Source organism: Megasphaera sp. MJR8396C, assembly GCF_001546855.1.
In the GTDB taxonomy this organism is placed as follows: domain Bacteria; phylum Bacillota; class Negativicutes; order Veillonellales; family Megasphaeraceae; genus Megasphaera.
On sequence record NZ_KQ958172.1, the window covers coordinates 1 to 53,297 of the forward strand.

A 53,297-nucleotide genomic window follows, 5' to 3' on the forward strand; every position below is an offset into this window, starting at 1 on the left:
TTGCCAGCTCAACAGGGTAAACCCCATACACAGAAACGCCTTGCACCCTCGTGGATGCAAGGCGTTTTGTCTGTCTGATTGTCTTTGGGAAAAATTATTTATTTTCCAAACCTCAATGACCGGCAGCTTCGGCAGTCGGTTTGAAGGCCTGTGCCGCCTGGGGATTTTCGTTCATGCTGTCGATGCGGGCCCGGTATTCCATGTCGTTGGCATAGCGCTTATTTTTGTAGCGGCCAATGGTCAGGAAGGGGACGATGATGATGGCGATGGCAGCGTATCCGCAGTAGCCGTAGCCGTATTTGATGATGTTGGTCAGGCCGGCGATGGAAACGGTCATGGATGCGATGATGATGAAGGCTGTAACGATGGCGGCGCGGATGACCGAACGGGAGCTGATTTTTTTCAGGATGTTAATTTCTGAAAAACGGGCCGTGAAGCCAAAGACCGTTGTGACGCCTGTCGAAATGAGGCACAGCATCAGGAAGGCGCTGTAGACGATGGTCAGCCATGGCGAGCCCATGGCCTGGCAGCTGGTCAGGGTCGGTAAGGGCGATTTGCCGTAATAGCCGGACCAGCCTAAGAGCATGACGACGGCTAAGGTCAGGGCAGCAGCGTTCATGGCGAAGGAGAACCACATCGACGTAGCGCAGTTCTTACGCGTGACTAAAGGCGTGCCGACGACGATCATGGTCGGGATGACGACGCATTGGAAGCCGGCATAGGTGAAGGCGTGGAGAATGGCTGTCGGGACGTTGCTGAAACCGTTGACGGCGAAGTCCTGGGCCATGACGGCCGTAAAGGCCTGGGTTCCTTCGACGGAGCCTGCCGAATAGATGCCGACCGAGAAAATGGCGACGACCATTGCCAGGATAGCCATGCCCATGTAGGTCGTGGCCCGGCGGACCAGGCCGGCACCGAAGATGGTCAGGAAGAAGATGATGATGCCGACGACGCCGATGCCGGCGTAGTAGTTGAGGCCGGTCTGGGCGTTGATGGCCGAGGCGGCGCCGGAAATGGTAGCCGATACAGCCATTAAGACCATGATGTAGAAGAAGGCTTCAAAGAAATATTCGATGCCCGTGAAGGGACGGTATAAGTTCTGGAATAACTGGCGGTAACTGGTGAGGTGCCGCGAATTATACATGTTCATGGCTTCCTTGATGGTCAGGGTGAACAGCAGCATGGTGATGATGGCCGTAATGGGACCGAGCCAGCCCAGGCTGACGAAGTAGACGTTTTCCTGATTGCCCGTAGCAAAGCCGCCGCCGGCGTGAGAACTGAACAGGACGGCTCCGACGGAAAAACACATGCTGAGGGATGCCGTTTTCATAGATGACATGTTGACCATAATTGTTTCCTCCTTTGATGGACAGGGAGAGAAACGAAAACGCCTTTCGTCTCTCTGCAAGTTATTGCTAAGAGACGAAAGGCGTTGTATCCTTCCGCGGTACCACTCTGTTTCATCCTTTCGGATGCCCTCTCGGATACGGCCATCGGCGATATCCATGCTCTGTAACGGGAGTTCCCGTGTCGGCCTACTTCATTCAGCGTCTCCGCTCGGCAATGAGTTCGGTTCAGTCTCTGTACTGCTTCGCACCGGCCAGCAGCTCTCTGAAAACGAGGGGCTCGAACGTACTATTTTGCGTCGTCGCGTTTATGGCGTTTTTTGTTGATGGAGCTATGATATCACCGGGAACTTAAAAAGTCAAGGAGAAAAAAGTAATATTTTTTCGAAAAAGATGAGATAAACGTTTAAGTTTAAAACAAATAAAAAGACCGCCCATGACGGACGGTCTCAGGATTATTTGTCACGCGACAGGTCGACCTCTTTCAGCGGAATGAGGTGCGTCTTGTGTTTAAATTTATGATAGAGGAAGACGGCTAGGAAGACCGGGATGCCGATGTAGGCGACGCTGGCACCGTACCAGTCGATTTCAGCCCCGGTGAAGGCCGAGTAGTTCTGGCCGGCCGTGACGATGATACACATGATCAGCGCCAGGAGAGGGCCAAAGGGGAACCAGGTTGCTTTGTACGGCAGGTCTTTCAAGTCCTTGCCCTGGGCGATATAGGCCCGGCGGAAGCGGTAGTGGCAGATGGCGATGCCGATCCAGGTGATGAAGCCGGCCATGCCGCTGATGTTAACCAGCCAGTCATAGGCCTTGCCTTCGCCGATGAGAGATGTGAGGAAGGCTGCCAGGCCGAAGACGACCGTGGCAAATAAGGCATACGACGGAACGCCGCGCTTATTGAGCTTGAGGAAGCATTTCGGAGCCTGGCCCGTTTCAGCCATGGCATAGAGCATACGCGTCGAAACGTAGAGGCCGGAGTTGCCTGCCGAGAGAACGGCGGTCAGGATGACGGCGTTCATGATCGATGCGGCGGCGACTAAGCCGAAGCGTTCAAAGACCAGCGTGAAGGGGCTGATGGAAATGTTGACGATATCCGTATTGAGCAGGTTCGGGTCGGTGTAAGGAATGAGGAAGCCGATGACCGTAAAGGCGCCTAAGTAGAAAATGAGGATACGCCAGAAAATCGAATGGACCGCACGGGGGACATTCTTTTCCGGATCTTCACTTTCACCGGCGGCAATGCCGATCATTTCCGTCCCTTGGAAGGAGAAGCCGGCGACCATGAAGATACCCAACATAGCCGTGAAGCCGCCGACGAAGGGCGCTTCATCGACAGTCCAGTTGACGAAGCCCGGCGACGGTTCGGAACCGAGGCCCAAGATGAGCAGCGTCCCGGTAAACAGGAAGACCAGGACCGTCAAGACCTTGATGCCGGCGAAGATAAATTCACTTTCGCCGTAGGATCGGGTCGACAGGTAGTTGAGGGCGAACAAGATGATCAGGAACAAGCCGCTCCAGAGGGCTGCCGGTACGTCCGGGAACCAGTACTTCATGATGAGAGCGCCGGCGACGAGTTCGGCGGCAACCGTAATGGCCCAGTTGAACCAGTAGTTCCAGCCCAGGGCAAAGCCCAAGGACTTGTCGACGTAGCGGTTGGCGTACGTTTCAAAGGAGCCGCTGACCGGAAGGTATGAAGCCATTTCACCCAGTCCTGTCATAAGAAAATAGACCATGATGCCGATGAGGGCATAGGCGACGAGTGCCCCACCCGGCCCAGCAGTGCTGACTGTTTCACCGCCGGCTACGAACAAGCCGGTGCCGATTGCACCGCCGATGGCAATCATGTTCATGTGGCGGGCTTTCAGACTGCGGCGCAGCTTTTGCTGCTGTTGAGTTTCTTCCATGCAAAATCACAACCTTTTTTTATAGAATTGATAAATGAAATCTAAAAAAACTCATACGAATATATTATATAGGATGATGGCGGCGATGACAAATAAATATTCTGCAATTATGCAAGAATTATATAGGATGACGAACCCTCCATAGCCTTTTAGCGGCGTTTCCGCTATAATAGTAGTATTACCATGCGTAAAAGGAAAGGATAGCTTATGGAATTAGAAGAATGCCGCCGGGAGATCGACGGACTCGACCGGGAACTGGCGAAGATTTTGGAACGGCGCATGCAGGTCGTCGCCGCCGTCGCCGCTTATAAAAAAGAGCATCATATGGAGATCTACGATCCGCGGAGGGAGCGGCAGGTGCTGGATAAAATTTCGAATTTGACGGAGCAGAAAAATTTGGCTCCCTATTTGCGCCGCATCTACCAGTGCATCATGGATGAAAGCAAAAAATACGAACGCGAACACATGGGGATATGATGATGGAAGAACTTATTGTACGAGGCATTGCTGAACGCATCTTGTTTGAAGCCTCTGATTCGGATTATCGCGTCTTTCGCCTCCACGATGAAAGCAGCGACACGACGTATACCGTGACCGGCCATGGGATGAAACCCCTCGTTGGCGATCGATTGGAAGTGAAGGGCCACTGGGTGCAGCATAAGCGCTATGGCCGCCAGTTTGCGGCCGACGGTTGGAGCCGCGTCATTCCCGAATCGGTCGACGGCATCGAACGCTTTCTCGGAAGCGGCGCCGTCAAGGGCATGGGACCGGCCCTGGCCCATCGCGTCGTCGCCCACTTTGGCAAGGATACGATGGAGATTTTGGAAAAGGACCCGCAGCGCCTCTTAGAAATCGAAGGCATTGGCCCTAAGAAACTAGCCGTCATTACGGAATCTTTTTACGAAGAAAAACAGATCAACGACATCGCCTACGATTTGGAACAACACGGCGTTGCCGGAAGGTATGCCAGTCGGCTCCTGCAGAAATACGGCGACGACGTTCATTACGTCCTGACCGAAGAACCGTACCGGATGATCCATGAAATCGACGGCTTTGGCTTTAAGACGGCCGACCAAATCGCCTTGGCCTACGGCATGGACCGCCAGTCGCCGCAGCGCCTCGGCGCCGGTCTGGCCTACGTCCTTCAGACTATGACTCAAAACGGCCACGTCTGCATCCCTGACACTGAGTTGGTGCGACGGGCGGCTTTCCTTTTGCAGGCCGATGCTTTGGGGCTGCACGATATCCTGCAGGATACCGTCGATATGGGACAATTACGGACGGCGGACTTTGAAGGTACGGTCTACGTCTATACGCCGGAAGCCTATGAAGAGGAAGAATCCATAGCCAATCGTATTCGCGAGATGGCGGCCATGAAGCCTCTGGCCGTTAAGACCCATGTCCAATTATTTCTCGACCGCTGGCAGGACTCCTGCCATTTTGAACTGGCGGATAAGCAGCGCGAAGCCGTCGAAAAGTCGCTCCAATCGGGGATGACCGTCATCACCGGCGGTCCCGGCACGGGGAAGACGACCGTCGTTCAGACCATCATCCGCCTGGCTGAACAAGAAGGGCTGCGCATCCTGCTCTGTGCGCCGACGGGACGGGCGGCTAAGCGCCTGGCTGAAACGACACAGCGCAAGGCTAAGACCATTCATCGACTGCTCATTCCCGACGGCCATGTCGGTAAGGTCCAGTCCTTTGAATATAATGAAACGAAGTTATTGCCGGCCGATTTGGTCATCGTCGACGAAGTGTCTATGCTCGATATGGAAATGATGTACCATTTGCTGAACGCTCTGAAACCGCAGTGCCGCTGCATCCTCGTCGGGGATGCCGACCAGTTGCCGTCGGTCGGGGCCGGCGCCGTCCTCCACGACGTCATCGCCTCGGAAATGGTACCCGTCGTTCGCCTGGATACGATTTTCCGCCAAAAAGAAGGGGGCCGCATCGTTACTAACGCCCACTTGATTAACAATGGACGCCTGCCGGTCGTCAACGAAGACTTGGAATTTCGCTTCGTCGAAATCGAGACCGAAGCTGATGGGGCGACGCAAATCAGCGCTTTGTACCGCAGTGAAGTCCAAGAGACGGGCGACGAATTTGCTGTTCAGGTCTTGTCGCCTATGTACAAGGATCCCTGCGGCGTCGATAACCTCAATCAGCTCATTCAGGAACGTCTCAATCCCCCTGTCGTGGGCAAGGGCGAATTGAAGGGCCGCCACATGATCTTTCGCGTCGGCGACAAGGTCATGCAGAAGCACAACGACTATGAAAAGGGCGTGTTTAACGGCGACATCGGCCAAATCTTTGCCGTCCAGCACGACATGGTCTACGTCCGTTATCCTGAACAGGACGTCAAGTACGAAGGAGCAGAAATCGACGAAATTACCCTGGCCTACGCCATTACCGTCCATAAGAGCCAGGGGAGCGAATACCATACGGTCATCATGGCTTTGGTCAACAGCCATTCCATCATGCTCCAGCGAAATCTCTTCTACACGGCCGTTACCCGGGCCAAGCGGAAAGTCATCTTAGTCGGCACCAAGCGGGCCGTCCAAACGGCTGTCCAGAACCAGCGGACAAGCCGCCGTTTTACCCTGCTCATTCCACGGCTTCAAGGCGAACTCTTAACCTAGATCTTTTGCGATAGGAGGCTGCCATATGTCACTCTTTTCGGCTATTGCTAACCTTTTCTATCCGCCCACCTGCCCGGCTTGCGGCGTCCTCATGAAGCGCGACGGCGACTGGTGTCCGTCGTGCCTGGCTAGGGTGTGGCATCCGCGGCGCATCAATCGCTCCCAACAATTAAAGGCCATCGACGCCTGTTACTGCCTGGCTGACTATGATGGAGCCATGCGCCAACTGCTCCACGCTATTAAATATGGCGGCAAACAAGGAAAATGTCGGGCCTGCCGCGTCTTCTTAGAGCGATTTCCCTGGCCCGAACGACTGAATGCCATTGATATGGTCGTCCCCGTACCCTTGGCGCCGGAAAAACTAAAAAGCCGCGGCTTCAATCAAGTCGAAGGCCTTTTTAAAGAATGGGCCGACGATCATTATCGCTGGGCCGACATCCTCCAGAGGTTGCGTCCGACAAAAGCCCAGTGGCACCTGCCCAGAAGCCAGCGGTCGGAAAACGTCCATCGCGCTTTCGGACTCCGCGAAACAGCTGATGTCAGAGGCAAGCATATCTTACTCGTCGACGACATCTTCACGACGGGTTCGACACTTAATGATTGCGCCGCTGCCTTGAAGCGAAACGGGGCGGATGAGGTCATCGGCTTGGTCATCGCCAGCGGGGCGCCGTAGGCACTATCAGGAAGAGAATGAAGGCCTTGATTTCCTGTTGGAAGACGAATCGGTTACGGTCGTCTCGTGATAGGGGCTGTTGTCGAAAACCGGGAATCTTAGTATAATAAAAATGAAAAGAAAGGTGATGCTTAGATGCCTACGAATGACACGATTCCAGTGGCTCAACAAGCCAAACGCCATCAGCGGGCATTAAACATTATCAAGAGATGGCGACTCATGGATGATGATTTCATGAAGCGTTGTTTTAAAGACAATATTCCGGCCGTCGAATGTATTTTGCGTATCATCATGGAAAAGCCGGATTTACAGGTAGAAATGGTGCAGATTGAGGATACGATTCCCAACCTTTCCGGCCACGGGATACGGATGGATGTGCATGCCACCGATTCGACAGGAACGGAATATGACATCGAAGTACAGCGGGCCGATAATGCTCATGTACGGTAAGGAAGCAAGCAACCGAAAACAAGAGATAGACCGCCAGCACTACACTATTCCGAACCAAAGACCAAAAGATAAGCATTGTGGGAAAATCTAAACTTTTGGATTTTCCTACAATGCCAACTACGGCGGAATCCCTCCCACTCCTTATATCTTTCTGTATACATTGAATTTGTATTTAGTAAAATGCAGACAACACCACGGATCGGCTTTTGGTTGGACAATTCCAACCAAACACCACAGCAGACAGCAGAAAACATTCTGAACGCTAGGAAGCCGGTATGATTGTTACATATAAGGGGAAGAAAAATTTCTTTTAGGTACTTGCTTTCCTAAAACTGATGTGATACAATGATTTAATCCAGAAAAGGAGTAAAAAATATGCGGCAAGGTATTCTTAAATAAAACTATAATCAAATAGTGGGAACAAAGGATTATGATAGCTCCTTTTGTAGGGGCTTAGTTTTTTGTACCCAATTTAAGAATACTTTTGCCTTATCAATTTTGACATATCCCCAAAAACAGCAATCACAAACAGGTGTATGCTGTATATGTGTATGTCCGCAACTTATAATCCCCAGTGGTAAAAGTATTTTACTGCTGGGGATTTTTATGCCCTTTGGGGCTGTAAAGGGAGGACAATCACATGAAAATAATCAATATTGGAATTCTTGCCCATGTAGACGCTGGAAAGACGACCTTGACGGAGAGCCTGCTATATGCCAGCGGAGCCATTTCAGAACCGGGGAGCGTCGAAAAAGGGACAACGAGGACGGACACCATGTTTTTGGAGCGGCAGCGTGGGATTACCATTCAAGCGGCAGTCACTTCCTTCCAGTGGCACAGATGTAAAGTTAACATTGTGGATACGCCCGGCCACATGGATTTTTTGGCGGAGGTGTACCGCTCTTTGGCTGTTTTAGATGGGGCCATCTTGGTGATCTCCGCTAAAGATGGCGTGCAGGCCCAGACCCGTATTCTGTTCCATGCCCTGCGGAAAATGAACATTCCCACCGTTATCTTTATCAACAAGATCGACCAGGCTGGCGTTGATTTGCAGAGCGTGGTTCAGTCTGTTCGGGATAAGCTCTCCGCCGATATTATCATCAAGCAGACGGTGTCGCTGTCCCCGGAAATAGTCCTGGAGGAAAATACCGACATAGAAGCATGGGATGCGGTCATCGAAAATAACGATGAATTATTGGAAAAGTATATCGCAGGAGAACCAATCAGCCGGGAAAAACTTGCGCGGGAGGAACAGCAGCGGGTTCAAGACGCCTCCCTGTTCCCAGTCTATCATGGCAGCGCCAAAAATGGCCTTGGCATTCAACCGTTGATGGATGCGGTGACAGGGCTGTTCCAACCGATTGGGGAACAGGGGGGCGCCGCCCTATGCGGCAGCGTTTTCAAGGTTGAGTACACCGATTGCGGCCAGCGGCGTGTCTATCTACGGTTATACAGCGGAACGCTGCGCCTGCGGGATACGGTGGCCCTGGCCGGGAGAGAAAAGCTGAAAATCACAGAGATGCGTATTCCATCCAAAGGGGAAATTGTTCGGACAGACACCGCTTATCAGGGTGAAATTGTTATCCTTCCCAGCGACAGCGTGAGGTTAAACGATGTATTAGGGGACCAAACCCGGCTCCCTCGTAAAAGGTGGCGCGAGGACCCCCTCCCCATGCTGCGGACGACGATTGCGCCGAAAACGGCAGCGCAAAGAGAACGGCTGCTGGACGCTCTTACGCAACTTGCGGATACTGACCCGCTTTTGCGTTGCGAAGTGGATTCCATCACCCATGAGATCATTCTTTCTTTTTTGGGCCGGGTGCAGTTGGAGGTTGTTTCCGCTTTGCTGTCGGAAAAATACAAGCTTGAAACAGTGGTAAAGGAACCCTCCGTCATTTATATGGAGCGGCCGCTCAAAGCAGCCAGCCACACCATCCATATCGAGGTGCCGCCCAACCCGTTTTGGGCATCCATAGGACTGTCTGTTACACCACTCTCGCTTGGCTCCGGTGTACAATACGAGAGCCGGGTTTCGCTGGGATACTTGAACCAGAGTTTTCAAAACGCTGTCAGGGATGGTATCCGTTACGGGCTGGAGCAGGGCTTGTTCGGCTGGAACGTAACGGACTGTAAGATTTGCTTTGAATACGGGCTTTATTACAGTCCGGTCAGCACGCCGGCGGACTTCCGCTCATTGGCCCCGATTGTATTGGAACAGGCATTGAAGGAATCGGGGACGCAGCTGCTGGAACCTTATCTCTCCTTCATCCTCTATGCGCCCCAGGAATACCTTTCCAGGGCTTATCATGATGCACCGAAATACTGTGCCACCATCGAAACGGCCCAGGTAAAAAAGGATGAAGTTGTCTTTACTGGCGAGATTCCCGCCCGCTGTATACAGGCATACCGTACTGATCTGGCCTTTTACACCAACGGGCGGAGCGTATGCCTTACAGAGCTGAAAGGATATCAGGCCGCTGTCGGTCAGCCGGTCATCCAGCCCCGCCGTCCAAACAGCCGCCTGGACAAGGTGCGCCATATGTTTCAGAAGGTAATGTAAAGATACATAATCGTCAAGACGGCAACAATCAGAAGTTATGGAGGGTAACAATGGAATATAGTAAGGAAGATTTAATGGAAGCAAAAAAGCAAATTTGGGGAGTGGGAGAGAACATGGGAACAGAGGAAAGTAAAAAAATCTGGGAGGAGAACGCACAATTTTGGGATAATGCAATGGGTGACGAATCTAATGAATTTCACAGAGAGGTAGTGCGTCCCAAAGTAACGGAACTTCTATCTCCTAATCCTGCGGATTACATTTTGGATATTGCGTGTGGCAATGGAAATTATTCTTCGTATCTTGCACAAAGAGGCGCTTCGGTTGTCGCTTTTGATTACAGCAAAAAAATGATAGAATTGGCTAAAAGACGGCAATCACAATATGCAAAACAAATTGAATTTTGTGTGGCGGATGCGACCGATAGAAAAAGTATATTAGAATTAAAAAGAAATCGAGCCTTTACGAAAGCAGTTTCTAATATGGCAATTATGGATATTACGGATATTGAACCACTTCTTATGGCTGTTTATGAACTGTTGCAGGAAAGCGGAATTTTTGTCTTTGCAACGCAACACCCTTGTTTTGTCACGTTGACTGAAAAATATATGACACCGCACAGTTACTATGATATAGCGATTGAAGGGCAACCGAAAGAGCAGATTTATTATCATCGTTCCATACAAGATATTTTTAACCTTTGTTTTAGAGCTGGATTTGTCATTGATGGATTTTATGAAGAATGTTTTAAAACCAACAAAGAAATTCCTATGGTAATGATAGTAAGGCTTAAGAAGGTAAAACGTGATAGCTTAAAATAAATTCAAGTTTGTCGGGTAAATAGCAAACCCAGCCGAGCCAGTCAACGGTCAAGATGAACGGCGCATATGCGCAGCCGTTGACAGCCCCGCCCGCCTTTGCTGGTAGGCAATCAAGGGGCGACAGCAAGAAGTGCCACCGCCCCGCACTATTATTCAGAAAGGGGAATTTCCATGACCGACCAGATAGCCTATCAAGAATATATCCAGCGCAGGTACAACGCCTTTTGCAAGACTGTTATCCGCTGTGCCGCCTTGGACAAGATTTTGAAGCTTAAACGGCAATGGGAACGGCAAGTTTCCCTTGACTATCTGATGAACGAGAAGTTTGTCCAGTTTGCCGCGTCGGAGCCGGACGAGGAATACCCATTTACCGTCTGCGGTCAGACCGTCCTGCTCTGCAACGCCGCCCTTGCCGACGCGATCTCTGTTTTGCCGGAGCAGACGCGGGAAGAAATCCTGCGCTATTACTTTCTGCGCCAGCCGCAGCGCGTGATCGGCGCGTGTATTGGCCGGTCACGCAGCACAGCGGGGCGGCATATCCAGCTTGCCTTGCAGCGGCTACGCGAAGAAATGGGGGTGAGCCGGTATGAGTAGACTTCTCCCCTATGAAACAATCCTCAAAGCCCGTGAGGGCGACCCAGAAGCCGTGAACGCTGTCCTGCTCCACTACGCCGGATATATCCGCTATTTCTCAAAAGTGAACGGGCAGGTCAACGCCGAGGTGGAGGACTATGTAAAGCAGCGGTTAATTGACTGTCAATTCAAGTTCCGGCTTGACGAACCACCGGACAAGTCATAAAAACTGAATACCAGCCGCCACCGACGCGGCCAGCGAAAGCAGTAAGTCTTGAAAAAGATTTACTGCTTTTTTTGTTGTCCGGCTCCGCTCCCGGCCATTTTGCCCCCTGCCGGTTGTAGTAGTAAGCGAGGAGGGAATTTTTCTGCCCTGGTGTTTGGCATTTGGAGCATTTACCCGTAGTAGAGGGCAAAGAGAAAGGATTTCTCCAACACCGGGTAGAAACCACTGCGTCCGGTGTCATTTTAGCGAAAGCGGGCAGGAATGCCCTTTACAGGATTAGTAGTAGCAGAAAAAGAGAAACAAACTTTTGTGGTTGCAGTTTTCCAAAAAAGTGGCGGACGGAAGTGAGAGAAAGTTTGCAGTCACGGAGAGCAAGTTTCTACCACGGTGCCAAAATCCGCAATTCTGCAGTTTTGCCCCTCGCGGGAAACTTGTTGGGGAGTGCCTTCCCCAAACCCTGCTCATGCGCCCTTACGGGCGAGAAAGGAGGTCACACCATGCGAAAGAAATACAACACGCCCCACCGCAGCCGCGTTGTGAAAACCCGGCTGTCCGAAGATGAGTATGCCGACTTCACAGCGCGGCTTGCGCCCTATGGTATCAGCCAGTCCGAATTTCTCCGGCAGGCGATACGGCGGGCGACCATACGCCCGGTTGTCCATGTGTCGTCGGTCAATGACGAGTTGCTTTCCGCTGTCGGGAAGCTGACAGCCGAGTACGGCAGGATCGGCGGCAACCTCAATCAGATTGCCCGGTATCTGAACGAATACGGCGTACCCTACAACACCCTTTCCGGCGAGGTACGCGCCGCCATATCCGACCTTGCCGTCCTCAAGTATGAAGTCCTCAAGAAAGTAGGTGACGCGGTTGGCAACACTCAAGCATATCAACTCTAAAAACGCCGACTACGGAGCCGCCGAGCAATATCTTCTCTTTGAGCATGACGAGTTTACCATGAAGCCCGTCCTTGATGAAACCGGCAGGCTTATCCCCCGCGAGGACTACCGGCTGTCCACGCTGAACTGCGACGGGGAGGATTTTGCCGTTGCGTGTATGCGGGCCAATCTCCGCTATCAGAAAAACCAGCGGCGGGAAGATGTGAAAAGCCACCACTACATCATCAGCTTTGACCCGCGGGACGGGCCGGACAACGGCCTGACCGTAGACCGGGCGCAGGCGTTGGGGGAACAATTCTGTAAAGAGCATTTTCCCGGCCACCAGGCCCTTGTCTGCACCCACCCGGACGGGCATAACCACAGCGGCAACATTCATGTGCATATCGTCATAAACAGCCTGCGGATTGAGGAAGTGCCGTTCCTGCCCTACATGGACAGGCCGGCCGATACGAAAGTCGGCTGCAAGCACCGATGTACCGACGCTGCCCTGCGCTACTTCAAATCCGAAGTCATGGAGATGTGCCACCGGGAGGGGCTTTATCAAATCGACCTCTTGAACGGCAGCAAGAACCGCGTCACCGACCGGGAGTATTGGGCGCAGAAAAAGGGACAGGCCGCGCTGGACAAGCAGAACGCCCCCATGATTGCCGATAGTATCACGCCCCGGCAGACCAAGTTTGAAACGAACAAGGAGAAGCTGCGGCAGACCCTACGGAAAGCCCTTGCCACCGCCGCCAGCTTTGACGAGTTTTCCTCTCTGTTGCTGCAGGAGGGTGTGACCGTCAAGGAGAGCCGGGGGCGGCTTTCCTACCTCACGCCGGACAGGACAAAGCCAATTACCGCCCGGAAGCTGGGCGACGATTTTGACCGCGCCGCTGTCTTTGCCGTTTTAGAGCAAAACGCCGCCAGAGCAGCCGAAGCGCCAGCCAGATCCCCCGATCCCCCACGCACCATAAAAGACCGCTTGCAGGTTGCCAGAGCCGAGATAGCCGCCCCGAAACAGGACGGAGTGCAGCGGCTTGTGGACATTGAGCAGAAAATGGCCGAGGGCAAAGGCCGGGGCTATGAACGCTGGGCGAAGATACACAATCTGAAGCAGGCCGCCAAAACGCTGTCCGTCTACCAGCAATACGGCTTTACTTCCCCGGAGCAGTTAGAAGCCGCCGTTGACACCGCCTATCAGAAAATGCGCCAGACCAGCGGCGAACTGAAAGCACTGGAAACGAAGCTGCAAGGGAAAAAGAAGTTGCAGCGGCAGGTGTTGGCCTACGCCCAGACCAAGGCCGCCCGCGACGGGCTGCGGGCACAGAAATCCGAGAAAGCCCGCGCCGCATACCGGCAGGCCCATGAGAGCGATTTTATCATAGCCGACGCAGCAGCCCGGTATTTCAAGGCGCATGGCATTACCAAGCTGCCCGCCCGGAAAGCGTTGCAGGCCGAGATCGAGCAGCTTATCTCCGAGAAAGACGGCCTGTATAACACCTATCACGAACAGAAACAGCGGTTCAAGGAGTTGCAGACCGTCAAGCGGAACATCGACCAGATTTTGCGCCGGGACGAGCCGCACCGCAGAAAGGAGCAGAGCCATGAGCGATAACCTGCCCCACATGGACTACCGCCAGCACCGGCGGGCGCGGCGGCTGGTACATGAGTGCTGTAACTACGATGAGGGGAACTGCCTGCTATTGGACGACGGGGAGCCTTGCGTGTGCGTCCAGAGCATTTCCTTTTCCCTCATGTGCCACTGGTTCCGTGTGGCTGTCCTGCCCCTTGACGGGGAGCTGGCCGCAGCCCTCTTGTGCCGGGGAAGCCGGAAACGGTGTGCCGTCTGCGGGGCGGCCTTTGTCCCCAAATCCAACCGGGGAAAATACTGCCCCGACTGCGCCGGGCGCATGAAGAAAATCAAAGCCGCCGAGAGAAAGCGGAAACAAAGGCAGAGATGTCACGCTTTAGAGCCTTTCAAACCCGCATAAATCAAGGCTTTTTTCGTGGGTGTCAAAGGGTACGCGATACATTTATCCTTTTCCCCCGGAAACGGCGTTTTAATGCGTGACAATACGCCAAAATCAACCCGAACACAGGGAGGTGATCCTATCGCTGATTATATCAGGGCAGACACGCGGCTGCCCGCCTATCTGCCGTATCCCCGTTTCCTGCTGAAAATGGAGATTTCACAGACCGCCAAGCTGCTGTATTCGCTGCTGTTAGACCGTTCCACCCTCTCCCAGAAAAACAAGTGGCTGGACGACGAGGGCAGGATTTATATTATCTATCCCATCGCGGAGATAGCAGAAATACTGGATAAAGGCAGCACCACCATCAAGGGGGCGCTTAATGAACTGGACACGGCGGGGCTGTTGGAACGGGAACGGGGCGGCTTCTCCGCACCGAACCGGCTTTATGTCAAAGTACCGCCAGTGCCACAGGTACAGTTTTCAGACCAACTGATGGCCGGAAGTCCGCCCCTCATAGAGCCGGAAAACCGTCCTACTGATGGTCAGAAAACCGACCTTATGATGGTCGGAAAACCGTCCCCTAACCAAACTACTATAAACAACCTTACAGAGAGCCAAACAAAGGGAGTGAGTGGGGGGCCGTCCGCGCCCTATGGCCGATATGGAAATATTTTTCTGTCACAGACCGAATACGACGAGTTGCAGGCAGAGTACCCTGACAGGCTGGAACGGTTCATCGAGGAAATGAGCCGCTACCTTGCCGCCAACGGGAAAAGCTACCAGAACTATGCCGCCGCCCTGCGGATATGGGCGGGGAACGACAAAAAGGAAGCCCCTAAAAAGGGCATACCAGACTACTCATGCAAGGAGGGCGAGAGTTTATGAAGAATGAAATCAACGCGGTTTTGGAGAATATGACGACCACCATCCCGGAGCCGGAGGACTACACCGGCGAGGACGGTTTACTGTACTGCGGCAAGTGCCGCAAGCCGAAAGAAGCCTATTTTGCGCCGGATAAGGCCGCTATCTTCGGGCGCGACCGCCACCCGGCAGAGTGCGACTGCCAGAGAACCGCCCGCGAGGAACGGGAAGCCGCCGAAAAGCGGCGCAGACACCTTGACACCGTGGAAGAACTGAAACGCCGGGGCTTTACCGACCCCACCATGCGGGACTGGACTTTCGAGAACGACAACGGCAGGAACCCGCAGACCGGGCTTGCCCGCCGGTATGTGGAGCATTGGGAAGATATGCGGACAGACAATATCGGCTGCCTGTTCTGGGGCGGCGTAGGCACCGGCAAAAGCTACCTTGCAGGCTGTATCGCAAACGCCCTCATGGAGAAAGAAATCCCCGTCCGCATGACGAACTTTGCTCTTATCCTCAATGACCTTGCCGCCAGCTTTGAGGGGCGCAACGAGTACATTTCCCGCCTTTGTCGTTATCCGCTGCTGATCCTTGACGACTTCGGCATGGAACGCGGGACGGAATACGGGCTGGAACAGGTGTTCAATGTGATTGACAGCCGTTACCGCAGCGGCAAGCCGCTGATCGTCACGACCAACCTTACGCTGGACGACCTGCACAACCCGGAGGACACCGCCCATTCCCGGATTTATGACCGCCTGCTTTCCATGTGCGTCCCGGTACGCTTTACCGGCGACAACTTCCGGCAGGAAACCGCCAAGCGGAAAATGGAGAGCATGAAGAAACTGATTACCGACTGAAAGGAGTATTGCCTATGGCAGATAACAAGCAGCACGACACCCGCACCACCCGCCGCCCTGACTGTGTGACGGAAATCCGCATGGGCAATTCCGTCCTTGTCGTGTCCGGCTATTTCAAGAAAGACACCACAACCACAGCCGCCGACAAAATGGCGCGGGTACTGGAAGCGGAAGCCGCTGCTACACAGGAGCCGACTTATCCGGCGTGAACCGGGGCATGGAAAAGCGGCCATGCCAGGGAGCATGACCGCTGGAACGAAAATCGGAAGTGCTTTAGCAATTCTTAATCTCATTCTCTATAAAATAATTTGCAATTTCAAAGGCTTTTATTCTTCTCTTTGCCAATGTGATTTGTGATTTATAACGCTCGGAATTATCCTTTGATTCAAATGTTTTTACTGTTTCTCTTAGCTTGTGCAGAGTTGAATCAATTTGCCTTTTGGCCGCGGTTAATTCATCTATTGTATACTTCATGTTTTCTCCTTTAACTTCTGATTTTTTTGTTAAATCAGAGTATACCACGGAGTTATGAACTTTTCTACTGCAAATATGGGACGACAACCCATACCATAAAAATCGGAAAATTGAAAAGCTGTAAAGAAGCAAATTTAACGCTTTTGCCGCTGTACAGCCCCCGCCGTTCCGTGGTACAATGAAACCACGGAATAGTGGGGCTGGCTGTCGGAAACGGAGGATTTTATGTTAAGACAAGCCACCCAAAACCTCATTACCGCCCTTTATCCGAGATTGTCCCACGAGGATGAATTGCAAGGCGAGAGTAATTCCATATCGAACCAAAAAAGGATACTCGAAACCTACGCAAAACAGAACGGCTTTACCAATCTGCGCTGGTACACCGACGACGGTTTTTCCGGCGCGAACTTCCAGCGGCCCGGATTTCAAGCCATGCTTGCGGACATTGAAGCCGGGAAAGTGGGTACGGTCATCGTCAAGGACATGAGCCGGTTAGGGCGAAACTACTTGCAGGTAGGGTTTTACACGGAAATGCTGTTCCCTCAAAAGGGTGTGCGTTTTATCGCTGTCAACGATAATGTGGACAGTGCCAGCGAGGGCATGGACAACGATTTTACCCCGCTGCGAAATCTGTTCAATGAATGGCTGGTGAGAGATACGAGCAAGAAAATCAAGGCAGTGAAAAAGTCAAAAGGCATGAGCGGCAAGCCTGTTACCAGCAAGCCGGTTTACGGCTATGTGATGGACGAGGACGAGAATTTTATTATAGACGAGGAAGCCGCCCCGGTGGTGCAGCAGATTTACCAGCTTTGCCTTGCCGGGAACGGCCCGACCAAGATTGCCCGTATGCTGACGGAGCAGCAAATCCCCACGCCGGGGACGCTGGAATATCAGCGGACAGGCAGCACCCGCCGTTATCACCCAGGCTATGAGTGCAAATGGGCGACCAACACCGTCGTTCATATCCTCGAAAACCGAGAGTACACCGGATGTCTGGTGAACTTCAAAACGGAAAAGCCTTCTTATAAGGTCAAGCACAGCATAGAGAACCCCGTCGAGAAGCAGGCCATTTTCGAGAACCACCATGAGCCGATCATCGACAAGGAAACATGGGAACGGGTGCAGGAGTTACGCAAACAGCGCAAACGCCCGAACCGCTACGATGAAGTGGGGCTGTTCTCCGGGATTTTGTTCTGCGCCGACTGCGGCCATGTGCTGTATCAGCAGCGGTATCAGAACAAAGACCGCAAACAGGACTGCTACATCTGCGGCAGCTACAAGAAGCGCACCCGCAACTGTACGGCGCACTTTATCCGCACCGATCTGTTGACCGCTGGTGTCCTGGCAAATCTCCGGCAAGTGACCGAATACGCAGCCAAGCATGAGAGCCGGTTTGTGAAACTACTTGTCCAGCAGAACGAGATCGGCGGCAAGCGAAAGACCGCCGCAGCCATCAAGCAGCTTGAACAGGCGCAGGAACGCATTTCTGAAATCAGCCGCATTATCAAGCGGCTGTATGAGGACAATGTAAACGGCAAAATCAGCGATGAGCGTTTCATGGAACTGTCGGCTGACTACGAAGCCGAGCAAGCGGAGCTGAAAAAGAGAGCCGCCGCCCTGCAAGCCGAACTGGACAAGTCACAGGCAGCTACCGTCAACGCCGAGAAATTTATGGGCATTGTCCGCAAGCACCTTGCCTTTGAAGAACTGACCCCCACTCTCTTGCGGGAAATGATCGAGAAAATTGTGGTGCATGAGTGCAGCTATGATGAGAACGGCACCCGCAGGCAGGACATTGAGATTTATTACAGCTTTGTCGGCAAGATTGACTTGCCCGAATAACCGCCCGACCTATCCGACACAATGGCCAAGTGTCGGATAGGAACGGCAAAATTTTTTGCACTTCTATTGCTTCTTTATCACACATAAGCAAAAGGTGCCGGAATGAAACGGGCCCGGTTTAACAGCAGTCTGCTGGATCTCAACAGTCTGAGAAAGGGCAGTGACTATGAACAACTGCCGGAAAGCTACGTCATCTTTATTACGGAAAACGATGTCTGGCAGCGTGGCTTGGCTCGCTATCATGTCAACCGGATTATCGAAGAATTGAATCAGCCTTTTGAGGATGGCAGTCACATCATCTACGTCAATGGCAATTATAAGGGAACCGATGATATTGGCAGGCTGATGAATGATTTTCGCAGTGAAAACGTAGAAGACATGCTGTTGGAACCTTTGAAAGAAACGGTCCATCGTTATAAAAACAACCCGGAGGAGGTGGCTGTTATGTGCGCAGAACTTGAAAAATGGAGCCTTGAAGAACGGCAGGCAGGGCGTCAGGAAGGACGCCAAGAAGGACGCCAAGAAGGTGAAAGCCGACTGACGACACTGTTGAGGCTGTTGAAAGCCGATGGCCGTCTGCAGGATCTGGAATTGGCTATCGACGATGAAAAGACCAGGGAAAAATTGTATCAGGAATATCGTATTGATTGAAAAATTAATCATCGAGCAGCCGGTTATGTTTTGAGACACAGCCGGCTGTTTTTCTGGAAACTAGATATGGGAACCTTTGAAAGAAACGGTCTATCGTTACAAAAACAACCCGGAGGAGATGACTGTTATGTGTGCAGAACTTGAAAAATGGAGCCTTGAAGAACGGCAGGCAGGACGACAGGCGGGACTGCAGGCAGGGCGTCAGGAAGGACGTCAAGAGGGCGAAAATCGCCTGACGACATTGTTGAAGCTATTGAAAGCCGATGACCGTCTGCAGGATCTGGAATTGGCCATCGACGATGAAAAGACCAGAGAAAAGTTTTATCAGGAATATCGTATTCATTGAACTGGGAATGATAACACAGCCGTTTACGTTTTGAGACGCAGGCGGCTGTTTTTTGATATCAGAAGGCGAGGCCAAGTCTATAAAGGGGATGCTCCGGCCTTTTGGATCATCGATTCACGAATTTTTTTTAGCATCGAGTCTTATGTACTCATAAATTAATTTAATTTTTAAATTGATTATTTAACTATTCGATTTGAGACTTAATAGACACTGCCGTATAATAACCTCGAAAGATGAAGTTAGACAAAGATTTCCTCCTCTCCACTGCGAGCCGGGGATGATGATATTATGCAGTTATATTTTAAAGAAAGGGTGGACTGCATATGGAATATGTAACCTTGAATAATGGAGTATCCGTACCGAAGGTCGGCTTTGGTATTTTTAAGATTCCCAAGGAAGATACGGTGCGTGCCGTTTTGGACGCCATTGAAGTCGGCTACCGTCATTTTGACACGGCCCAGAGCTATATGAATGAAGAAGAATTGGGAACGGCCATTCGCCAGTCCGGCATTCCGCGGAAAGAATTTTTTATTACGACCAAGGTCTGGCTGGAACACTTTGGAGAAGGCAAGACGGAAAAATCCTTGGAACGGTCCTTGAAGCGGCTTCAGACGGACTACATCGATCTCGTTCTCCTGCATCAGCCCTTTAACGATATTTACGGGGCTTGGCGAGATTTGGAAAAGATGTACAAAGCGGACACCCTGAAAGCCATCGGCCTCAGCAATTTTGAACCCGACCGGATGTTGGACCTGATGATGTTCAACGATGTGAAACCGCAGGTCAATCAGCTGGAAACGAATCCTTTCTGCCAGCAGCAGGAAGCACAGGCTTTTATGAAGGAGAAAGGCGTACAGCCGGCCGCCTGGGCTCCTTTTGGCGAAGGGAATACGGATATCTTTACCAATCCCATCCTGAAACAGATTGCCGAAAACCACGGCAAATCGATCCCTCAGGTCATCCTGCGCTGGCTGACCCAGCGGGATATCGTCGTCCTGTCGAAGTCTTCTAAAAAAGAACGGATGGCGGAAAACTTCAATATCTTTGACTTTGCCCTGACGGACGATGAAATGAAGGCCGTCGCCTCCCTCGATACGGGAAAGAGTACCTTCTTCGACATCACCGATACCAAGACCGTTGCCATGTTCGGCGACCTCGTAGCTCAGCGCAAGGGGTTGACCTGATTGATACAGTTCTGGTCAATCAGATCATACTATAGCATACAGGAAAAGCCTGATTTCTCGTAAAAGAAATCAGGCTTTTTTGCATATTTGAGTGATTATGTCTTGTCGCTTTGGTGTCAGTCATCTTCTTCCTGCTTTGGTTCGGTCCGTTTCGGTCCGGGATCGGCGACGAGGGTGCTGTCAGCAATCGGATCGGTTGCCGTCGGAGGCGTCTCGGTGGCAGGCGATGTAACATGGCTGCCGGAAGTCCCTCCGGAATAGGGCACGGACTGGCCGTGATAGGAATAGTTGTTGCTGACGATGCCGTCGGGATTGGTCGCTTCATAGCCCCTAACGTGGTGCAGGGTGCCGTCCGGTCCCGTACGGTAGTAATCGTGGGTATAATGGGTGCCCGGGGCGGGCGTGACGGCATCGGATCCGCCGTGGATATCGCCGCTGTGTGCCGTGTCGACCGTCGTATCGACAGATGTATCGGCTGCGTCGGTGATGGCATCAAAACCGCCGAAGGCCTTGATGAAGGGCAGACAGAGAAGGATGATGAGCAGCGGGGCGACGCCCATAATGGGCAGGGCTCGTTCCAACGTATATTGGTGGGAATAGAGCCAGATCAGGATGAGGTGGAAGCCGACGGCGGCGACGAAGCCTGTGAGCAGGGCTGAAATAGGGTCGACGGTCGTACTGCGGCCGACGGCAAAGTAGAAACCGACGCCGTACATGTAGAATCCGGCCAGGACGGCCCGCCAGTTGGATACGATGTATTTTAGGCGCAGGCAGAAAATGACCACCATAATGACAAAGGCCACGGGGGCTAAAAAGGGGAAGATACTGATGAGAAGCACCGTAACGGCCGCGGTGATGACGATGTACATGATGCGCCGCCAGGTAAAAGCGATGAATAAGATGACGACGGCTGCGATGGAGACGATTTCAAAATCTCGGGTCGCCATATTGATGAAAACATAAAGCCAGGTACTGAGTAAGATTGTCAGGTGAGCGGCACGGTCTGCACGTTGGGGTGCCAGGTTCAACATCATCACATCCTTCAGGAAAATTGACTGTAAATAAGCCGTATAATTATATTTAATTATATCATATATTTTCTATGAAAATAGGAGACGTCTTGGGCTTTTCCGCTTTTTACGAAGGCCATTTTACAGCTTTACAGTCATGGGACGATACGAAAAAGCGTCGCCTCTCTGACGGGAGACGTTGTCAGAGAAGCGACGCTTGAAAGATTCCTATTATCCTAAGATTTCAATGAAGGCCTTGACCACTTCCGGGTCAAAGAGGAGGCCTGAGGAGCTGAAGAGTTCGCGGACGGCTTGTTTTTTTGTCTTGGCCCAAAATTCCGTCGACTGTAGGGCACGATGTCCTGGCAGCAGGGGATGCTTTCCAACATATTGCCGCCGGCCGCTGCATGACGCTTGTACTGGGCCATTTCCGAGCGGTTGAGATAAGGTATCTTGACTAAAAGAGTATTAGATACGACCAAAAGACCGACGTCGTGGAGGAGAGCAGCATATTTTATCTGTTCAATCTCGCTCTTGGGAAGCATGAGCTTGGCAGCGATACTGACGCTGTAGTTGGCAACTTGCAGGGAGTGCATATATAAGCGCTGACTTTTTAGCTGTATGAAGTTGAGCAACTCTGCCGTAATGCCGTCCAAGGATGTCATTTCTTCACGGGCGATGCCCGCTGCTTGATTTAACGATACCATATACATGACAAACAAACCCTTTCATCTGCAACCATACTATTCGTTCGTCGTCCGATTCGACTGGCGTACTTTTTTGGGATGACGAAGGATATTGAACATTTTGGCACTCGTTTTTTTGATGCGCGCGCCTGTATTTTTCATACGCCGTGCTGTCGTAATCTTGGACTTGCGCTTCGGGCGCATGTCGCGGATTGAGCCGAAATCACCGCGGCGGATACTCGTCGCCTTGATGCGGTCGGAACGGAGGTTTACTTTTAATGCGTTCATGATTTGGCTCGTCTTAAGGTCGATGTTAAAACTGTAGATATCTACTGCCACGTAGGAGAGGAGAGGATAGGCGTGGATGCTGATATGGGCGTTGCCCGAGACAGCCATGCACGTCAGTTCGTCATCAATATGGAAGAAGGTAATGCCCTCAGCAGGTGCGCCGACCAAATGGAATGCGCGTTCTACCAAGGGCTGCAAGTCTTCGGCTTCGGTGAAAGAAGCTTTGCAGTTATAAAAATCGATCAGTACATGATTTCCTAATGTATTATTCATAAATCTCCACCCGTTACTTAGTTACAATTAATTATATACTGTTTTTGGGAACTTGTAAACTAAAAAGGGCCCCATGGGATATGTTAAAACCCCATGAGGCTGGTTTTAGTTATGCTTTGTGCTCACCAATGGGAGTGAAGGTAAAATCCGTTCCGTCAAAGCCGATGGCAACCGTATCGCCTTCGCGAATGGTGCCGGCAATGATGCTGCGGCTCAACGACGTTTCGACGGTGTGGGTGATGAGGCGGCGCAGGGGACGGGCACCGAACTGGGGATCGAATCCCTTGTCGGCCAATTCCTGCAGGGCTTCATCGGTCCAGGTGAGTTTAATCTTGATTTGTTTTTCCAGACGCTGACCGAGGCGTTCCAAGAGGATAGCCGCGATATTACGTACCTGGTCTTTTTGCAAGGCCTTGAAGACGACGATGTCGTCGACACGGTTGAGGAATTCCGGACGGAAGTACTGTTTGAGCAGGTCGCGGACTTTCTGGTTGGCCTGTTCGTAGTCCGGTGTTTCCAAAATTTCATGAGAGCCCAGGTTACTGGTCATGATGATGATGGTGTTCTTGAAGTTGACGACGCGGCCCTTGCCGTCGGTCAGGCGGCCGTCATCGAGAATCTGTAAGAGGACGTTGAAGATGTCGGGATGAGCCTTTTCGATTTCGTCGAGGAGGATGACGCTGTACGGACGGCGACGGACGGCTTCCGTGAGCTGACCACCTTCGTCATAGCCGACGTATCCCGGAGGCGCCCCGATCAGGCGCGAGACGGTGTGCTTTTCCATGTATTCCGACATGTCGATGCGGATGATGTTCCGTTCATCATCGAAGAGGGCTTCGGCCAGGGTCTTGGCAAGTTCTGTTTTGCCGACGCCGGTCGGTCCCAGGAAGATGAAGGAACCGATAGGACGGTTCGGGTCTTTGATGCCGGCACGGGCGCGGATGATGGCGTCGCTGACGACGCTGACGGCTTCGTCCTGACCGACGACGCGTTCATGGAGCGTTTCGTCGAGGTGGAGCAGTTTTTCCCGTTCGCCGGTCATCATCTTGGTGACGGGAATCCCCGTCCAGCGGCTGACGACTTGGGCGATGTCTTCTTCGCCGACTTCTTCTTTGAGGAGCTGCGAATCTTGCTGCTGGTTGATATGTGCTTCCTGTTCCGCCAGCTGTTTTTCCAGTTCCGGCAGTTTGCCGTACTTCAGTTCCGAGGCCTTGGCCAAGTCGTAGTTGCGTTCGGCCTGAGCCATTTCGCCTTTGACGGCGTCGATTTCTTTTTTCAGTTCCTGGGTGTGCAGGATGGACTGTTTTTCCGTATCCCACTGGGATTTGAGTTGGTTTTCTTTTTCCTTTAATTCATCCTTCATGGCCGTGATCTTAGCCAGTCGTTCTTTGGAAGCGTCATCCGTTTCCTTGGTGAGGGACTGTTCTTCGATTTCGAGCTGCATGATCTTATGGCTCAATTCGTCGATGGGTGTCGGCATGGATTCGATTTCCGTGCGCAGTTTGGCGGCGGCTTCGTCGACGAGGTCGATGGCCTTATCGGGCAGGAAGCGGTCGGAGATGTAACGGTCCGAGAGGACAGCAGCGGCGACCAGAGCCTTATCGCGGATGCGGACGCCGTGATGGACTTCGTAGCGTTCTTTCAGGCCGCGGAGAATGGTGATCGTATCTTCTACCGACGGCTGGTCAACCATGACCGGCTGGAAACGGCGTTCGAGGGCGGCGTCTTTTTCGATGTATTTCTGGTATTCGTTGAGGGTCGTAGCCCCGATGCAGCGCAGGTCGCCGCGGGCCAGCATCGGTTTTAAGATGTTGCCGGCATCCATAGAGCCTTCGGATGCGCCGGCGCCGACGACGGTGTGGATTTCATCGATGAAGAGGAGAATCTGACCGTCCGATTTGGCGATTTCATTGAGGACTGATTTCAGTCGTTCTTCGAATTCGCCGCGGTATTTGGCCCCGGCAATGAGGGAGCCCATGTCGAGGGAGTAGAGGGTCTTGTTCTTCAGCGATTCCGGAATGTCGCCGCTGACGATGCGGCGGGCCAAACCTTCGACGATGGCCGTTTTGCCGACGCCTGGTTCACCGATGAGGACCGGGTTGTTCTTGCGGCGCCGCGACAGGATTTCGATGGTACGGCGGATTTCGTCGTCACGGCCGATGACCGGGTCGAGCTTGTTCTGGCGGGCGGCTGCCGTCAGGTCGCGCCCGTATTTTTCGAGAGCCTTGTAGTTGCCTTCCGGGTTGTCGGTATTGACGTTGGCCTTGCGGTTGGCTTTGATGGTGCTCATGATCTTGTCCTGGTGCAGGCCGAATTCACGGCACAGTTCCTGGACATCGGAGCTGCTTTCGCTGACGATCCCGAGGAGTAGGTGTTCCGTGCTGATGTAGTCATCATGCATAGAGTCGGCTAATTGCTGGGCTTTACCGATGACCCGGACCATTTCCGTCGACATCGACATCTGGCTCGAGCCCTGGACGGACGGAATCTTTTTCAACAGCTGTTCCAACCGTGCCTGGAGCATGGGGACGTCGGTCTGACATTCCGTAAGGATGGTGCTCAGCAGGCCTTCGGGCTCTTTGAGCAGGCCCATGAGCATGTGGACCGAGGAGATTTCTTGGTTATAATGGAGGGCGGCAATCTGCTGGGCAGACTGGAAGGCTTCCATGACTTTCTGTGTATATTTTTCGTTTCCCATAAGTAAGACCTCCTTATTATGGCGATTGTATTCAGGATTAGGAGCTTTTCGCTAGCTTCTAGTATCATTATAGCTGTAAAAGTCAAAAAGTCAATATGTCAAAAAGAAAAATTTGTAAATGTTTCGGAAAAGACGTTGTTGACAGCCTTCGGCCTTTCCCCTACAATCGAGGCAGTATAATGATGGCCCTTCCTCATGGGGGGCGATGAAAGGAGTCCGACGATGGACGAAAGAGAACGATTGGCTTTTAGCGGTGATGCGGCTGCTCAATGTGCCATGGGAGACGATTATTTCTTTGAAGCTTTTGACGCCGATATAGAAGATAAAGATGATTTATATAAGAAGGCTTTTTATTGGTACCGCCGTTCGGCCAAGGGCGGTCATGCCGCTGGCCAATATAACCTGGGCTATCAGTATGAGTATGGCTTGGGGACGGAGCGCGACATAAAGCAGGCTGTTTCCTGGTACGGTGCAGCTGCCAGCCAAGGCTATGGAGCGGCCGAAAATAATTTAGGTCACCTGTATGAAGTGGGGGACGATCTCCCTCAGGATTACGAAAAGGCCTTGTATTGGTACCGAAGGGCGGCCGACCACGGCGACAGCGACGGCCAGTGCAATACGGCCATCATGTATCAGTTCGGCTATACCGGCGAGCCTGATTATGAAAAAGCCGCCTCTTGGTATGCCAAAGCGGCGGCTCAGGGAAACGTCATCGCTGAAAACAATCTCGGCTATCTCTATGAAAAGGGCTACGGAGTCCGGCAAGATTGGGAACTGGCCGCGCACTGGTATTATGAAGCGGCCATGGCTGGTGACGGTCCGGCTCAGAACAATTTGGGCGTCCTCTACCGTGACGGTCACGGCGTCGCCCATGATGCCATTCAGGCTGCCTATTGGTTTGCCCAGTCGGCGGCGTCAGGCTATAAAGAGGGCATGAAAAATTACGCCACCGCCCTGGAAACAGGCGATGGCGTAGAGTTGGATCGTGATGAAGCTGCGTATTGGCGCAACCAAAGTTACGAGGATTAATGAAGTAAATTGATGAATATCGTAATGATCGTGGCGTTGACCGGGTCGATGATCAAGGAGCCGATGAGCGGGATGACGAAGAAAGCCGTCGGTGCCGGACCGAAGATTTCTGTCATGGCCGTCATGTTGGCGATAGCGTTTGGCGTAGCGCCCAAGCCGAAGCCGCAGACACCGCTGGTCATGACGGCCGCTTCGTAATCGCGGCCCATGATGCGGAAGACGACGAAGTAGGCGAAGATGGCCATGAACAAGGCCTGGCTGAGGAGCATGACGACCAAGGGTACGGCAAGGTCGGCCAGCTGCCAGAGTTTGAGGCTCATGAGGACGCAGGTCAAGAAGACGGTCAGGCTGAGGTTGCCGAGGACTTCGCTTTCATGCTGGTAGACTTTGAAGCTGTGGGTGAAGTCGGCGATGTTGCGGATGACGGCAGCGACGATCATGGAGCCGATGTAGCCCGGGAAGACGAGGCCGATGCTGCTGAAGAAGCCGCTGACCAGGGTGCCGAGGCCCATGGCCAGAAAGAGGTGGGCCATGGCGTTCATGAAGCGGTAGTTATCGATGGTCTGGCCGATTTTATTTTCGATTTTGATGGCGTTTTCAGCCCGTTCCTTATCGCCGGCTACGGCTTTTAAACGGGAGACGGCGTCGGCGCTGGCCGAAGGGTCGAAACGTTCCGTTTCCGCCGAGCTGACCAGGTGGTGTTTATGAATCAGTGCTTCCCCAATCGGGCCGCCGATGACGCCGCCGGCGACGAGACCAAAGGTTGCTGCGGCGACGGAAATGGTGACGCCACTGTCAAGGCCGATGCTTTCCAGCAAAGGACCGAAGGCAGCTGCCGTGCCGTGACCGCCGACCATGGGAATCGAGCCCGTTGCCAGCCCCATGAGGGAATTGAGGTCAAAGGCCGTTGCCAGGCCTGCGCCGATGATGTTTTGGCAGACGATGAGGATCGTCGTGACGATGGCCATTTTAAAGACCATGACCCCGCCTCGTTTGATGAGGCTGATGCTGGCCGTGTAGCCAACGCTGGTGAAAAAGAGCATCATACAGATGTTTTGCATAATCGTATCCTGCTCGTACTGCCAGAGACCCTGAGTATATAGGATGCAGTTGATGATAGCGAATAAAATGCCTCCGACGACCGGAGCGGGGATACAGTACTTACGCAGGACGTCGAACTTGGCCCGCAAGAATACGCCGGTGTAGTAAACGACAATCGCTGCGGCCAGTGTTTGATAAATATTAAGATTTACAGCCACAAATAAGCCCCCTTCATATTTTATCGATTTTTGATGAAATCGACGAAATAGGTTATGGAAAAATAAAAAATACAGTACTTATGATAGCAGATTTTGGGCTGTAAAACAAATATATGGATAAAAATAAATCGATATTACCCTTGGCGATTCTCCTGGGGGAGATAGCGCGGCGACGTGTAATAGTCGCTGTGCCCTTTTCGGCAGGAAGCGCTGCGAAAACAGAGGGCCTGAATGTCATTGGCCCGGATATCGAGGTCGAGCTGGGCCTGTCCTAAGGGGGACAGGATTTTTTTGTCCTGCGCCGCTTTGGTTATGATGGGGAAGGACCCTTTTATTTCCTTTAAGAAGGCGGCGCCGCGTTCATTGAAGGCCAGGATGCGCCCGTACTGAGGGCCTTCGCGGTAAGACTTGTCGAAGAAATCTTGTGACGGCTGCAGCACCGTGTAAGCTCCCATGCGGCACAGGCGGCTGAAGGCGTAGCGTTTGGTCTTGACCGAGAACAGGGCTTCGTCATAGGTCGGAAGCGTCGAAAAGGCCCGGTGCCAGCGGTTTTCAAGGCCTTCGGTGAAGGCCGGCAGGCGGCGGAGTCGTTCCGGTGTCATGAGGCGCCCCTGGAGGCTGACGAAATCGCCGTAGCGGCCGTAATCGGTACAGGCCCCGGTTTTCAGTAAGGCTTCGATGTCACCGCGGCTGGCCGAGGGCAGATAGGCTGCGGATTTGGGCGAAAAGCCTTTTTCCAGTTCCCGGCGGAGGGCTGAGGCACTGGTAAAGGGCTGATCGAAGCCGGTTTCGGCGTGGCTCCCCGTGCGGGGAATGGTCAGCAGGGACAAGGGCGACGGCAGATGTAGGATGGCTTTGGCATATTCAAGGGCCAAGAGGGCGTTGGGCTGTTCTAAAAGAGAGGCCAGCTCCGGCAGGGCCTTGGCCAGGTCTTCTGTTTGGTTGCGGCCGGCCGTCGCCGTCTTTATCGATTCGCCGGACGAGAGACTTAACGCGGTCTTGGCCAAGCGGAGAAAATCGTTGGCCGTCCCTGTTTCGACGCCGCAGGCCAGGCTGTTACAACTAAGGCGGCTGGCCAATCGGACGCCGCCGGCGGCAAAGCCTGCGGCACTCGAGAGGGCATAGACGGCGGGCAGTTCAAAGACGGCGTCGGCTCCACTACCGACGGCCCAGGCGGCGCGGTGCCATTTGTCAAAGAGGGCCGGTTCACCGCGCTGGACGAAGGCGCCGCTCATGAGGACGATGATGGCCGCATCGGAAGGGCGCTGGCGGCGGATTTCCGACAACAAGTAGGCGTGGCCGGTGTGAAAGGGATTAAATTCGGCGATGACGGCAATGGCTTCCATGGCAGTCTCCTTTATGTTCATAATTTCACAATATCTGTATCGAACGGGGCCGCAATCAGTGGTGCTGCGGCATGAAACAGGCCGTGTGTCACGATATAAGTTGTTTATAAGTATACGTAAGGTAAAGGAAATCGTCAATGCAGGCCAGCCATTCTTTTTGGCTGTTTGAGGGGATAGCCAAAGTATTTCCAATTCCTGCTTTTTTTAGATGACGCTATAAGGCTTTTATGCTATAATGAACCTAGTCTGTAGAAAGCATAAATAGGTGATTGTATGAAGGGATTGAAAGGACTTGCAGCTGCAGCGATGGTCTCAGCTGCCGTATTGTTAGCCGGCTGTGGCAGCAATACGATGCTTGAAGAATACAGTTTCGGCTATGTCCAGTTAAAAGCCGGAAATTCGGAAGTGTACGTCATGACCCCGTTTGACCTGGCACACGTGAACCGCCAGGACGGTGAAGGCATGATGTATATTAACAATGACAAACACATCAATGTCGTCGCTGTTTCTGAAACAGCCGGCGAAACGACGCCTGTTGCCATGGCTGACAAATACGTTGCCATGCTGAAACAGACACCGGATGTATCTGATCTGCAAACGAAGATTACCGAAGCCGAAGAGAGCGGACGCAAGGCTACTGTCGTCGACGCCTCCTATACGGAGCCTTTGAACGGCCAGCCGGCGAAGCTCACCGTGCGGAGTTTCTTCTTTGAAGATAACGGCCAGATCTGGCACGTCATGTACATGTACAAAGACGGCGATGAACTGGCGAAGGAAGTAGTTGACCACGTATTTGGCCAGCTAAAGTAATTTTAAAACACACGAAAGAGGGTAAAATTTCATGATCGTATTGGTTGTAAACTGCGGAAGCTCATCTTTGAAGTATCAGCTCGTCAACATGGATAATGAAGAAGTAATGGCAAAAGGCCTGGTCGAAAAAATCGGCCTTCCCGATTCGCAGCTGACCCACAAATGGAATGGCCAGAAAAAGGAAATCCAGCAGTCCATTCCGGATCACAACGTAGCCGTCAAGCTCGTTCTCGACATCTTGACCGACGCTGAATGCGGCGTCATCAAATCGATGGATGCTATCGACGCTGTCGGCCACCGCGTCGTCCATGGCGGTGAAGAATTTGCTGCTTCTACGCTCATTACGGACGAAGTCATGAAAGCCTTGGAAAAATGCTCGGCCATGGCTCCGCTTCACAATCCGCCGAACATCATCGGCATCAATGCCTGCAAGGCAATTATGCCCGGCGTACCTCAGGTCGGCGTCTTCGATACGGCCTTCCATCAGACCATGCCGGCTAAAGCCTTCATGTACGGCCTCCCGTACGAACTCTATAAGGAAGATCATATCCGTCGTTACGGCTTCCACGGCACGAGCCATCGCTATGTTGCCGGTGAAGTCGCTAAAGTCATGGGCAAACCCGTTGAAGAACTGCGCATCATCAACTGCCATCTCGGCAACGGCTCGTCCTTAGCTGCCATCAAATACGGTAAATGCGTCGACACGACGATGGGCTTTACGCCGCTGGCTGGCGTCCTCATGGGCACGCGCTGCGGTGATATCGACCCGGCTATCGTCCTCAACGTCATGGACAACCATAACCTTTCGACGAAAGATATGGACAAATTGATGAACAAACAGTCCGGCGTCCTCGGTATCTCCGGCGTTTCCAGCGACTTCCGCGACCTCGGCAAAGCTGCCGAAGAAGGCAATGAACGGGCTCAGCTGGCTCTCGATATGTTCCACTACCAGGTCCGTAAGGAAATCGGTGCCTTTGCAGCTGCCATGGGCGGTGTCGATGTCATCACCTTTACGGCCGGCGTCGGCGAAAACGGCATTGAAGACCGTGCAGCCATCGCATCGGGCCTCGAATACCTCGGCGCCAAACTCGATCCTCAGCGCAACGACGTCCGCGGCAAAGATGCTTTGATCAGCACCGACGATTCGACGGTTAAGATGTATGTCATCCCGACGAATGAAGAAATCATGATTGCCCGTGATACGAAGGACATCGTATCCAAACAGTAATACGCCTCAATTGGAGTGAAGACCGTGAAATTATTATACTGGGATATTGACGGAACCTTATTGAATACCGGCCATGCCGGACTGAATGCCATTAAAGAAGTTCTCCACGACTTAAAAGGGGAAGATACACCGGTGCCGAAGATCGATGCCGGCGGTCGGACGGACAACTATATTTGTCAGCAGCTGCTCTATAAATCGACAGGTGTCATGCCGACCGATGAAGAAGTCTTCGCCTTTTGCCGGAACTATGAGCAAAAGCTTCTGAAATGGCTGAAGCGCAGGGCTCACGAAGGCGTCATCCTGCCCAATGCAGCGGAAAATCTGGCATTCTTCCACGGGAGAGAAGGCTATCGCCAGCTCCTCCTGACGGGGAACAGCCGCGTCGGCGCCAGCCTGAAGATGGATTTCTTCGGCCTGTCTCAGTATTTTGATTTCGACCATTCCGGTTTTGCCTTCGACTACTATTATCGTGACGACCTGGCCCGCAATGCCCTGGCCATTGCCAGAAGGACTTGGGGCGATGACATCGAAGCCATGTACGTCATCGGCGATACGCCCCATGACATCCAGTGCGGGAAAGCCATTGGCGCCCGGACCATCAGTGTCGCCACGGGCCGGCATTCCTACGATGATTTGGCCAAGTGCGAACCCTGGAAAATCATTCCGTCCCTTCCCGAACCGGAAGCCTTTGAAGCGCTTCTTGAAGCATGATAAACTCCTTATAAAAAGGAAACCCAGACTCATCATATTGAGTCTGGGTTTTTTTTAGGTTCTTCGATGCGCCATGTGTTTTCAAGGACGCGGAAGTTCAGGGAATGCCATTTCTTTTCCATATCGTCTAAGGTGATCGATGCCGAATAGAGCAGGTTATTCTGCTTTTGAGCCTGCTTTTCCAGTTGAGAAATGCGGACTCGTTGAAGGGCAACGGTCTGGGACAGAGCCAGAACCTGGACTTGCAGCACCAGGGTCCAGCCCAAGAGCAGGACCACGGCGGCCGTCATATATTTTTGACCTTTGGACAGGCCGTGCCAATTCGTTACGAGGCGGCGATACTGGCTCATGAACCAGGTCTTACCGACCTGTATCCGGCCTTTAAACGTACCGGCGGGCGAGGCGGGGCGCTGTCTTTTCCCGGCCATTATAAGTTCGAGATGACGCGGGCCTTATTGCGGACGAAGTCGAGCCATAATTGAGCCGCATGGGACAGGTAGTGGCCGCGTTTCCAGATGACGTAGAGGACGTGCATGATTTCCGGTTCGACCAGAGGACGGACGACGACCGATTCCGAGACGCGCGGGTTGGCTTCCTTTGTCGGGCACAGGCGGCTCGGCAGGAGAGCGACGCCGAGGTTGGCGACGACGGTCTGGATCATGAGGTCGCGCTGGCTCGTTTCAAAGATGATTTTCGGCTGGAAGCCGATTTTCTTACAGTGCTGGATGATTTCGTCGTGCAGGTTGAAGTCATCGCGGTAGAGGACCAGGGATTCATTGGCCAGTTTCTTCAAGGGAATCGTCTTTTCCTTGGACAGGATATTGTCGCGGTGGATGATGACGTTCATCGGGTCCTGGGTGAGGAAGAACGATTCGAAATCCTTTTCTTTCGGCTGGGTGCAGACGATGCCAAGGTCGATGAGACCTTCCTGAACGCTGATTTCTACCTTCTTCGAGCCGTGTTCGTATAAGTCCAGTTCAATTTGGGGATATTCCTGCTTGAATGCCCCTAAGAGGTTGGCGAAGATAGGAGCCCCGGTGATAGGGGGCAGACCGATGAGAATCGTGCCCTGTTCCAATTTGAATTCATTTTCAAAGTCGGTCTTCAAATGTTCGAACATGAAGACGACCCGTTTGGCATGGGACAGGAAAATCGTACCGGCGTCGGTCAGTTCGACGGCCTTTGCATTACGCATGAAAAGGACGACGCCCAGTTCTTCTTCCAGGGCTTTGATGGTACGGCTGATGGCGGACTGAGAAATATGCAGTGTTCGCGCTGCTTTGCTGAATGACTTCTTGTCTGCTACTTCGACAAAGTATTTAAGATGATGAAAATCCATGCTAACACCTCCACTAACTAATCGTGTATATCAAAAATAACGCTATAATATACACTCCTTCGGTATACGTTTACAAAATAGCACTGAACGATGCATAAACTAGCATCACATTCCTATTGAATTTAACATTGCTTAGGCATATAATTAACTTGTAAGAAAAAGTTACAAAGTCGTTCGGTTTGTGATGGTCAGCAATTCTAAAAAGAGATATGGTAATGTGCAAAACTGTATACCACTATAATAGTAGTACAGATTGAGAATATTAGCAATACTTTTTTTGAATATTGTCGGACCTTCCCACGTTTTATTGCGTTTTTTTCATTATGGGACGTGTATGGTCGATACGTGAACAGAATGCATCATTGGAACCTTTGCGTACTGTTCGCGCCTTCTGTATGAGGTACAGCAGAACGTCTTTATAGCTATCTTAAGCCTATCAGTATGGAATCTTCCATATTGTGTATAACATTCAATTAAGGAGCGTGTTTTATCTATGAGCAAATTTAAAACCATGGATGGTAACGAAGCAGCTGCATGGGTGTCCTATGCATTTACTGAAGTTGCCGCAATTTATCCGATCACGCCGTCTTCTCCTATGGCAGAACATGTCGATGATTGGTCCGCCACTGGCATGAAAAACCTCTTCGGTCACAAAGTCAATGTCATTGAAATGCAGTCCGAAGCTGGCGCTGCCGGCGCATTCCACGGTTCCTTACAGGCTGGTGCTTTGACCACGACGTACACCGCATCTCAGGGCTTCCTCCTCATGATGCCGAACATGTACAAAGTTGCCGGCGAACTCCTTCCGGGCGTATTCCACGTAGCTGCACGTGCTTTGGCTAACCATGCACTGAGCATCTTCGGTGACCATCAGGACGTTATGGCTGCTCGTGCAACGGGCTGCTGTCTCTTGGCCGAATCCAATGTTCAGGAAGTCATGGACCTCGCTGGGGTCGCTCATTTATCGGCAATTAAAGGTTCCTTGCCGTTCATCAACTTCTTCGACGGTTTCCGTACGTCTCACGAAATTCAGAAAGTTGAAGTCATGGATTTCGAAAACTACAGAAAACTCGTTGACTGGGAAGCTATCGACAGATTCCGTAAACGTGCTCTTAACCCGGATAACCCGCAGGTTCGCGGCACGGCTGAAAACCCGGACGTATACTTCCAGCACACAGAAGCTGCTAACAAATTCTATGACGCTATGCCGGATATCGTAGCTGACTACATGGACAAGATTTCTGAAATCACGGGCCGCTCCTACAAACCGTTCAACTACTACGGTGCTCCTGATGCAGAACACATCATCGTTTCCATGGGCTCTCTCTCCGACGTTGCTAAACAGACTGTCGACTACTTACAGAGCCAGGGCGAAAAAGTCGGTGCTATCAACGTTCACCTCTATCGTCCGTTCTCCAACAAATACTTGCTCAACGTTCTTCCGAAAACGGTCAAGAAGATTGCTGTCGTCGACCGCACGAAAGAACCGGGCTCCCTCGGCGAACCGCTTTATCTCGATATTGTCGGCTTCGTAAAAGAAGAAGGTCTTAACATCGACGTCATCGGCGGCCGCACCGGTATGGGCTCCAAAGACGTTCTTCCGGAAGACTTCCTCGCTGTCTTCAAAGAATTGAAGAAAGATCATCCGCTCAACGGCTTCACCCTTGGCATCGTCGACGACGTTACCAACCTCAGCCTTCCGCGCGAACCGAAAATGCCGCTTGATACCACGGGTCTTACGTCCTGTAAATTCTGGGGCTTCGGTTCTGACGGTACTGTCGGTGCTAACAAATCGGCTATCAAGATCATCGGCGACCACACGGATATGTATGCACAGGCATACTTCGCTTATGACTCCAAGAAATCCGGCGGCGTAACGATTTCTCACCTGCGTTTCGGTACTCGTCCGATTGACATGCCGTACCTCATCGACGCAGCTGACTACATCGCTTGCCATCGCCAGTCCTATGTAGGTCGTTTCGATGTCCTCCGCGGCATCAAAGAAGGCGGCACGTTCATGCTGAACTGCACCTGGACCGATGAAGAACTGGAACACGAACTTCCGGCTCGCATCAAACGCGCTATCGCTAAAAACCACGTTAAATTCTACACCTTGAACGGTGACGCTATCGGCCAGAAACTCGGCCTCGGCACTCGTATCAACATGGTCATGCAGGCTGCATTCTTTGCCCTCGCTAAGATCATCCCTGTAGAAGACGCTGTTAAATACTTGAAAGACTCCATCATCAAGAACTACGGCAAAAAAGGCCAGAAGATCATTGACATGAACAATGGCGCCGTTGATGCTGGTATCAAAGAATTCCATGAAGTTAACTATCCGGCTTCCTGGGCTGATGCTGTTGACGAAGTCGTCGAAGGCCGCCCGGCTACGAAGTACTTCACGGATGTTGCAAAACCGATGCTCGAACAGGTTGGCGACGATCTCCCGGTTTCCGCATTTGTCGGCCGCGAAGATGGCACCATGCCTTCCGGCACTTCGAAATTCGAAAAAGCTGGCCCGGCTCTGCACGTTCCTTCCTGGGATAACGAAAAATGTATCGGCTGCCTCCAGTGTTCCTTCGTTTGCCCGCATGCTACGGTTCGTCCGTGCTTGACGACCAAAGAAGAAACGGCTGCTGCTCCGGCTGGTTACAAAGTCGCTACGAAAGCTAAATCCGGTAAAGAATACGATTTGGCTATCGTTGTCGACCAGCTCGACTGCCTCGAATGCGGTTCTTGCGTAAACGTCTGCCCGGTTCAGGCCCTCACCATGGTTCCGAATACCGACGAAGAACGTAAGAAGATGGAATTCTGGTACTATGCTACGGAAAAGGTTGCTCCGAAAGCTAACCCGCAGAACAAGAAGACGGTTATCGGTTCTCAGTTCGAACAGCCGCTCCTCGAATTCTCCGGCGCATGCGCAGGCTGCGGTGAAACCCCGTATGTCAAACTCGTTACACAGCTCTTCGGCGACCGCATGATGATCGCTAACGCAACAGGCTGCTCCTCCATTTGGGGTGCATCGGCTCCTGTTTCCCCGTACACCATGAACGCTGCCGGCCACGGCCCGTCCTGGGCAAACAGCCTCTTCGAAGATGCTGCTGAATTTGGCCTCGGCATGTTCCTCGGCGTAGACAAAGTCCGCAAAGACTTGGTCGAAAACCTCGACGCTGCTAAAGCTGTCGCTTCTCCGGAACTCCAGGAAGCACTCAGCGACTGGGCTGCTCACGCTTATGAAGGTGAAGGCACTCGTGAACGCGCTGACAAATTGACGGCTCTCCTCGAAAAAGAAGCTGCCGGCAAACCGGTTCTCGAAGACTTCCTCGCTAAGAAACAGTTCTTCGTAAAACGTAGCCAGTGGATCATCGGTGGTGACGGTTGGTCCTACGATATCGGTTACGGCGGTGTTGACCATGTCCTCGCTTCGGACAACGACATCAACGTCCTCGTTCTCGATACGGAAGTTTACTCCAACACCGGCGGTCAGTCCTCTAAAGCTACCCCGACTGCAGCTATCGCACAGTTCGCTGCTGCCGGCAAACGCACCAAGAAGAAGGACCTCGGCATGATGGCTATTTCCTACGGTTACGTCTATGTAGCTCAGGTAGCTATGGGCGCTGACAAGAACCAGCTCCTCAAAGCTATCACCGAAGCTGAAGCATACCATGGCCCGTCCTTGGTTATCTGCTACGCTCCTTGCATCAACCATGGTATCCGTAAGGGCATGGGCAAGAGCCAGACGGAAGAAAAACTCGCTGTCGAATGCGGCTACTGGGATCTCTTCCGTTACAACCCGGATCTCAAAGAACAGGGCAAGAACCCGTTCAGCCTCGATTCCAAAGAACCGGATTACAGCAAATTCCAGGAATTCTTGCAGGGTGAAGTTCGTTACGCATCCCTCAAGAAGAGCTTCCCGGAAGAAGCCGAAGCTCTCTATGCTAAGACTGAAACTGACGCTAAGAATCGTCGTCATTCCTACGTCCGTCTGCAGAAGGGTTTTGAAGACTAATTTAAATGCACTTGCTGCATAGATAAATAGCGGAAAGGCTCTGCACGGTGGTTTCCACCATGCAGGGCCTTTTTGTTGTTATTTATGGGGAAGTAGAGTATAATAAATTGTGAATGGATTTTTTATATTTTTATTCTTTGTTATAATACTTAGATGAACTAGGGGGCCTCTTTCATGTCATCTAAAATGGGTACGCTCTGCATAGTCCTGGCAGCTCTTGCCTTTGGGACCATGGAAATTTCACTGAAGATCGCCGGTACGGCCTTTACGCCATTCCAGCTGACCTTTCTCCGCTTTCTCGTAGGCGGCATCCTGCTCATGCCGCTGGCCATCCGCGATATGAAGAAGCATCATATTCATATCGATCGGTCTGATTGGGGATATTTGGCCATTCTGGGACTGGTCAATATCTGCTTCAGCATGATTCTCTTCCAGATCGGCGTCAACATGGCCAATGCCAGCCTGGCAGCCATCGTCTTTTCCAGTAACCCGATCTTCGTCATGATCTTTTCCTATTTTCTCATCCACGAAGCCTTTACGCGTAAGAAGGCCATCACCTTGGTGCTGAGCCTTATCGGCCTGATCATTGTCGCCAACCCGGTGGATATCATCGAAAACGGTAACGTCGGGCTTCTGGTGTCCCTGGCAGCGGCCATTTCCTTTGCCTTCTACACGACCTTGGGAAAACTTCGAATCGCGAAATTAGGGGGCAACGTCGAAAACGCCTTCAGTTTTCTCATCGGCTGCCTGTTTTTGTTGGTCATTCTGATTTTCCACGGCGACCCGATCATTGCCGGTATCAACGCCCAGACTATCTGGCCGCTCCTGTACTGCTCACTGGTCGTCACCGGCTTTGGCTATCTGTTCTTCATGAAGGCCATTGAACTGACCGGCCCGTCCAATGCTTCTTTTGCCTTTTTCATTAAGCCGATCATCGCTCTCATCCTGGCTGCGATTATCTTATCGGAACCGATTACGGCCAACGCTGTCATCGGCTTGGCCCTCATCCTTCTGGGCTGCACCATGGCTGGACCTATCGAACACCTGCTTTTCCCGCATCATGCCATCGGCGAAATCGCCGGTCGTACCAACCATCCGGCTTGGATGAAGGAAGATACAGAATGCCCCTTGGTCGTTACCATTTCCCGTGAATTTGGCAGCGGCGGCCGCAATATTGGGAAACTTGTGGCCCGTAAGTTAGGCGTTCCTTATTACGATACGGAAATTTTCAACCGTACCCAGAAAGAACATCCGCAGACGGTCGTCGCCTGGTGCAAGGACCAGAAACGCCGCCTGGGGCCGCTCCTCTCCAAAGTTTATGAAGATTACGTCCACTATGCGTCGGGCTATGAATCGAACCAGATGGAAATGTTCCGCGACGAAGCGGAAGTCATTGAGGCCTTGACGACGGGCCAATCCTGCGTCATCGTCGGCCGCCTGGCAAACTACGTCCTGCGCAAACGGCCCAATACCTTCAACGTCTTCATTTCCTCGGACCCGGACTGGGCTGTCCAGCGCATCATGCTCCGGGAACACATCGATGCCGACCGGGCGACGAAACTTCGCAACCATGTCAACCAGGAACGGCGGGATCACTGCATGTACTGCACCGATTCGTACTGGGGCTATGGCGCCAACTACGATTTGAGCCTTAAGTCCAGTGATTACGGTATCGTCAAGACGGCGGACCTCATCTTAGAAGCGGCTCAGCATCGCCTGACCATTTCTCAAGAAGATATCAATCCCTTAATTATGGGAAGCGACAAGGATTCGGCTAAGACCCGGACAAGGGCCGAAGTGATGCCGTCGTAAGATGATATTTTCGATATAAGGCTGTGATAGAGAGGGCTATTCGTGACTTTTCATGAATAGTCCTTTTTCGTATTCTCGAAAAGAAAAGGGCCGGCAGGGGAGACGTAAAGAACGGGTAAAATCCATTGGCGAGATGGAAATTAGGCTAAGTGCATATTAATTTAGTCTTTATTTTGAGAATAGAAAGTGATAAAATAAGAATTGATTTATTGATAGTGATTATTCCTGAGAATGAGTTGTGATGCAAATGGAGAAAAGATGGCAGTTTGCCCCCATCGAAGAGGGCCTTACGTCAGCCTTAACGGAACAACTGCATATATCGCCGATCTTGGCTCAGATACTGGCCAACCGCGGCATTGCCGATGTCGAGGAAGGGCGTCATTTTCTCCGGGACACCTTGACCGACATGGCCGATCCCTTCTTGATGGACGGGATGGAAACAGCCGTTCGTCGACTGAAACAGGCTGTAGAGGATAAAGAACGCATCGTCATCTATGGTGACTATGACGTCGACGGGATTACGTCGACGTCACTTGTTTATTCCGTCCTGCGCGATTTGGGGGCATCGCCGAAGTTTTATATCCCTGAACGCCAGAGTGAAGGCTATGGCCTCAATGAAGAGGCCCTGCAGCACTTAGAGCATGAAGCCGATGTCCTCATCACCGTCGACTGCGGCATTTCATCGTACGAGCTGGTCCGTGAGTTTTCACCTCGTCTCGATATCATCATTACCGATCATCACGAACCGCCGGAGGCGATACCGCCGGCCTTGGCCGTTCTCAATCCCAAGAAGCCCGGCTGTCCCTATCCCTTTAAGGAACTGGCCGGTGCCGGCGTGGCCTACGTCCTTTGCCGGGCCCTTTGGCAGCGCTGCTGTGACGAAGACCTGGCAGGCTATTCGGATCTTTCGGCCTTGGGTACCATTGCCGACCTGGTGCCCTTAGTCGGGGAAAACCGCATCATCGTCCGTCAGGGGCTGGAATTGATGAAAAAAGGGCAGCGGACAGGCCTCTACGCCCTGCTGCGAGCTTCGGGACTGGCCGACAAAGAAATTACAGCCGGCCGCATCGCCTTTACGGCAGCCCCCAGGCTCAATGCCGCCGGCCGCATCAGTCATGCGACCAAGGGCGTCGAACTGCTTTTAGAGACCGACGCCGAAAAGGCGGCAGCCGCGGCCTCTGAGCTCAGTGAACTCAATGCCGAGCGCCAGGACATCGAGCATACCATTGCCAAAGAGGCCATCGCCCAAATCGAAAGCCAGCGAAGGGAAAGGGACGAGGTCCTCATCGCCAGTCATGAAGACTGGCATGTCGGCGTCATCGGCATTGCCGCTTCACGGCTCGTCGAAAAATACTACCGACCGGCCCTGGTCATCACCATCAGCGACGGCATCGGCAAAGGATCGTGCCGGAGCATTACCGGCTTCAATATGTATGAAGCCCTGCAGTCGGCTAAGGACCTGCTCATCCAATTTGGCGGCCACACGATGGCAGCCGGTTTTTCCATCAAAGCCGAAAACATCGAAGGCCTGCGCCAGCGGCTCCTTGACTATGCAGCGGCCCATATGACGGCCGACGATTACATTCCCTTGGTCCATTTAGATAAAGAGCTGGAAACGCAGGACGTTTCGCTGGATATGATCGCCGAACTGGCTTCGTTAGAGCCTTACGGCATGGGCAACAGCCGCCCCGTCTTTTCCATGCGGAACCTGACCGTCGACGAAATCCGGCCTATCGGGCGGAACAAGCAGCACGTACGCATCGTCGCCTGTGGCCCGCATAAGACACTCTTGAACGGCGTTGCCTGGTCTCAGCCGGAACTCTGTGACGCCATCGTCGAAGGCGATCTCATCGACGTTGCCTTTCAGCTCGAACGCAACGATTTTAACGGCACGTCGTCGCCACAGCTGGTCATTCAGGACGTCCACGTCTTGAACAACGAGGCCGTGCTCAACCGGACGGTCATGGTAGATATCTACATGGCCTTGAAAAAACTCCTGCCCGAATGGGGGATGCCCGTTTGGCAGGTCCGGCGCCGCATGGCAGCCTCCCAGGCCGACCGCTACGACGTCCATACCATTTACGCGGCCATCGTCGTCCTTCGGGAAATCGGCGTCCTCAAAGTTCGCCAAGATGACGACGGTCCAGTCTATTATTTTCCTATCCTTGCAGGGAAAATGGATCTTCATATGTCTCCGACGTATGAAATGTATTGCAGGGAGTAAGGAGGTTTTTTATGGGAGAAAGAATTCAAGATGCCGAATTCAGGCACCTCATCGATACGATACACTCGTACCTGCCACAGGCAGACTGCGAAGATGTAACGAAAGCATATCACACGGCAGAAGAGGCCCATAAGGAACAGCATCGCGTCAGTGGGGAGCCCTATATCCTGCACCCCCTGGCCGTGGCCCAAATTTTGGCCGACATGAAAATAGATACGACGACGATCACGGCAGCCTTGCTCCATGACGTCGTAGAAGATACGGCCTGTACCCTTGAAGATCTTCGCAATGAATTCGGCCGCGAAGTGGCCTTCCTCGTCGACGGCGTCACCAAGTTAAGCCGTCTCAACTACCGGACGAAAGAAGACCAGCAGCTCAACAGCATGCGCAAGATGTTTTTGGCTATGGCCAAGGACGTTCGCGTCGTCGTCATCAAGCTTGCCGACCGCCTGCACAACATGCGGACCCTGCGCTACATGCGCAGCGACAAGCAGAAGCGGATCGCCCAGGAAACGCTGGAAATCTTTGCGCCCTTAGCGCACCGCCTCGGCATTTTCAATATCAAATGGGAGCTGGAGGATCTGTCCTTCCGATACCTCGAACCCGATAAATACTACGACCTCGTCGATCAGATGAAGCAGAAGCGACACGTCCGCGAAGAAATCGTCAACGAATCCATCGACGTCCTGAAAAAAGCCCTCGACGACGCCCACATCCACTGCGAAATCAACGGCCGGCCCAAGCATTTTTACAGCATTTATAAGAAAATGAAGAAAGATAACCGCGACTTGAGCCAGGTCTACGACCTCTTCGCCATCCGGGTCATCGTCGACGACGTCAAGGACTGCTACGGTGTTTTGGGCATCGTCCACAGCTTGTGGAAGCCCTTGCCGTACCGCTTCAAAGACTATATCGCTATGCCCAAGCCCAATAACTACCAGTCGCTGCACACGACGGTTATCGGGACGCGGGGGCAGCCCGTTGAAATCCAGATTCGCACCTGGGAAATGCATCACATCGCCGAATACGGCGTCGCCGCCCATTGGCGCTATAAAGAAGGTAATCAGACGGCCAATAAGGACGCCTTTGATGAAAAGATGGGCTGGCTGCGAAACCTCCTAGAATGGCAGGATACGAGCAACCCTCAGGAATTCGTCAACGCCTTAAAGCTCGACGCCTTTTCGGACGAAGTCTTCGTCTTTTCACCTAGGGGCGACGTCATCGACCTGCCCCAGGGGGCCATTCCCATCGACTTTGCCTACCGTATCCACACTGACGTCGGTCATCGCTGCGTCGGCGCCAAGATCAACGGCAAAATCGTGCCCCTCGACTACCGCCTGAAAAACGGCGATATCGTCGAAATCATCACATCCAAGACGGGCAAACCGAGCCTGGACTGGCTCAATATCGTCGGCAGCTCGGAAAGCCGTTCGAAGATCCGCAATTGGTTCAAGAAAGAAAACCGTGAGGAAAATATCGAAAAAGGCCTCGAAGCCTTGGAACGGGAATGCAAACGCCTTAACCATGACTGGAAGTCCTTGAACGTCGGCGGACGCCTGGGGCGGGTGGCTAAGCAGATGAACGCCGGTTCTGAAGACGATCTGGCAGCGGCCGTCGGCTACGGCGGATTTGCCGTCAATACAGTCCTCATCAAGCTCCTGGAACTGCAGAAGAAAGATCTGCAGAAGCAGGAAGAACAGAACAGCAGCCTGGTCATGCTGGAAAAATTGAAACCCAGAAAGCCGGTCAAACACAGCGGCACCGGCATTTTAGTAAAGGGAGAACCGGGCCTTCTCGTGCGCCTGGCTAAATGCTGCAGCCCTGTCCCGGGAGATCCCATCATCGGATTCATTACCCGCGGCCGCGGCGTTTCAGTCCATCGTGCCGATTGTCCCAACGTCACCCACGGCCAGAGTGACGTCGATCGCCTGATCGATGTCGAGTGGGATTACGAAGGCGATGAACGCTTTGAAGTCAACATGGAAATCGTCGCCTACGACCGAACGGGCATCATGGCCGAAATCATGGCCGCCCTGGCCGAATTGAAGATTTCCATCTTAAGCATCAACGCCAAGACCAGCGATACGAAAAACGTCGTCATCCACATGGGCATCAGCATCAAGGATCTGGCACAGTTTGAATTCATTGCTACCAAGATCCGCCGCTTGAAGGATGTCTATGCCGTCGAACGATATACAGGAGGAAGCATGCAATGAGAGCCGTCGTACAAAAGACGCTGACATCATCGGTTACCTCAGACGGCGTCCTCGTCGGTAAAGCTGCCGAAGGCCTTACGGTCCTCCTCGGCGTCTCCGTCGACGATGAGGAAAAGGACGCCCTGTACCTGGCCGATAAGATCGTTCACCTGCGGATCTTTGAAGATGAAGCGGGGAAACTGAACGATTCCCTGCTCGATAAGGGCGGGGACATGCTGGTCATCTCCCAGTTTACCCTCTATGGAGATGCCCGCCACGGCCGCCGTCCCAGCTATGTAGAAGCGGCTAAACCAGAACAAGCCGAAGCCTTATACACCCGATTCGTCGAAGCTGTCCGCGCCTTTGGCGTCACGGTGGCGACGGGGCGCTTCCGGACCCATATGGTCGTATCCCTTGAGAACGACGGGCCGGTTACCATTTTATTGGACAGCCAGAAAAACTTCTAAGGAGGAATCACCATGAGTATGCAATATATCAGCATGGAACTCGGACCGATCATGACCAACTGCTACATCGTCTATGACAGCGATACGAAAGAAGCCATGGTCGTCGATCCGGCTTGGGCCTATAATACCATCGACATGGCCTTGTCCCGCTATGAGCTGGATCTGAAATTCATCTTCCTGACCCATGGTCATGCCGACCACATCGGAGCCCTGCAGGAACTGCGCCAGCGCAAGAACGTACCGGTCTACGTCGGGGCCGGCGACGCCGGGCTCATCTCGAATTCGCATCACAACCTGTCCATGTTTATGGGACAGCCCATTGAATGCACGTCTGCCGATCACTTAGCAAAAGACGGCGACGTCATCAGCCTGGGCACGCTGCGATTCAAGGTCCTTGAAACGCCGGGCCATACGCCGGGCGGACTCAGCCTCTATGGGGAAGGCGTCGTCTTTTCCGGCGACACCCTGTTCCGCTATTCCGTCGGCCGGACCGACTTATACGGCGGCTCGTCGGATATCTTACTGGACAGCATTGAAAAGAAACTCCTGACCCTTCCGGACGATACGGTCGTCCTGCCCGGCCACGGCCCGGCGACGACGATTGGCGACGAACGGATGGGCAATCCCTTCCTGGATGGAGGCTGGTAAGCCATGATTACCTATAAGGAAGCAGAATTTTGGATGCGCGTTACCCTGGCCGTCCTGGCACTGGCCCTGTTTTTAACGGTCCATGCCATCTACTGGCCGGCCATTGTATCCCTCATTCTGACTTTTATCCTTATGCCGATACGCGATGTCATCATCAAGGGCTTTCTGCGCCTTACAGGACGTAAACTGCCGACGAGCATTGCTATCCTTATCTCCTTTGTGGTCTTCATTTTCATCGTGACCGTCATTACCAACAGCATCGTAAAGCCCTTGGTCATCCAGACCAATCTGTTGGCGGCGAACTTCAGCAACTTAGTGAACCGAACGGCAGATTTGGTGGCGCAGATTGAAAATGAACAGACCCAGCTTTATATTCCTGACCAGGTAAAACGAATCATCAACGACGCCTTTACCAAAGTCAGCAACTACGGCATCGACGGCATTACCAGCCTATTGCAGTCGGTCTTCGTCATTGCCGGGACGGTCGTCGAATTCTTCGTCGTACCCATCATTACCTTCTACTTCATGAAGGACGGCAGCCGCATGGTCCGGACCTTTGTCGGCATCTTTCCGGCAGGCTACCGCGATCACCTGGCATCGCTCTTCCTGGAAATCCAGCACGTCCTGAGCCGCTACATCCGCGGTCAGATCCTCATGAGCTGCATCATTGCCGTCCTGACCTTTATTGGCATGTGGGCCATGGGCGTACCGTATCCGATGGTCATTGCGCTGCTCGCGGCCATCACCGAATGGATTCCCATCGTCGGGCCGATCGTCGGTGCGGCGCCGGCCATTATTTTGGGGGCCTTGATCGATCCGGCGCTGGCCGTGAAGGTACTCATCTTCTACGTCGTCATTCAACAGATCGACAGCCACCTCATCATGCCCCAGGTCATGGGTGCCGTTATCAAACTGCATCCGGTGGTCATCATCATAGCCCTGCTCATCGGCGGGACCCTCTTTGGCATAGCCGGCATGATCCTTACCGTCCCGGTGACGGCAGTTTTACAGATTCTCTGCAAACATCTGTGGTTTTACAATTCCTATAGAGAAAAGGCGATGAAACAACATGGAAACGAATAAAAAAGAAATCATGGATACCATGATGAAACGCATGAAAGACAAGATTAAATTCAAAAAATATAAAATGACCTCTCAGCGGCAGATCATCCTTAGGACCTTCGTCGAAAGCCCGATTCGCCATATGAGCGCTGAAGAAGTCTTTGAATTGGTCAAAAAGAAAGCTCCCGATATCGGCTTGGCCACGGTCTATCGGACCCTTGATTTATTCACCCAGATGGACCTCCTCAAAAAACTCGACTTCGATGACGGCTGCAGCCGTTACGAATTGAACGACCGCGACAATGAAGGCCATTACCATCACCATCTCATCTGCCTCGGCTGCGGCAAAGTATGGGAATGCGAAGACGACCTTCTGGAAACGCTGGAAACGATTTTGGAAAAGCAGCTTCACTTCCATACCGTCGACCATCAGCTCAAGGTCTACGGCTATTGTGAAGAATGCCAGAAAAAGCGCGATGCCGAAGCGGAAGCCGAAGCTGCCGCGAAAGAAGCGGAATAAGATGTCTGTAAAGACCTATACGTACTGCGGTCCCGAAAGCCTGCATTCCCTCATCGGCCAGGTCATGGCCTCCCTGGGCTATGTCGGCGGTCGGGAAAGCCGCGACGTCGGAGCTGCCATCACCCTCAGGGACGATGGCAGCCATCTTTATGTCGGCTGTACCTTTACGGACGACGGGCGGTCCTGGTCTTCTGAAATCGGTCTCTTGTCGAAAGAAGACCCGCGAAAGATTGTCAAAGACTGCCTCATTCACTGGCATCAACGCTTTTTAGGTCACGGCCCCGGTCCGTGGGGAACCCTCATCGGCGTGCGGCCGACGAAACTTGTCCACCATCTCTTTGACCAGGGCCTTGACGAAAAGGCTGCCGAAAAGGTATTGACCGACGATTATGACGTCGCTGAAAAGACGGCCAGGGACCTCGTCGCCATGGCTCAGCTTCAGCGGCCCTATGTGACGGATCGCGGCCGCAAACTGGCCCTCTACGTCGGCATCCCGTACTGCCCCAGTCACTGCCTGTACTGCTCTTTCCCGTCACGCCTCATCGGCGGGGAAGGGGAGGACCAGCTCACGGCCTTTCGCGATGCCATGCTGCGAGACTTCGACGATCTGGCGGCTCTTTGCCGGGACTACGATCTCGACGTGACCAGTCTCTACGTCGGCGGCGGGACGCCGACCTGTCTGCCGCAGCCGGTGTTGCAGCCCCTCATGGAGCGCCTGGCCAAGAATTTTCCCAACGCCGGCGAATGGACCGTCGAAGCGGGCCGTCCCGATACGGCTGAAGAAGGCGTCCTTACCATGCTTAAAGGCTGCGGCGTCAACCGCATCAGCGTCAATCCCCAGACCATGCAGCAGCACTTGCTCGACGCCTTGGGACGGCGCCACCGCGTCGAAGATATTTATACCATGTATGAGGCCTGCCGCAAGGCGGGATTTTCCGTCATCAACATGGATTTCATTGCCGGACTTCCCGGCCAAACCGTGGCCGATATGCAGGAAAATATGGAAATAGTTTGCAAACTGCACCCGGAAAATGTTACAATTCATACGTTAGCATTAAAAAAACGGGCACCTCTATTCCATCATGACCTGCGGGAACAGATTCCGCCGGCTGAGGTGACGGGCCGCATGGTCAGTCTTTGTCAGTCCGTCTTAGAAGACGGCGGCTACGTCCCGTATTATATGTACCGCCAGAAGTATATGGCCGCCAGCTTTGCCAATATCGGCTACGCCTTGCCGGGCACTGTCAGTGCTTATAATATCGAAATGATGGAGGAACGGCAGTCTGTCTTGGCAGCCGGACCGGGCGGGGCGACGAAGTTCCTCGGCCGCGACGGTCATACGCTGGAAAAAGTATATATGCCGAAAGATGTCAATACATACATACAGGCGCTGGACGACAAAATAGCTCGGCGCCGCCGTTTGTGTGCTATCGTATACGGAGGAGAGGATATTTAAAATGGCTATTACTGCACCGAGAGGTACGCAGGATTTCCTGCCGGAACAGACGGCGGAATGGCAGTGGCTGGAAGCAAGAATCCGGCAGATCTGCTCGCTCTATGGTTTCGGCGAAATCCGTACGCCTATGTTTGAAAGTACCGAATTATTTTTAAGAGGTATCGGGGAAACGACGGACGTCGTTACCAAAGAAATGTATACCTTTGAAGACCGCGGCGGCCGCAGCATGACCCTGCGTCCGGAAAATACGGCATCCGTCGTCCGGGCCTTTCTCGAGCACAAGCTCTACGGCGAACCGCAGGTCCATAAATTATACTATATGGGGCCCATGTTCCGTCATGATCGCCCCCAGGCCGGCCGCTACCGCCAGTTCACCCAGTTTGGCGTCGAAGAAATCGGCTCCAAGGATCCGGCCGTCGATGCAGAAATCATCGCCATGGCCTTCCAGCTCTTCCGGGAACTGGGCCTGACGGATCTCGTCCTGCACCTCAATTCCGTAGGCTGCCCGAAGTGCCGTCCCGTTTACCGTCAAAAACTGCTCGATTTCTTCGCCGACAAGAAGGATCAGCTCTGTGACGACTGCAATTCGCGGCTGGAAAAGAATCCGCTCCGCGTCCTCGACTGCAAAGAAGACGGCGAAAAGATGATGAAAATGGGCGTGCCCTTGATTACGGATAATCTCTGCGACGAATGTAAGGAACACTTCCACAAAGTCCAGGAATATCTGACGGCCATCGGCATTCCCTTTACCCTCGACCCGCGCCTGGTCCGCGGCCTCGACTACTATACCAATACGGCCTTTGAAATCATGTACGCTCCCCTGGGCGCACAGAGCACGGTCTGCGGCGGCGGCCGCTACGACGGCCTCATCGAAGAAGTAGGCGGTCCGTCGACGCCGGGCATCGGCTTTGCCATCGGCATGGAACGACTGCTCCTGACCTTGAAGGAACAGGGCCTCATGCCGCCCATGGATGCTAAAAAGCCGGTATTCATCGTCGCCCTCGGCGATGCGGCCAAGACCAAGGCCTTTGAACTCCAACAGGCCCTGCGCCAAAAGGGCTTCTATGCTGAAATCGACCTCTTGGGCCGCAGCATGAAAGGGCAGATGAAGTCGGCCAATAAACTTGGCGCCGATTATACGGTCATCATCGGGGAAGATGAATTGGCCAATGGCGCTGCCATGGTCCGCGATATGGCCAGCAAAGAACAAGTCAGCGTTCCCCTTGATGGGATTGTTGCATATATGGAAACACACAAGAAGGGATGATTTACTCATGGATACAATGGAAGGTTTACACCGCTCCCACTACTGCGCTGAAGTAAGCGAAGCGGATAAGGGCAAAGAAGTCGTCTTGACCGGCTGGGTTGAACGCCGCCGCGACCACGGCGGATTGATTTTCATCGACCTCCGCGACCGCACGGGCATCGTACAGGTCGTCGCTTCCCCGGACTACGAACAGGCTTCTTTCGATAAGGCAGAACAGGTCCGCACGGAATACGTTCTCGTCGTCCGCGGCGTCGTCCGCATGCGTGACGCCGACACGGTCAACCCCAAGATGAAGACCGGCACGATCGAAATCCGCTGCGAAGAACTGCGCATCCTCAATTCGTCGAAGACGCCGCCGTTCTACATTGAAGACAACATCGACGTCGACGAAAAGATCCGCCTGAAATACCGCTACCTCGACCTTCGCCGTCCGGAAATGCAGAACAACCTCATCATGCGCCATAAAGTAAAGCATGCCATGCGTACCTTCTTGAACGGCCACGGCTTCATCGATATCGAAACGCCGGAACTGTGCAAGAGCACGCCCGAAGGCGCTCGTGACTACCTCGTACCGAGCCGCGTCAACGAAGGCAAGTTCTATGCACTGCCCCAGTCCCCGCAGATCTTCAAACAGCTTTTGATGATCTCCGGCATGGACCGTTACTACCAGATCGCCCGCTGCTTCCGCGATGAAGACCTGCGTGCCGACCGTCAGCCGGAATTTACCCAGCTCGACATGGAAATGTCCTTCATGGACCAGGACGAAATCCTGACCCTCGTCGAAGACATGGTACACTATATCTTTAAAGAAACTTTGGGCCACGACGTCAAGCTCCCGATTCACCGCATGACTTGGGACTACGCCATGGAAAACTACGGCTCCGATAAACCGGACCTGCGTTTCGACATGAAATTTACCGACGTCACGGAACTCGTAAAAGACACGGACTTCAAAGTCTTCCGCAGCGTCATCGATAACGGCGGTCAGGTTAAAGCCATCAACGTCAAAGGCGACGCCGACATTCCTCGCCGCGAACTGGACGGCCTCGTCGAATACGTCAGCCACTACGGCGCTAAAGGTCTCGCTTGGATCGGCTTCCTCGAAGACGGCACGCTGAAATCGCAGATCAAGAAATTCTTCGGCGAAGACAAACTCCTTGAAATCGGTAAAGCCTGCGGCGCTGAAAAAGGCGACTTGGTCCTCATGATCGCCGACAAACCGAAAGTCGTAGCAGCCGCTCTTGGCGAACTGCGCAAAGAAATGGCCCGCCGCATGAACCTCATCGACGAAAACGAATTCGCTTTCACCTGGGTCGTCGACTTCCCGATGTTTGAATACAGCGAAGAAGAAAAACGCTACGTCGCCATGCACCATCCGTTCACGGCTATGCGCGATGAAGACTTGGATAAACTCGAAACCGATCCGGGTCACGTCTATGCCAAGGCTTATGACCTGGTCCTCAACGGCATCGAACTCGGCGGCGGCTCCCTCCGTATCTACCAGCCCGACGTCCAGCAGCGCGTCTTTAAGGCCATCGGCCTTACGCCGGAAGAAGCAGAACAGAAATTCGGCTTCCTCCTCCGGGCCTTCGAATACGGTGCACCGCCCCATGGAGGCCTGGCCTTCGGCTTGGACCGCATGATCATGCTCATGCTCCAGAGAAAGTCCATCCGCGACGTCATCGCCTTCCCGAAGACGCAGAACGCTATCGATCCCATGAGCGAAGCTCCGTCGACGGTCGCTTTGAAACAGCTGCATGAACTTCACATCCAGGTAGAAGAAGACTTAGTCAGCAAATAATCTGTATACCATAAACTCAAAGAGAAGCTGTCCTTACGGGCGGCTTCTTTTTTGATACATAGATTGACAAACATCAATATGAGATTTATACTATTTATAGATTGATGTTTGTCAATATGAAAAGGAGGATCATCATGGAAGAAAGGGAAGCCGTTCGCGTATTTAAAGCCTTAGGGGATGAAAAGCGGCTGCGCATTTTGTCGCTTTTGCGGCAGGGAGAGCGCTGCGCCTGCGTCCTCTTAGAAGACCTGAACTTGTCCCAGCCGACCTTATCCCATCACATGAAGATTCTCTGTGATGCCCGGCTGGTTACGGGACGCAAAGAGGGGAAATGGGTCTACTATTCTCTGAACGCTCGACAAGGAGACGTCCTGCAGCAAGTGGTTGGCGACTTGATGAAGCCATCCGGAACTTCTGTGGCAGATGATGCCGACCGCTGCTGCTAAATTAGCCGGTTTTTTTGTACCTTATATATTGATAGATATAAATATATGAATTTATTTAGGAGGCTTTATCATGAAACAGATGGAAATTTTTGAACAAGCCATGTGCTGCCCGACCGGTCTCTGCGGTCCTTCTATTGATCCGGAATTATTACGTCTGTCGTCGGTTCTTGACGCCTTAAAAGAAAAGGGCATCGTCGTCGGCCGGTATAACTTATCGAACGATCCTTTGAAATTCGTTCAGACCAAGGTCGTCACCGATTTTCTCCAGAGTCACGGCCCGGAAGAGCTGCCATTGGTCCTCGTCGACGGCGCTATTCAATTTTCCGGCCGTTATCCGACGAACGATGAATTTGCAGATATTCTCGGCTTTGACGCAGCCATCTTGCAAGACGCTGTTGAAGCCGGGCGTGATGCAACGGATGATTCGTCATCGTGCTGCTGCGGAGACAGCGCTGACAACTCTTCGTGCTGCGGTGACGATACAAGCGCCTCTACTTCCTCGTCTTGCTGCTGCGGTGATGACGGCTCGTGCTGCTAAGGAGGCACCGTGATGACCTTATATAATCCTTTGGAAGTGGTTCAGACAAAGTATCTCTTTCTGACCGGAAAGGGCGGCGTGGGCAAGACCTCTGTTGCCTGCGCCACTGCCGTTGCCCTGGCCGATGCCGGCCGCAGGGTGCTGCTCATCAGTACCGATCCGGCATCCAACCTGCAGGACGTCTTTTCCATGGAACTCAGCGATAAGGCGGTTCCCATTCCCGAGGCGGCTAACTTATTGGTTGCGAACTTAGATCCCATACAGGCAGCGGCGGCCTATCGGGAAAGCGTCGTCGCCCCTTACCGCGGCCTCCTGCCGGAAGCGGCCCTGCACAATATGGAAGAACAGCTGTCCGGATCGTGTACCGTCGAAATTGCTGCCTTCAACGAATTTACCCGCTTCCTCACCGATGGCGAAATAAGCAAATCCTATGACCACATCATCTTCGATACCGCGCCGACCGGGCATACCCTGCGGATGCTGCAATTGCCGTCGGCGTGGAGCCAATTTATTCAAACCAGCAAGCACGGCGCCTCCTGCCTGGGACAACTGGCTGGCTTAGAGTCCAAAAAAGAATTGTATAAACAGGCCGTTCAGACCTTAGCCAACGGGACCCAGACGACGATGCTCCTCGTTGCCAGACCGGACCTGCTGCCGCTGAAAGAAGCGGGCCGCGCTTCGGCGGAATTAGCAGCCCTCGGCATTGTCCGTCAAATCCTCATCATGAACGGTAAACTTACGGTTTGGGACGACGACGTTACGCACGGCCTTTATGAAAAACAACAGGCCGCGCTGAAGGACTTGCCGCCTTCACTTGCAGCCCTGCCGATTTTTGACGTTCCTCTACGGTCTTATAATGTGACCGGCCTTTCCCATGTACGGGCCCTGCTCAAGGGGGAAGTGGCTGACGGGACCGCTTCATCTGAAACGATGAAAGACGTAAGTCCCTTGTCTGCCGTCATCAATGATTTAGAACGTCAAGGCCGAAAGATCATCTTTACCATGGGCAAGGGCGGTGTCGGCAAGACGACCGTTGCCGCAGCCATTGCCAGGGAACTTTCCCGCCGCGGCCATCGCGTTCAGTTGACGACGACCGATCCGGCGGCTCATGTAGATGACCTCGTCGAAAAGACGGAAGGCCTGCGTGTAAGCCGCATTGACCAGGAAGCCGCTTTACAGCAGTATCGAAAGACAGTCTTGGCCGAAGCCGAGAAAAACGGACTGGGCAAAGCGGATCTAGCCTATATCGAAGAAGATCTGCGCTCGCCATGTACGCAGGAAATTGCCGTCTTCCATGCCTTTGCCGATATCGTCGACCAAGGGGAGGACCAAATCATCGTCATCGATACGGCGCCGACTGGCCACACCCTGCTCCTCTTGGAATCGACGGAAAACTACGATAAAGAAATTCGCCGGACCCGCGGCATAACGCCGCCATCGGTCCAGCACTTGCTGCCGCGCCTTAAAAGTGACGACACGGAAGTGGTCATCGTCACCCTGCCGGAAGCGACGCCGGTCTATGAAGCCTTGCGCCTGGAAGAAGACCTAAAGCGGACGAAGCTTCAGGGCCGCTGGTGGATCATTAACAAGGCCTTTTGTAAGGCCGCGACGACGAGTCCCTTGCTCCGTGCCAAAGCTGCTCATGAAATTCCGTGGATCAATACGGTTCATGACCATACAAAGGGCCATACAGCCCTCATATCCTGGAAATCGGATGAAGTGCGGGGACAAATCTTAGAAAAATTATAATCAACCCCGTGTCTTGACGAAAGTTCCTGACATGATGGTCTTGTCCGAAGTGCCTTGGCAATGAAGCAGGCGATTCTCACTCATGCAAAAAGGACGCTATGAACATGTTCACAGCGTCCTTTTTGTATATGGTTATGGGGTTTACCCTGTTGAGCTGGCAAC

General features: G+C 52.9%; 46 protein-coding genes, 1 pseudogene and 1 other annotated feature. Of the genes and pseudogenes, 36 read left to right on the plus strand and 11 right to left on the minus strand.

The features are described 5' to 3' along the window. Positions 1 to 112 precede the first annotated feature (112 nt). Positions 113 to 1,348, minus strand: a complete 1,236-nt coding sequence (locus HMPREF3201_RS04540) for a YkvI family membrane protein (RefSeq protein ID WP_062411961.1) — start codon at positions 1,346 to 1,348, stop codon at positions 113 to 115. Between the two features lie 67 nt (positions 1,349 to 1,415). Further along, positions 1,416 to 1,658, minus strand: a binding site (T-box leader). Positions 1,659 to 1,801: 143 nt separating this feature from the next. After that, the gene (locus HMPREF3201_RS04545) at positions 1,802 to 3,253 is read right to left on the minus strand and encodes an amino acid permease (protein ID WP_062411962.1); all 1,452 of its coding nucleotides are present in this window, start codon (positions 3,251 to 3,253) and stop codon (positions 1,802 to 1,804) included. Positions 3,254 to 3,460: 207 nt separating this feature from the next. Between HMPREF3201_RS04545 and HMPREF3201_RS04550 the strand changes: the two genes are divergently transcribed. The 14 genes from HMPREF3201_RS04550 to HMPREF3201_RS04615 all read left to right on the plus strand — a co-directional run bounded on the left by HMPREF3201_RS04550 (position 3,461) and on the right by HMPREF3201_RS04615 (position 15,976). After that, complete coding sequence (locus HMPREF3201_RS04550) at positions 3,461 to 3,730, plus strand: chorismate mutase (RefSeq protein WP_062411963.1); 270 nt, start codon at positions 3,461 to 3,463, stop codon at positions 3,728 to 3,730. Continuing rightward, positions 3,727 to 5,892 carry an SF1B family DNA helicase RecD2 gene (locus HMPREF3201_RS04555; RefSeq protein ID WP_062411964.1) on the plus strand — a complete coding sequence of 722 codons (2,166 nt, stop codon included), beginning with the start codon at positions 3,727 to 3,729 and terminating at the stop codon, positions 5,890 to 5,892. Before HMPREF3201_RS04550 ends, HMPREF3201_RS04555 begins: the two co-directional genes overlap by 4 nt. Positions 5,893 to 5,917: 25 nt before the next feature. Next, entirely contained in the window at positions 5,918 to 6,565 is a 648-nt protein-coding gene (locus tag HMPREF3201_RS04560) for a ComF family protein (RefSeq protein WP_062411965.1), read from the plus strand. A 135-nt stretch (positions 6,566 to 6,700) separates the two neighbouring features. Then, the gene (locus HMPREF3201_RS04565) at positions 6,701 to 7,015 is read left to right on the plus strand and encodes a hypothetical protein (protein ID WP_231726828.1); all 315 of its coding nucleotides are present in this window, start codon (positions 6,701 to 6,703) and stop codon (positions 7,013 to 7,015) included. A 640-nt stretch (positions 7,016 to 7,655) separates the two neighbouring features. Next, positions 7,656 to 9,575, plus strand: coding sequence for a tetracycline resistance ribosomal protection protein Tet(W) (tet(W), locus tag HMPREF3201_RS04570; protein ID WP_002586627.1), 1,920 nt, complete (start codon positions 7,656 to 7,658; stop codon positions 9,573 to 9,575). Between the two features lie 50 nt (positions 9,576 to 9,625). Beyond that, a complete protein-coding gene (locus HMPREF3201_RS04575) occupies positions 9,626 to 10,393 on the plus strand; it encodes a class I SAM-dependent methyltransferase (RefSeq protein ID WP_002586626.1) in 768 nt (255 codons plus the stop codon). A 171-nt stretch (positions 10,394 to 10,564) separates the two neighbouring features. Then, a complete protein-coding gene (locus HMPREF3201_RS04580) occupies positions 10,565 to 10,987 on the plus strand; it encodes a sigma-70 RNA polymerase sigma factor region 4 domain-containing protein (RefSeq protein WP_002586616.1) in 423 nt (140 codons plus the stop codon). Next, positions 10,980 to 11,192 carry a helix-turn-helix domain-containing protein gene (locus tag HMPREF3201_RS04585; RefSeq protein ID WP_002586615.1) on the plus strand — a complete coding sequence of 71 codons (213 nt, stop codon included), beginning with the start codon at positions 10,980 to 10,982 and terminating at the stop codon, positions 11,190 to 11,192. Before HMPREF3201_RS04580 ends, HMPREF3201_RS04585 begins: the two co-directional genes overlap by 8 nt. 497 nt (positions 11,193 to 11,689) lie before the next feature. Continuing rightward, positions 11,690 to 12,088 (plus strand): plasmid mobilization protein, encoded by a 399-nt coding sequence (mobC, locus tag HMPREF3201_RS04590; protein ID WP_002596229.1) that lies wholly within the window; start codon positions 11,690 to 11,692, stop codon positions 12,086 to 12,088. Beyond that, positions 12,060 to 13,685 carry a relaxase/mobilization nuclease domain-containing protein gene (locus tag HMPREF3201_RS04595; RefSeq protein WP_002596230.1) on the plus strand — a complete coding sequence of 542 codons (1,626 nt, stop codon included), beginning with the start codon at positions 12,060 to 12,062 and terminating at the stop codon, positions 13,683 to 13,685. The genes mobC and HMPREF3201_RS04595 overlap by 29 nt, the downstream gene beginning before the upstream one ends. Then, positions 13,675 to 14,061 (plus strand): cysteine-rich VLP domain-containing protein, encoded by a 387-nt coding sequence (locus HMPREF3201_RS04600; RefSeq protein WP_002596231.1) that lies wholly within the window; start codon positions 13,675 to 13,677, stop codon positions 14,059 to 14,061. Before HMPREF3201_RS04595 ends, HMPREF3201_RS04600 begins: the two co-directional genes overlap by 11 nt. A 72-nt stretch (positions 14,062 to 14,133) precedes the next feature. Then, positions 14,134 to 14,928: a replication initiator protein A gene (locus HMPREF3201_RS04605; RefSeq protein ID WP_006356266.1), complete on the plus strand. Its 795-nt coding sequence runs from the start codon at positions 14,134 to 14,136 to the stop codon at positions 14,926 to 14,928. After that, positions 14,925 to 15,767: an ATP-binding protein gene (locus HMPREF3201_RS04610; protein WP_002596233.1), complete on the plus strand. Its 843-nt coding sequence runs from the start codon at positions 14,925 to 14,927 to the stop codon at positions 15,765 to 15,767. Before HMPREF3201_RS04605 ends, HMPREF3201_RS04610 begins: the two co-directional genes overlap by 4 nt. A 14-nt stretch (positions 15,768 to 15,781) precedes the next feature. Continuing rightward, positions 15,782 to 15,976, plus strand: coding sequence for a transposon-encoded TnpW family protein (locus tag HMPREF3201_RS04615; protein ID WP_002596234.1), 195 nt, complete (start codon positions 15,782 to 15,784; stop codon positions 15,974 to 15,976). 64 nt (positions 15,977 to 16,040) lie between these two features. Here the strand turns inward: HMPREF3201_RS04615 and HMPREF3201_RS04620 are convergent, their stop codons facing one another. Continuing rightward, on the minus strand, positions 16,041 to 16,241 hold the full coding sequence (locus HMPREF3201_RS04620; RefSeq protein WP_002596235.1) for a hypothetical protein: 201 nt from the start codon (positions 16,239 to 16,241) through the stop codon (positions 16,041 to 16,043). 225 nt (positions 16,242 to 16,466) lie between these two features. On the opposite strand from HMPREF3201_RS04620, the gene HMPREF3201_RS04625 reads away from it, so the two are divergent. From HMPREF3201_RS04625 to HMPREF3201_RS04640, 4 genes are all read left to right on the plus strand, one after another. Next, the gene (locus HMPREF3201_RS04625; protein WP_002596236.1) at positions 16,467 to 18,083 is read left to right on the plus strand and encodes a recombinase family protein; all 1,617 of its coding nucleotides are present in this window, start codon (positions 16,467 to 16,469) and stop codon (positions 18,081 to 18,083) included. 102 nt (positions 18,084 to 18,185) lie between these two features. Next, positions 18,186 to 18,734, plus strand: coding sequence for a hypothetical protein (locus HMPREF3201_RS11985; protein WP_062411967.1), 549 nt, complete (start codon positions 18,186 to 18,188; stop codon positions 18,732 to 18,734). Positions 18,735 to 18,861: 127 nt separating this feature from the next. Continuing rightward, positions 18,862 to 19,080: a hypothetical protein gene (locus HMPREF3201_RS04635; protein ID WP_062411968.1), complete on the plus strand. Its 219-nt coding sequence runs from the start codon at positions 18,862 to 18,864 to the stop codon at positions 19,078 to 19,080. A 323-nt stretch (positions 19,081 to 19,403) separates the two neighbouring features. Further along, on the plus strand, positions 19,404 to 20,264 hold the full coding sequence (locus HMPREF3201_RS04640; protein WP_062411969.1) for an aldo/keto reductase: 861 nt from the start codon (positions 19,404 to 19,406) through the stop codon (positions 20,262 to 20,264). Between the two features lie 116 nt (positions 20,265 to 20,380). Here the strand turns inward: HMPREF3201_RS04640 and HMPREF3201_RS04645 are convergent, their stop codons facing one another. The 4 genes and pseudogenes from HMPREF3201_RS04645 to clpB form a co-directional block, all read right to left on the minus strand. Next, positions 20,381 to 21,211: a hypothetical protein gene (locus HMPREF3201_RS04645; RefSeq protein ID WP_197408260.1), complete on the minus strand. Its 831-nt coding sequence runs from the start codon at positions 21,209 to 21,211 to the stop codon at positions 20,381 to 20,383. Positions 21,212 to 21,505: 294 nt separating this feature from the next. Continuing rightward, a pseudogene (locus tag HMPREF3201_RS04650) lies at positions 21,506 to 21,987 on the minus strand (HD-GYP domain-containing protein). 30 nt (positions 21,988 to 22,017) lie between these two features. Further along, the gene (locus HMPREF3201_RS04655) at positions 22,018 to 22,521 is read right to left on the minus strand and encodes an S-adenosylmethionine decarboxylase family protein (RefSeq protein WP_044503603.1); all 504 of its coding nucleotides are present in this window, start codon (positions 22,519 to 22,521) and stop codon (positions 22,018 to 22,020) included. A gap of 109 nt (positions 22,522 to 22,630) precedes the next feature. Beyond that, entirely contained in the window at positions 22,631 to 25,219 is a 2,589-nt protein-coding gene (gene clpB, locus HMPREF3201_RS04660) for an ATP-dependent chaperone ClpB (RefSeq protein WP_062411971.1), read from the minus strand. A 222-nt stretch (positions 25,220 to 25,441) separates the two neighbouring features. Here clpB and HMPREF3201_RS04665 point away from each other — a divergent pair, with 222 nt between their 5' ends. After that, positions 25,442 to 26,248, plus strand: a complete 807-nt coding sequence (locus HMPREF3201_RS04665; RefSeq protein ID WP_062411972.1) for a tetratricopeptide repeat protein — start codon at positions 25,442 to 25,444, stop codon at positions 26,246 to 26,248. Here HMPREF3201_RS04665 and gltS read toward each other — a convergent pair. Continuing rightward, on the minus strand, positions 26,245 to 27,507 hold the full coding sequence (gene gltS, locus HMPREF3201_RS04670) for a sodium/glutamate symporter (protein ID WP_062411973.1): 1,263 nt from the start codon (positions 27,505 to 27,507) through the stop codon (positions 26,245 to 26,247). The two genes, HMPREF3201_RS04665 and gltS, sit on opposite strands and share 4 nt — an antisense overlap. A gap of 134 nt (positions 27,508 to 27,641) precedes the next feature. Further along, positions 27,642 to 28,853 carry a tRNA(Met) cytidine acetate ligase gene (locus HMPREF3201_RS04675; RefSeq protein WP_062411974.1) on the minus strand — a complete coding sequence of 404 codons (1,212 nt, stop codon included), beginning with the start codon at positions 28,851 to 28,853 and terminating at the stop codon, positions 27,642 to 27,644. Positions 28,854 to 29,126: 273 nt separating this feature from the next. Here HMPREF3201_RS04675 and HMPREF3201_RS04680 point away from each other — a divergent pair, with 273 nt between their 5' ends. The 3 genes from HMPREF3201_RS04680 to HMPREF3201_RS04690 are packed head-to-tail and all read left to right on the plus strand — an operon-like array spanning position 29,127 to position 31,602. Next, positions 29,127 to 29,663 (plus strand): hypothetical protein, encoded by a 537-nt coding sequence (locus HMPREF3201_RS04680; protein WP_062411975.1) that lies wholly within the window; start codon positions 29,127 to 29,129, stop codon positions 29,661 to 29,663. 31 nt (positions 29,664 to 29,694) lie between these two features. Further along, positions 29,695 to 30,891 carry an acetate/propionate family kinase gene (locus HMPREF3201_RS04685; protein WP_062411976.1) on the plus strand — a complete coding sequence of 399 codons (1,197 nt, stop codon included), beginning with the start codon at positions 29,695 to 29,697 and terminating at the stop codon, positions 30,889 to 30,891. Between the two features lie 24 nt (positions 30,892 to 30,915). Further along, a complete protein-coding gene (locus HMPREF3201_RS04690; protein WP_062411977.1) occupies positions 30,916 to 31,602 on the plus strand; it encodes an HAD family hydrolase in 687 nt (228 codons plus the stop codon). Between the two features lie 32 nt (positions 31,603 to 31,634). Here the strand turns inward: HMPREF3201_RS04690 and HMPREF3201_RS11990 are convergent, their stop codons facing one another. Together HMPREF3201_RS11990 and HMPREF3201_RS04700 are read right to left on the minus strand one after the other, a co-directional pair. Further along, positions 31,635 to 32,030, minus strand: a complete 396-nt coding sequence (locus HMPREF3201_RS11990) for a hypothetical protein (protein WP_062411978.1) — start codon at positions 32,028 to 32,030, stop codon at positions 31,635 to 31,637. Further along, entirely contained in the window at positions 32,030 to 32,941 is a 912-nt protein-coding gene (locus tag HMPREF3201_RS04700) for a LysR family transcriptional regulator (protein WP_044503611.1), read from the minus strand. The genes HMPREF3201_RS11990 and HMPREF3201_RS04700 overlap by 1 nt, the downstream gene beginning before the upstream one ends. 493 nt (positions 32,942 to 33,434) lie before the next feature. On the opposite strand from HMPREF3201_RS04700, the gene nifJ reads away from it, so the two are divergent. The 14 genes from nifJ (at position 33,435) to arsA (ending at position 53,135) form a co-directional block, all read left to right on the plus strand. Next, entirely contained in the window at positions 33,435 to 36,950 is a 3,516-nt protein-coding gene (gene nifJ, locus HMPREF3201_RS04705; RefSeq protein ID WP_062411979.1) for a pyruvate:ferredoxin (flavodoxin) oxidoreductase, read from the plus strand. A 174-nt stretch (positions 36,951 to 37,124) separates the two neighbouring features. Further along, a complete protein-coding gene (locus HMPREF3201_RS04710; RefSeq protein ID WP_062411980.1) occupies positions 37,125 to 38,762 on the plus strand; it encodes an EamA family transporter in 1,638 nt (545 codons plus the stop codon). A 247-nt stretch (positions 38,763 to 39,009) separates the two neighbouring features. Beyond that, a complete protein-coding gene (gene recJ, locus HMPREF3201_RS04715) occupies positions 39,010 to 40,986 on the plus strand; it encodes a single-stranded-DNA-specific exonuclease RecJ (RefSeq protein ID WP_062411981.1) in 1,977 nt (658 codons plus the stop codon). 11 nt (positions 40,987 to 40,997) lie between these two features. Next, positions 40,998 to 43,202 carry a RelA/SpoT family protein gene (locus tag HMPREF3201_RS04720; protein ID WP_062411982.1) on the plus strand — a complete coding sequence of 735 codons (2,205 nt, stop codon included), beginning with the start codon at positions 40,998 to 41,000 and terminating at the stop codon, positions 43,200 to 43,202. Further along, positions 43,199 to 43,648 (plus strand): D-aminoacyl-tRNA deacylase, encoded by a 450-nt coding sequence (dtd, locus tag HMPREF3201_RS04725; protein ID WP_062411983.1) that lies wholly within the window; start codon positions 43,199 to 43,201, stop codon positions 43,646 to 43,648. The genes HMPREF3201_RS04720 and dtd overlap by 4 nt, the downstream gene beginning before the upstream one ends. Before the next feature lie 12 nt (positions 43,649 to 43,660). Continuing rightward, complete coding sequence (locus HMPREF3201_RS04730) at positions 43,661 to 44,296, plus strand: MBL fold metallo-hydrolase (protein ID WP_062411984.1); 636 nt, start codon at positions 43,661 to 43,663, stop codon at positions 44,294 to 44,296. A gap of 3 nt (positions 44,297 to 44,299) precedes the next feature. Continuing rightward, positions 44,300 to 45,379: an AI-2E family transporter gene (locus HMPREF3201_RS04735; protein WP_062411985.1), complete on the plus strand. Its 1,080-nt coding sequence runs from the start codon at positions 44,300 to 44,302 to the stop codon at positions 45,377 to 45,379. After that, positions 45,366 to 45,878 carry a Fur family transcriptional regulator gene (locus HMPREF3201_RS04740; protein WP_044503619.1) on the plus strand — a complete coding sequence of 171 codons (513 nt, stop codon included), beginning with the start codon at positions 45,366 to 45,368 and terminating at the stop codon, positions 45,876 to 45,878. Before HMPREF3201_RS04735 ends, HMPREF3201_RS04740 begins: the two co-directional genes overlap by 14 nt. Next, the gene (gene hemZ / locus HMPREF3201_RS04745) at positions 45,835 to 47,334 is read left to right on the plus strand and encodes a coproporphyrinogen dehydrogenase HemZ (RefSeq protein ID WP_227163141.1); all 1,500 of its coding nucleotides are present in this window, start codon (positions 45,835 to 45,837) and stop codon (positions 47,332 to 47,334) included. Before HMPREF3201_RS04740 ends, hemZ begins: the two co-directional genes overlap by 44 nt. A gap of 1 nt (position 47,335) precedes the next feature. Then, the gene (hisS, locus tag HMPREF3201_RS04750; RefSeq protein WP_062411987.1) at positions 47,336 to 48,601 is read left to right on the plus strand and encodes a histidine--tRNA ligase; all 1,266 of its coding nucleotides are present in this window, start codon (positions 47,336 to 47,338) and stop codon (positions 48,599 to 48,601) included. Between the two features lie 7 nt (positions 48,602 to 48,608). Continuing rightward, positions 48,609 to 50,402, plus strand: a complete 1,794-nt coding sequence (aspS, locus tag HMPREF3201_RS04755) for an aspartate--tRNA ligase (RefSeq protein ID WP_062411988.1) — start codon at positions 48,609 to 48,611, stop codon at positions 50,400 to 50,402. Positions 50,403 to 50,536: 134 nt separating this feature from the next. Then, complete coding sequence (locus tag HMPREF3201_RS04760) at positions 50,537 to 50,848, plus strand: ArsR/SmtB family transcription factor (RefSeq protein ID WP_062411989.1); 312 nt, start codon at positions 50,537 to 50,539, stop codon at positions 50,846 to 50,848. Between the two features lie 70 nt (positions 50,849 to 50,918). Then, positions 50,919 to 51,386, plus strand: a complete 468-nt coding sequence (arsD, locus tag HMPREF3201_RS04765; RefSeq protein ID WP_062411990.1) for an arsenite efflux transporter metallochaperone ArsD — start codon at positions 50,919 to 50,921, stop codon at positions 51,384 to 51,386. A gap of 12 nt (positions 51,387 to 51,398) precedes the next feature. Further along, a complete protein-coding gene (gene arsA / locus HMPREF3201_RS04770) occupies positions 51,399 to 53,135 on the plus strand; it encodes an arsenical pump-driving ATPase (protein WP_062411991.1) in 1,737 nt (578 codons plus the stop codon). Positions 53,136 to 53,297 lie beyond the last annotated feature (162 nt).

What these genes read in the sequence shown, in the direction of transcription:
- HMPREF3201_RS04540 (WP_062411961.1), bottom strand. Translation starts at nt 1,348, where the DNA reads ATGGTCAACATGTCATCTATGAAAACGGCATCCCTCAGCATGTGTTTT.
- HMPREF3201_RS04545 (WP_062411962.1), bottom strand. Translation starts at nt 3,253, where the DNA reads ATGGAAGAAACTCAACAGCAGCAAAAGCTGCGCCGCAGTCTGAAAGCC.
- HMPREF3201_RS04550 (WP_062411963.1), top strand. Translation starts at nt 3,461, where the DNA reads ATGGAATTAGAAGAATGCCGCCGGGAGATCGACGGACTCGACCGGGAA.
- HMPREF3201_RS04555 (WP_062411964.1), top strand. Translation starts at nt 3,727, where the DNA reads ATGATGATGGAAGAACTTATTGTACGAGGCATTGCTGAACGCATCTTG.
- HMPREF3201_RS04560 (WP_062411965.1), top strand. Translation starts at nt 5,918, where the DNA reads ATGTCACTCTTTTCGGCTATTGCTAACCTTTTCTATCCGCCCACCTGC.
- HMPREF3201_RS04565 (WP_231726828.1), top strand. Translation starts at nt 6,701, where the DNA reads ATGCCTACGAATGACACGATTCCAGTGGCTCAACAAGCCAAACGCCAT.
- HMPREF3201_RS04575 (WP_002586626.1), top strand. Translation starts at nt 9,626, where the DNA reads ATGGAATATAGTAAGGAAGATTTAATGGAAGCAAAAAAGCAAATTTGG.
- HMPREF3201_RS04580 (WP_002586616.1), top strand. Translation starts at nt 10,565, where the DNA reads ATGACCGACCAGATAGCCTATCAAGAATATATCCAGCGCAGGTACAAC.
- HMPREF3201_RS04585 (WP_002586615.1), top strand. Translation starts at nt 10,980, where the DNA reads ATGAGTAGACTTCTCCCCTATGAAACAATCCTCAAAGCCCGTGAGGGC.
- mobC (WP_002596229.1), top strand. Translation starts at nt 11,690, where the DNA reads ATGCGAAAGAAATACAACACGCCCCACCGCAGCCGCGTTGTGAAAACC.
- HMPREF3201_RS04600 (WP_002596231.1), top strand. Translation starts at nt 13,675, where the DNA reads ATGAGCGATAACCTGCCCCACATGGACTACCGCCAGCACCGGCGGGCG.
- HMPREF3201_RS04605 (WP_006356266.1), top strand. Translation starts at nt 14,134, where the DNA reads ATGCGTGACAATACGCCAAAATCAACCCGAACACAGGGAGGTGATCCT.
- HMPREF3201_RS04610 (WP_002596233.1), top strand. Translation starts at nt 14,925, where the DNA reads ATGAAGAATGAAATCAACGCGGTTTTGGAGAATATGACGACCACCATC.
- HMPREF3201_RS04615 (WP_002596234.1), top strand. Translation starts at nt 15,782, where the DNA reads ATGGCAGATAACAAGCAGCACGACACCCGCACCACCCGCCGCCCTGAC.
- HMPREF3201_RS04620 (WP_002596235.1), bottom strand. Translation starts at nt 16,241, where the DNA reads ATGAAGTATACAATAGATGAATTAACCGCGGCCAAAAGGCAAATTGAT.
- HMPREF3201_RS04625 (WP_002596236.1), top strand. Translation starts at nt 16,467, where the DNA reads ATGTTAAGACAAGCCACCCAAAACCTCATTACCGCCCTTTATCCGAGA.
- HMPREF3201_RS11985 (WP_062411967.1), top strand. Translation starts at nt 18,186, where the DNA reads ATGAAACGGGCCCGGTTTAACAGCAGTCTGCTGGATCTCAACAGTCTG.
- HMPREF3201_RS04635 (WP_062411968.1), top strand. Translation starts at nt 18,862, where the DNA reads ATGTGTGCAGAACTTGAAAAATGGAGCCTTGAAGAACGGCAGGCAGGA.
- HMPREF3201_RS04640 (WP_062411969.1), top strand. Translation starts at nt 19,404, where the DNA reads ATGGAATATGTAACCTTGAATAATGGAGTATCCGTACCGAAGGTCGGC.
- HMPREF3201_RS04645 (WP_197408260.1), bottom strand. Translation starts at nt 21,211, where the DNA reads ATGGCGACCCGAGATTTTGAAATCGTCTCCATCGCAGCCGTCGTCATC.
- HMPREF3201_RS04655 (WP_044503603.1), bottom strand. Translation starts at nt 22,521, where the DNA reads ATGAATAATACATTAGGAAATCATGTACTGATCGATTTTTATAACTGC.
- clpB (WP_062411971.1), bottom strand. Translation starts at nt 25,219, where the DNA reads ATGGGAAACGAAAAATATACACAGAAAGTCATGGAAGCCTTCCAGTCT.
- HMPREF3201_RS04665 (WP_062411972.1), top strand. Translation starts at nt 25,442, where the DNA reads ATGGACGAAAGAGAACGATTGGCTTTTAGCGGTGATGCGGCTGCTCAA.
- HMPREF3201_RS04675 (WP_062411974.1), bottom strand. Translation starts at nt 28,853, where the DNA reads ATGGAAGCCATTGCCGTCATCGCCGAATTTAATCCCTTTCACACCGGC.
- HMPREF3201_RS04680 (WP_062411975.1), top strand. Translation starts at nt 29,127, where the DNA reads ATGAAGGGATTGAAAGGACTTGCAGCTGCAGCGATGGTCTCAGCTGCC.
- HMPREF3201_RS04685 (WP_062411976.1), top strand. Translation starts at nt 29,695, where the DNA reads ATGATCGTATTGGTTGTAAACTGCGGAAGCTCATCTTTGAAGTATCAG.
- HMPREF3201_RS11990 (WP_062411978.1), bottom strand. Translation starts at nt 32,030, where the DNA reads ATGGCCGGGAAAAGACAGCGCCCCGCCTCGCCCGCCGGTACGTTTAAA.
- HMPREF3201_RS04700 (WP_044503611.1), bottom strand. Translation starts at nt 32,941, where the DNA reads ATGGATTTTCATCATCTTAAATACTTTGTCGAAGTAGCAGACAAGAAG.
- nifJ (WP_062411979.1), top strand. Translation starts at nt 33,435, where the DNA reads ATGAGCAAATTTAAAACCATGGATGGTAACGAAGCAGCTGCATGGGTG.
- HMPREF3201_RS04710 (WP_062411980.1), top strand. Translation starts at nt 37,125, where the DNA reads ATGTCATCTAAAATGGGTACGCTCTGCATAGTCCTGGCAGCTCTTGCC.
- recJ (WP_062411981.1), top strand. Translation starts at nt 39,010, where the DNA reads ATGGAGAAAAGATGGCAGTTTGCCCCCATCGAAGAGGGCCTTACGTCA.
- HMPREF3201_RS04720 (WP_062411982.1), top strand. Translation starts at nt 40,998, where the DNA reads ATGGGAGAAAGAATTCAAGATGCCGAATTCAGGCACCTCATCGATACG.
- dtd (WP_062411983.1), top strand. Translation starts at nt 43,199, where the DNA reads ATGAGAGCCGTCGTACAAAAGACGCTGACATCATCGGTTACCTCAGAC.
- HMPREF3201_RS04730 (WP_062411984.1), top strand. Translation starts at nt 43,661, where the DNA reads ATGAGTATGCAATATATCAGCATGGAACTCGGACCGATCATGACCAAC.
- HMPREF3201_RS04735 (WP_062411985.1), top strand. Translation starts at nt 44,300, where the DNA reads ATGATTACCTATAAGGAAGCAGAATTTTGGATGCGCGTTACCCTGGCC.
- HMPREF3201_RS04740 (WP_044503619.1), top strand. Translation starts at nt 45,366, where the DNA reads ATGGAAACGAATAAAAAAGAAATCATGGATACCATGATGAAACGCATG.
- hemZ (WP_227163141.1), top strand. Translation starts at nt 45,835, where the DNA reads ATGCCGAAGCGGAAGCCGAAGCTGCCGCGAAAGAAGCGGAATAAGATG.
- hisS (WP_062411987.1), top strand. Translation starts at nt 47,336, where the DNA reads ATGGCTATTACTGCACCGAGAGGTACGCAGGATTTCCTGCCGGAACAG.
- aspS (WP_062411988.1), top strand. Translation starts at nt 48,609, where the DNA reads ATGGATACAATGGAAGGTTTACACCGCTCCCACTACTGCGCTGAAGTA.
- HMPREF3201_RS04760 (WP_062411989.1), top strand. Translation starts at nt 50,537, where the DNA reads ATGGAAGAAAGGGAAGCCGTTCGCGTATTTAAAGCCTTAGGGGATGAA.
- arsD (WP_062411990.1), top strand. Translation starts at nt 50,919, where the DNA reads ATGAAACAGATGGAAATTTTTGAACAAGCCATGTGCTGCCCGACCGGT.
- arsA (WP_062411991.1), top strand. Translation starts at nt 51,399, where the DNA reads ATGACCTTATATAATCCTTTGGAAGTGGTTCAGACAAAGTATCTCTTT.